The following is a 57,671-nucleotide window of genomic DNA, read 5'->3' as shown; positions in this document are numbered from 1 at the left end:
TCTGATGTACACCGCGAAGGTGTTTCCATGACGCTGAAAATGCAGCTCGACGTGCTTAACCGCTTTGGCGTTGAAAGCATTGAGCCTCAGGGCGAGCCCTTCGACCCCCAGGTGCACGAGGCTATGGCCATGGTACCCAATCCCGAGCTTGAGCCGAACACCGTAATGGATGTGATGCAGAAAGGTTATCTGCTCAACGGCCGTTTGGTTCGCCCGGCGATGGTGGTGGTCAGCCAGAAGGCAAATTAAGCCTTGAGTGGCTAAAAGCGCAAAAAAAGCCCTTGAAAAGTTACTGGCGGCCCCCAGATAAAGGCCAACCCTGCGGGAATTCCCGCAAACGTTTTAAGTATTGAGACAACTGAATTCGAGGTTTTTGCTATGGGACGCATTATTGGTATTGACCTAGGTACTACCAACTCTTGTGTGGCAGTACTTGATGGTGACAGTGCTAAAGTTATCGAAAATGCTGAAGGCGGCCGCACCACGCCTTCCATTATCGCTTACACCGATGATGGCGAAACCCTGGTAGGCCAGGCCGCTAAGCGTCAGGCGGTTACCAACCCAGAGAATACGCTTTACGCCATCAAACGTCTGATCGGCCGTCGCTTCAAAGACGACGTCGTTCAAAAAGATATCAAGATGGTGCCTTACAAGATCGCTGAAGCCGACAACGGTGATGCGTGGGTAGAAGTCAAAGGCAAAAAAATGGCACCGCCGCAGGTAAGCGCGGAAGTGCTGAAGAAAATGAAGAAAACCGCCGAAGACTATCTCGGTGAAGCGGTAACGGAAGCGGTTATCACCGTACCGGCTTACTTCAATGACAGCCAGCGCCAGGCGACCAAAGATGCTGGCCGCATTGCGGGTCTGGACGTCAAGCGTATTATCAACGAGCCGACCGCAGCAGCGCTTGCCTACGGTATGGACAAGTCACGCGGCGACAAAACCATCGCGGTTTATGACCTAGGCGGCGGTACGTTCGATATCTCCATCATCGAAATCGCCGACGTTGAAGGCGAAACTCAGTTTGAAGTACTCGCCACCAACGGCGACACCTTCCTGGGCGGTGAAGATTTCGACTTGGCGCTGATCAACTACCTGGTTGACCAGTTCAAGTCTGACAGCGGTATCGACCTGTCTGGCGACAATCTGGCCATGCAGCGTCTGAAAGAAGCGGCCGAGAAAGCCAAGATCGAGCTTTCCAGCGCCCAGCAGACCGACGTTAACCTGCCCTACATTACTGCCGACAACACTGGCCCGAAACACCTTAACGTCAAGGTGACCCGTGCCAAGCTTGAGTCGCTGGTAGAAGAGCTGGTTCAGCGCTCGCTCGAGCCTTGCAAAATGGCTCTGAAAGATGCTGGCTTATCTGCCTCTGAAATCGACGAAGTGATTCTGGTCGGTGGCCAGACACGTATGCCGATGGTGCAGAAGAAAGCGGCTGACTTCTTCGGTAAAGAAGCGCGTAAAGACGTTAACCCTGACGAAGCGGTTGCCGTAGGCGCAGCGATTCAAGGTGGCGTACTGGGCGGCGACGTAAAAGACGTACTGCTGCTTGACGTTACCCCGCTGACCCTGGGTATCGAAACCCTGGGTGGCGTGATGACGCCGCTGATCGAGAAGAACACCACCATCCCGACGAAGAAGACCCAAACCTTCTCTACCGCGGATGACAACCAGACGGCCGTGACCATTCACGTCGCCCAAGGTGAGCGTAAGCAAGTGGCGCAGAACAAATCGCTGGGTCGTTTTGACCTGAGCGATCTGCCCCCGGCACCGCGCGGTGTTCCGCAGATCGAAGTGGCGTTTGACCTGGATGCCAACGGTATTCTGAACGTTTCAGCTAAAGACAAGGCGACCGGTAAAGAGCAGTCGATTGTCATTAAAGCGTCCAGCGGTCTGTCTGATGAAGAGATCGATCAAATGGTACGCGACGCTGAAGCCCACGCTGACGAAGATAAAAAATTCGAAGCGCTGGTACAGTTGCGTAACCAGGCTGACGGCATGATCCACGCGACGCGCAAAACCGTGCAGGAAGCGGGCGACAAAGCGACGGATGATGAGAAACAGGCCATCGAGACTGCGATCAGCGAGCTGGAAGAAGCCGTCAAAACTGACGACACGGACAACATTCAGCAGAAACTGGATGCGCTGACCGAAGCGTCTGGTCAGCTGGCGCAGAAGATGTACGCAGAGCAGGCTGAAGCCGCTCAGCAGGAAGGCGGGGAAGGCGCTGATAACGCCAACGCCAAGCCGGAAGACGACGTGGTTGACGCCGAGTACGAAGAAGTCAACGACGACAAAAAACAGTAAGATTCTCTTTCTGCCAAGGAAGAAGATAACGCGGGGGGATACCTCCCGCGTTGCTGTTTCCGCGGCTAAGACGCACATAGTTAGACGCGCACGTAGTCAATGTAAATGTGCCGTTAAGTGCATAGCTAACCAGGAGGCGTAGGACCCATGTCCAAACGCGATTATTACGAAGTCCTGGGTGTCGATAAAGGGGCTGATCAGAAAGAGATCAAAAAGGCCTACCGCCGCCTGGCGCAGAAATTTCACCCTGATCGAAACCCAGACGATAACACTTCCGCGGAAAAATTCCGTGAAGTGTCGGAAGCTTACGAAGTCTTAAGCGACGGCGAGAAGCGCGCGGCCTATGATCAATTTGGTCATGCGGGTGTGGATGGCCAGGGCGGCGGCTTCGGCGGCGGTGGTTTTGGTGGGGGTGGCGCTGGCGACTTTAGCGACATCTTCGGCGATGTGTTTGGCGATATCTTCGGGGGTGGCGGCGGCCGTCGTCGTGGCCCTAATGCACCCGCCCGTGGCTCGGATCTGCGCTATAACCTGGAGCTTGATCTGGAAAGCGCGGTGGCCGGTACCACGGTCGATATCCGTGTGCCGCGCCATATTGAGTGCGACCGGTGTGATGGCGAAGGCGCCGAGCCTGGTTCAACCAAGGAAACCTGCCCCACGTGCCACGGCCACGGCCAGGTACGCATGCAGCAGGGCTTCTTCGCGGTACAGCAAACCTGCCCGACCTGTCACGGCAGCGGCCAGCACATCAAAGTGCCGTGCCACAAATGTAACGGCGAAGGTCGGGTGCGTGAAACGCGTACGCTATCCGTGAAGATTCCGCCGGGTGTCGATACCGGTGATCGTATTCGTCTGAACGGCGAAGGTGAAAGCGGCGTCAACGGTGGCCCAGCGGGCGATCTGTACGTTCAGGTCTCTATCAAAGCGCACCATATCTTCCAGCGCGATGGTAAGAATCTGCACTGCGACGTGCCGATCAACTTTGTGGATGCTGCCCTCGGTGGCGAGCTTGAAGTGCCTACGCTCGATGGCCGTGTGAAGCTCAAAATTCCGCCCGAAACCCAAACCGGCAAGCTCTTCCGCCTGCGCGGTAAAGGTGTGAAACCGGTTCGCGGCGGCGCCCCGGGTGACTTGCTCTGTAAAGTCGTCATCGAAACCCCGGTCAACCTCGGCGATGAGCAGCGCGACCTGCTGCGCAAATTCCAGGAAAGCCTGGAAGGCAGCAATAGCCACAGCCACTCACCCAAGAAAACCGGCTTCTTCGATAGCGTGAAGAAATTTTTTGAAGAGATGAAGCCTTGATCCTGACGTAGTGGTAAGCGTTAGGTTCCGTAGACCCTCGGCTCAGGCCGGGGGTTTTTGACGTTTAAGGAACATAAAGCGTAATGGATAGCTTGCAAGAAAGACCTGCCTTGGGTATCTGGCTCAGAATCCTTTCCGGGCTGCTGTTTACCGGCATGCTGGTGTGCATTAAAGCGGTGAGTGATGAAGTGCCGGTGGGGCAGTCGGTGTTCTTCCGCTCACTGTTTGCGTTGTTACCCATTGTGATTTTCCTGGTGATTCGTCGGGAGTTTCCAGGCGGGCTGGGCACACGGCGCCCGCTGGGCCATGCGCTGCGCTCGGGGCTGGGAGCGGCAGCGATGTTCGCTTCATTTGCAGCGGTAGCCCTGCTGCCCGTTGCAGAGGCAACGCTGCTGGCTCAGCTAACGCCGGTGTTTATGGCGGTAGGTGGAGTGCTGCTATTGGGCGAGAAGTTCTCGTTCTTCCGAGCAGGCGCCATTGTACTGGCGCTTGCCGGTATGGCGGTGCTGGTATTGCCTGGCCTTAATGCCAGCGCTGAAAGTGGCCAGATGACCGGCTATGCGTTGGGTGCGCTAAGTGCGCTGCTAACGGCGGGGGCGCTGCTCACCGTCAGGCGAATTTCGCGCACCGAGACCGCTGCGTCTATCGCCTTTTACTTTATTCTGGTGTCTGCACTTGCGGGGCTGGCCACGCTGCCCTTGGGGTGGGCGGCACTTGACCCGAAGGCGTTTGGGCTTTTGGTGCTCTCGGGGCTGTTTGGCGGGGCGGCGCATATTGCGATGACCCTGGCGTTACGCTACGCCGAAGCGTCGCGGCTCGCACCGTTTGAGTACGTCGCGCTAATTTGGCCGGTAGCGGCTGACTGGGTGCTGTTCGGTATTCCGGTATCGAGCAGTTTTCTGTTGGCGCTGCCGCTAATGTTGAGCGGGGTGGCGCTTGCTGCCCTGGAAGGCCGACGTTTTAAGCGGCTTTTTCGAAAATAAGCTAAAGCGGCGTTGTTTCCACGCCGCTTGAAGGTGTCTTGCGTATCTCTTTCTCCCGCCAAATGCCGCTTTAATGTTGCGATGAATTGTCACGTCTCCTATGTTTTAAATAATAGTTAGCACGTTATATGGTTTAGCGGAATGTGTACGCTGACTGGAATGGCCCGCGCTCATTCAACTGCTCCCGCAGGCGGGTCAAGACAATTCAAGGGAACCGTGATGAGCAATAAAAACGATACCGCTAAGCCTAGCGGTCTGACTCGAAGAGAACTCCTGGGATCTTCGGCAGCGCTTTTAATCGGCGCTTCCAGCCCGGTTCAGGCGCTGACTGTTAAAGGAACGCCCGAGTGGAAACCCCTGGCCAATAACGCCGTGCCGCCGGTCGATACTGACGCCGGTTGGCAATTTTTCACCGATGAGGAAGCCGTAACGGTCGAGGCCATCGTCGAGCGTTTGATTCCAGCCGATGATTTAAGCATGAGCGGTAAGGATGCCGGTTGTGCGGTGTTTATCGACCGCCAACTGGCCGGCGCCTACGGCGGCTATGAGCGGCTCTACATGCACGGCCCTTTTCAGGACGGCACGCCGGAACAGGGCGACCAGTCTGCCTTGACCCCCAAGCAGCGCTATCGCCTGGGGCTGGGTGCACTCAACGACCACTGCCGTAACGAACATGGCGCCACCTTCGCTGAGCTAAGCGGTGAGGCGCGCGATCAGATATTGGCTCAGCTGGAGGAAGAGGAAATTCAGCTCGACGATATCGACTCGCTGGTATTTTTCGAGATCGTGCTGCAGAACACCATGGAAGGATTCTTTGCCGACCCGCTTTACGGTGGTAATCGTGACATGGTGTCCTGGAAGATGTTGGGCTTTCCCGGTGCCCGCTACGACTACCGCGATTACGTTGAACGACACAATGAAGATCTGGGATTTGAGCCGGTAAGCATCGGCGGCCGTCCTGACTGGCAAGCGTAGGGATACATTGATATGGCAACCAAACTACCTCCCACTGATGCAGTGGTGGTCGGGCTCGGCTGGGCCGGCGCGATTATCGCCAACGAACTTGTCGATGCAGGGCTTAGCGTTGTGGGCGTCGAGCGCGGCCCGTGGCGTGATACGGCCAAGGATTTCAATATTGCCTCGGTCACCGATGAGCTACGTTACTCGCAGCGCCAGGAATTGATGCTGCGCACTGCACAGAACACTATCACCCTGCGTAACAACCCGACGCAGACGGCGCTGCCGATGCGCAAGTGGGGCTCGTTTCATCCCGGCAACGGCACTGGCGGCGCGGGCAATCACTGGGCGGGGATCACGTTTCGTTTTCAGCCCGAAGAGTTTCGACTACGCAGCCATCTGGAAGAGCGCTATGGGGCGAACTCCATTCCCGACGAACTTTCCCTGCAAGACTGGGGAACCGACTGGAGCGAGATGGAACCGTTTTACGATGCCTTCGAGAAGATAGCAGGTACGTCCGGACGAGCGGGTAATCTGGTCAGTGGCAAGCAGGCCGGCGGCAATCCGTTTGAAGGCGTGCGCTCAAGCGACTACCCAACCCCGCCGCTCAGGCAGCCCTACTCACCGACGCTATTCGCTGAAACGGCACGCGAAATGGGCTATCAGCCGTTTCCGGTGCCGTCGTCGCTGGTTTCGGAGACCTACACCAATCCGCTCGGCATCACCATGGGGCCGTGTACCTTCTGTGGCTTCTGTACCAACTATGGTTGTGCCAACTACTCCAAGGCCAGCGCCATCACCACGGTATTGCCGACGCTGATTCGCAAGAACAACTTCGAAGCGCGTACCCACTGCGAAGTGCTGCGGGTCACTACCGACTCCGACGGCCGCCGCGCCACGGGTATCGTCTATGTCGACTCCGCCGGTCGCCAGTGGGAGCAGCCTGCCGAAATCGTGGTCATCGCTGCGTTTACCTTCGAAAACGTGCGTCTGATGCTCACCTCCAACATTGGTGAAGCCTACGATCCGACAACCCGCCGAGGCACCACAGGGCGCAACTACGCCTACCAGACCGCCAACAGCGTGCAGCTCTTCTTCGATGACAAGAATTTCAACCCGTTTATAGGCGCTGGCGCTGTGGGCATGGGCATTGATGAGTTTAACAACGATAACTTCGACCATTCGGGCCTTGGCTTTTTCGGCGGCGGCAGCACCCGGGTAACACCGATCGGCGCGACACCGATCCAGGCACGCCCTACGCCGCCGGGCACGCCACGCTGGGGCTCCAACTGGAAGCGTGCCACGGTCGATAACTACGCCAGTACGATGTCGATCGGCTGCGAGGCGAGCAACTATTCGTCGCCTAACAACTACCTATCGCTGGACCCAACGTACCGGGATCGGCTGGGCAGGCCGCTTCTGCGAATCACCTTCGATTTCACCGACAACGATCTCAGAATGGCGCAGTACGTCACCGAGAAGACCGCCGAAATCGCCCGGCGCATGAATCCGCGTGAGATCGTAGCCAGCCCGCGTGTCGGACCCTGGGATGGCCGTCCCTATCAGTCCTCGCATGTGGTTGGCGGCTTCGTTATGGGCGCCGATCCGGGTACCAGTTCGGTCAACAAGTACCTGCAGGTGTGGGACGTGCCCAATCTGTTTGTGGTGGGCGCCTCCGCCTTTCCGCAGAACCCGGGCTACAACCCGACCGGCACGGTAGGCGCGCTGGCCTTTAAAGCTGCCGATGGCATCATCAACCACTACCTGCGTAATCCCGGGGAGATGATCAGCACATGAAAACGCTTATGGGATTATCGCTTGCAGGCGTGGCGCTTTTGCCACTTTCGGTATGGGCCGCCAGCACGGAGTATCAGGATATTGAGCGCGGGCGCTATATCAGCGTGCTAGGTGACTGTGCGGCCTGCCATACCGCCGATGACAGCCAGCCATTTTCCGGTGGCGTTGCGCTTGAAACCCCTTTCGGCACGCTTTTGGCGCCTAATATCACGCCCGACCCTGATACGGGGCTTGGTCACTGGCGCTATGAAGACTTCAAGGCGGCCATGACCGAGGGTATCGGCAAGGGCGGCTACCATCTTTACCCGGCCATGCCGTATCCGTCTTATACGCTAATGCCCGAGAAGGATATTCATGACTTATGGTCTTATCTGCAGACGGTCACGCCTGTCGAGAATGATGTGGAGGCCAACCAACTGCCTTTCCCGTTCAGTATTCGGCAGGTGATGATGGGCTGGAACTGGCTTAACTTCGATGAGAAGACCTTTGAGCCCGACCCTGAGCAGTCGGACGAGATCAATCGCGGCGCCTATCTAGTTGAGAGCCTGGGGCATTGCGGAACCTGCCACACTCCGCGTAATTTCATGGGCGGCGAAGGCGGTGACAAGTTTGCCGGCGCCACCATTGAAGGCTGGTACGCTCCCAACATCACCCCGAATGCGCATGTCGGGATTGGTGGTTGGAGCGAAGATGAGCTGGTTGAATATCTGCAAACCGGTGGTAATCGTTTTGACTTCGCCTCGGGGCCGATGGCCGACGAGGTGCACCATTCATCCCAACACTGGACCGACGACGACCTGTATGCAGTGGCGCGCTATCTGTTGAGTGGAGCAGGCCTTGAGTCAGACGACTGGGATCGCGAGCCACCCGAGCCGCTATCCGAAGATAACGCCCAGGTCCGGGCAGGTAGCCATATCTACTTTGATCGCTGCTCGGGCTGTCATACGTCTGATGGTGGCGGCGAGTACGGCATCTTCCCGCAGTTGGCGAGCAATCCGGTGGTCAATGGTGATAACACGAGTTCATTGATACGGGTTGTATTGGCCGGCAGCCGCCCGGTTGCTACCGATGCCAAGCCCACGGCGCCTGCCATGCCGTCGTTTGCCTGGAATCTGAATGATGAGGAAATCGCCAGCGTGCTGACGTTTGTGCGCAACAGCTGGGGAAACGCCGCGGCGGCCGTTTCCCCAGGAGATGTGGCGGATATGCGAGAAGCGCTGGCGGGCGAATGACGCTAGCCGCAAGCGCCTTGCAGGGATGAAGCGTTAAACCGCTTCTTCGACGATAAGCTGAGGGCGGCCCTTCGAGCATGGCTCGATGCGTGCCGCCACTTTATACACCTGGCGCAGAAGCTCAGGAGTAATCACTTCTGCGGTGGGGCCGCAGGCAATCAGGCGGCCGTTTTCCAGTACCATGGAAGCATCGGTAAAGCGTAGCGCATGGCCTAAGTCGTGCAGTGCTACCAGAATCAGCATCTGGCGTTCATCCGCCAGGCGGCGTAAAACCGTCAGCAGATTGATCTGGCGGTTCAAGTCGAGCGCGGACGTGGGTTCATCGAGCATCAGAATTTCGGGCTCTTGTACCAACGCCTGGGCGGCGCTCACCAGCTGGCGCTGCCCGCCGCTCAAGTCGCCAATGTCACGCTCACCAAGCGAGGTGATATTAAGCTCTTCAAGCGCACGGTCAACCTGTGCCAGATCCTCTGGCTGTACTTTCAGGCTGCGCCCCTGCATGCGCGCAAGCAGCACCGATTCATACACCGTGAGTACCGCTTTGGCGCCGGTGTCCTGAGGCATATAGGCCACCGGACGCTCGGCGCTGGTGCCGTTGATGGCCACATTACCGTCACCTTTGATCAGGCCCAGGATACGCCGGAAAAGCGTTGACTTGCCTGCCGCATTGGGGCCGAGAAGCGCTACCACCTGCCCGCCCTGAAAGCTGGGCGTGGTGATGTCTTCCAGAATAGCGCGGCGTCCGTAGCGGGCCGACACACGGGTTAACTGTAGGGTTACCATGAAGCCTTCTTGTGGTTGAGCACCAGAAACAGGAAGAAGGGAATGCCCACCAGCGAGGTAATGATGCCGATGGGAATAATTGTGCCCGGAATGATGATTTTGGAAATCACCGAGCCAACCGAGAGAATCAGCGCGCCGCAAAGCGCCGAGCCGGGTAGGAAGAAACGCTGATCTTCACCCAGCAAAATACGTGCAATATGCGGCCCCACCAGGCCGATAAAACCGATAGTGCCCACAAAGGCCACTGCAACCGCGGCAAGCAGTGATACAAGCACCAGTACTTCTAGGCGCAGCGCGCGTGGCTTAACGCCCATGCTTTCGGCTTTGGCATCGCCCAGGCGCATGGCGGTCAGTGCCCAGCCGTGGCGGGCAAGTAGCGGCATTACCGCAGCGAGAATGCCGAGTGCGATCCAGAACTTGGGCCAGGTGGCCTTGGTCAGACTGCCCATGGTCCAGAACACCACCGCCGAAACGGCCTCCTGGCTTGCGAAAAACTGAATCAGCGCCATCAGCGAGTTGAAGATAAACACCATAGCGATGCCGAGCAGTACGATGGTTTCTACCGTAACGCCGCGCTTTAGGCTCAGAGCGTGGATAAGAAACGCCGTGAACATGGCCATGATGAACGCGTTGAGGGGCACCACGAACTCGATGGCGGCGGGCACGATAGCCACGCCAAAGGCAAGCCCTAACGCCGCGCCGAAGCTTGCGCCAGCGGAAATACCCAGGGTAAACGGGCTCGCCAGTGGATTGCTTAGAATCGTCTGCATCTGTGCCCCAGCAACGGAAAGGCTCGCCCCGACCACCAATGCCATCAACGCCACCGGCATGCGGATTTCCCAGAGAATCACTCGCGCCTGTTGGCTGACGTTTTGAGGGGTGAGCAGGGCGGCGATGACTTCGCCTAAGCTGTAACGCGCAGGGCCCAGCGCCAGGTCGACGCATAGGCTGAAAAACAGCGCGACGACCAGGGCTGCCAAAATCATCTGGCGACGAAATACCTGGCTACGATAAAAGGCGCGCGCTTGAGAGACAGGCGCTGCCGTCGTTGTTTCAGTCATCATTGAGTGATACCCAGTAGCCAGGCTCGTAGTCGATAGGCAGGAAGCGCTCGTGGAGTTCTTCCATGGTGGCTTCGGGGTCCAGGTCCTCAAATAGCTCAGGGTGTAACCACTTGGCTAACTGCTGGATGGCCACAAAATAGTAGGGGCTGTTGTAGAACTGGTGCCAAATCGCATGGAAATTACCCGACTCTACCGCCTGAATGCCCGTCATCGCGGTGCGCCCGGTTAACGCTTCAAGCTTGTCATGGGCGGCCTGCATATCGGCGCCAGGCCCCATGCCCACCCAGTCACCGCCGGGTACGTAGGCGTCCCAGTTGCCGCCGGTTACCACCACGTGTTCAGGGTTGGCGGCAATAATCTGCTCGGGGTTTAGCGTGCCAAAGCTGCCGGGAATAATCCCATCGGCAATGTTGGTACCACCCGCCAGCGTTACATACTCGCCAAAGTTGCCGGGCCCAAAGCTCATACAGCACTCATCGGAATAGCCGCCGGCGCGGTCGATAAACACGCTGGGCCGCTCAGGGTTGGCCTCTTCAATCACATCGGTAACGCGGGCCAACTGAGCCTCGGCGAAGTCGATAAACTCTTCCGCCGCTGCTTCATCACCCATGATCTGGCCCATCAGGCGCATGGAAGGAATGGTGTGTTCGATCGGGTCTTCGCGAAAATCGACATACACAATCGGAATGCCCAATTGGCCAAGCTTGTCATCGTAAGCGGCATCTTCGGTGGCCACCTTGGCTTCAAGGTTCATAAAGACGATGTCAGGGGTAAGCGACGCGGCCTGTTCGACATCGAAGGTACCGTCTTTAAAGCCGCCAAACGTGGGCAGTTCTTCGATCTCGGGAAAACGTTCGGCATAGCGCGCGTAGTTATCGGGGTCTGCCTGGGAAAAATCTTCACGCCAACCGACGATGTGCGAAAAAGGCGCTTCCGGCTCCAGCAGGCCAAGCAAATAAATTTGCCGCCCTTCACCCAAAATAACCCGCTCGGCGGGGCCATCAAGCGTGACCTGGCGACCGGTAATGTCGGTCACTGTGATGCTGTCAGCCGCGGCATTCGTGCAGCTTATAACGGCTGCCGTGCCAATCAGCGTTTTTAAAAAAGGGAAGGTCATGGGCGTATTCATCACTTATGGATAGACGGGGCCGCTGGGGTATCTCACGCGCAAACTGATGGCAGCGCTAACCACATCGACGCGGTATAAAAATTTTTGAATATAATTCGCATTCGCATGTTTGGGCATTATCATGGAATCCAGTTTAACTGTCGAGATGCCGACTGCTTGATCATCGTGTTTGAAGGTGATGAACGCCTTGTTGCGCTATCGTTTCATTAAGTATTGGGCAGCTAATAACGTTCCTCCTATGCTAGCCCTGTTATTTCTTATCCAATGGAGAATTCGTTATGCCGTTATCGCGTGCTGAAATTGAGACTACGTCCGGTGAGCGTATTATCAACCGGCTGTGCAAGCACTGGGCACATAAGCTGGAGGTTGAACACAGCCAGCAGGATGGCAAGATTGTATTCCCTGACAAGGGCACCTGCCTGCTGCACGCCGAAGCTGACAAGCTGACGGTGTCGATCGAAACGCTGGAAGAAGAGCATCTCGATCAGTTAGAAGGCGTGGTGGAAAGCCATCTTGTACGGATGGCGAAGGATGAAGAGCTGGTTGTCGTGTGGCAAAACTAGCCTGCGGCTTGCGTTAGCGCGGATTCGCGCGAGGCGTCTGGTATAATCACCGCCCAGTTAATGCATGTTTGATAAGGCATTGCCCGATTCGACGTAACACATCGCAAAACGCAGGAGTTCGCATGACCCGAGTTGCCATTGTAGGCGTGGCTGGCCGTATGGGCCGTACGTTGGTAAACGCTGTAGAACAGGAGGCTGACGCCACTCTGGCAGGCGGTATTGTCGAACCAGGCAGCTCCCTGGCAGGGGCGGACATTGGCGAGCTGGCGGGCGTTGGCAAACGCGGCGTTAACGCCGTGGATTCGTTAAGCGCCATTGTCGATGACTTCGATGTGCTGATCGATTTCACTGCCCCGCAGGTCACGCTGGCGAATCTGGCATTTTGTGCCGAGCATGGAAAGCGCATGGTGATTGGTACCACGGGGATGAGTGATGACGAGCTCGCACAGCTGGATAGCTATCGTGACAAGGTAGCGGTGGTGTTTGCCCCCAACATGAGCGTGGGCGTCAACCTGACGCTGAAGCTTCTGGAAACCGCGGCGAAAGCGCTAGGCGATGAAGGCTACGATATCGAAATCATCGAGTCGCATCACCGCCACAAGGTCGATGCGCCCTCCGGTACGGCGATTAAGATGGGCGAAGTGGTAGCTGAAAGCATTGGCCGCACTTTGAAAGAGCACGGCGTGTTTGAACGGGTAGGTCAGTGCGGGCCACGTACCGACAAAGAGATCGGCTTTGCCACTGTTCGCGCGGGCGATATCGTCGGCGAGCATACGGTGATGTTTGCAACCGAAGGCGAGCGCATCGAAATTACCCACAAGGCCTCCAGCCGAATGACGTTTGCCAAAGGCGCCGTTCGTGCGGCGCGCTGGGTCGCAGGCCAGTCAGCCGGCCGCTACGATATGCAGGATGTATTAGGCCTGGAGTAAGGCGGAATGCCCGGGCTGCTCCAAGCATTTTTACGCTTTAATGGTGATTAATAGCTAATCCAGGGGTAGTCGGCGGGCCCCAAATCCTGTAACATTTCAAAAATTTTGGCCGGGTGGCTTAGAAAACTCAGACGGCGCGCTTGTTGCGTTGGCCAGCCCACAGCCTGCCCCGACCGCTCGGCTATTTGCGTTAAATGAGCGGCTCTGAAGGGTATAGAACAACAAGCGGGATGAAACCGATTTTTTTATCGGCTTCGTCCCGCTTTTTTACGACCCGAGTTTTAATCACGCTCAAGCGTACGGGTCGTGGATAACGAAGTAATTGCTGAGCCTGCGCCCACAGGCTCCCACCAGCATGGGAGGATCTTGACTTGAATAACCCCGCATTAAGCAAGCCCGCGATATTGGCCCTGGAAGACGGTAGCGTGTTTCATGGAATCGCCATCGGCGCGGATGGATTAACAAGCGGTGAGGTGGTGTTCAATACGGCCATGACCGGCTATCAAGAGATCCTCACTGATCTTTCTTATACCCGCCAGATCGTCACGCTAACGTACCCGCATATCGGCAATACCGGCGTTAATGCCGAAGATGTCGAATCGGCATCGATTGCGGCCGCTGGACTGATCATCCGTGATCTTCCTCTGATGGCTAGCAGTTTCCGCTCTGAACAAACCCTGTCGGATTACCTGGAAAGCCAGAACGTGCTTGGCATCGCGGATATCGATACCCGCCGCCTGACGCGTATTTTGCGCGATAAAGGCGCGCAGAATGGCGCGATCCTAGCCGGTGCCGATGCCGAAGGCGATGACGCCGTTGAGCGCGCGCTGGCGGCGGCCAAGGACTTCCCGGGCCTTAAGGGTATGGATTTGGCCAAAGAGGTTTCCTGTAAAGAAGCTTACGAGTGGACAGAAGGGGAGTGGACGCTGGGCGAAGGCTACGCTGACACCACGAAAGGCGAGCGCCCTTACCACGTGGTGGCTTACGACTACGGCGTTAAGTTTAATATTCTGCGCATGCTGGCCGCCCGCGGCTGCCGCCTGACGGTGGTGCCTGCACAAACGCCCGCGGCTGACGTGCTGGCAATGAACCCGGACGGCGTATTCCTGGCCAACGGCCCAGGCGACCCCGAGCCCTGCGACTACGCCATTAAGGCCATTCAGGACGTGCTTGAAACCGATACCCCGGTGTTTGGTATCTGCCTGGGTCACCAGCTGCTGGCGCTTGCCTCGGGCGCCAAAACCGTCAAGATGAGCCATGGCCACCACGGCGCCAACCACCCGGTGCAGGATCTGGATGCTGGCACGGTGATGATCACCAGCCAGAACCACGGCTTTGCCGCTGACGAAGCGAGTTTGCCCGCTAACCTGCGTGCTACGCATCGCTCGCTGTTTGACGGCACGCTGCAGGGCATTGAGCGGACCGACCGGCCTGCGTTCAGCTTCCAGGGCCACCCTGAGGCAAGCCCCGGCCCGCGCGATGTGGCACCGCTGTTTGATCGCTTCGTCGCGATGATGCAGGCGCGCCGCTAACCCGCGCTCCTGCATCATCACTGTATGCCGCTTTTGTCGCTCATCGTCACCATTTTTTGCGGGAACCGTTATGCCTAAGCGTACCGACTTAAACAGTATTTTGATTATTGGCGCTGGCCCGATCGTTATCGGCCAGGCCTGCGAATTCGACTACTCCGGCGCCCAGGCGTGTAAAGCGCTGCGCGAGGAGGGTTACCGGGTTATTTTGGTTAACTCCAACCCGGCCACCATCATGACCGACCCGGCTATGGCCGATGCTACCTACATCGAGCCGATTACCTGGCAGGCTGTCGAGAAAATCATCGAAGTCGAGCGCCCGGATGCCATCCTGCCGACGATGGGCGGCCAGACCGCGCTGAATTGTGCGCTGGATCTGGAAAAGCATGGCGTGCTGGAAAAGTACGGCGTTGAGATGATTGGCGCTAACGCCGACGCGATCAACATGGCGGAAGATCGCGATCTGTTCGACCAGGCCATGAAGCGTATTGGCCTGGAATGCCCCAAGGCAAAAGTCGCGCATACCATGGATGAAGCCTGGGAAATTCAGGCAGAGCTTGGCTTCCCGACCATCATCCGGCCTTCTTACACCATGGGCGGCTCCGGCGGCGGCGTGGCGTACAACAAGGAAGAGTTTGAAGAAATTTGTACGCGCGGTTTCGAGCTTTCCAACAACCACGAGCTCTTGATCGACGAGTCACTGCTGGGCTGGAAAGAGTACGAAATGGAGGTCGTGCGCGACAAGAACGATAACTGCATTATCGTCTGTGCGATCGAAAATTTTGACCCGATGGGCGTGCACACCGGTGACTCGATCACCGTCGCACCGGCACAAACGCTGACGGACAAAGAGTATCAGATCATGCGCGACGCGAGCCTCGCGGTACTGCGCGAGATTGGCGTGGAAACCGGTGGCTCCAACGTGCAGTTCGGTATGGACCCGAAAACCGGCCGCCTGGTCGTGATCGAGATGAACCCGCGGGTATCACGCTCATCCGCACTGGCCTCCAAGGCGACCGGCTTCCCGATTGCCAAAATCGCCGCCAAGCTGGCGATCGGCTACACGCTGGACGAGCTGCAAAACGATATTACCGGTGGACGCACGCCGGCCTCGTTCGAGCCATCCATCGACTACGTGGTTACCAAGATACCGCGCTTTACCTTTGAGAAATTCCCCCAGGCCAACGACCGCCTGACCACGCAGATGAAGTCTGTGGGTGAGGTGATGGCGATTGGCCGTACCTTCCAGGAATCGCTGCAGAAAGCCCTGCGCGGCCTGGAAACCGGTAATGACGGTCTCGACCCGATTATTACTGACTTTACCCCGGACAACATGGCGATCATCCAGGGCGAACTTCAGGCTGCCGGTGCCGAGCGTATTTTCTACGTGGCCGATGCCATGCGCTCAGGCATGAGCGTCGATGAGGTGTTTTCCCTCACCAATATCGACCCTTGGTTCCTGGTCCAGATGGAAGACCTGGTGCTGACGGAAACCGCCGTTGCCAAGCGTTCGCTTAGCGATTTTTCTGCCCGTGAGCTTTATCAGCTTAAGCGCAAAGGCTTTGGCGATGCGCGTCTGGCTAAGCTGCTGAACGTGAGCGAAAAAGAGTTCCGTCAAACGCGCCAGACGGCAGGCATTCGCCCGGTTTATAAGCGCGTGGATACCTGTGCCGCGGAATTTGCCTCGGATACGGCTTACATGTACTCCACGTATGAAGAGGAGTGCGAAGCGGACGTATCGGATCGTCAGAAGATCATGGTGCTCGGCGGCGGGCCGAACCGTATCGGCCAGGGCATCGAGTTTGACTACTGCTGTGTTCACGCCGCGTTCGCCATGCGCGATGACGGCTATGAAACCATTATGGTCAACTGCAACCCGGAAACCGTATCGACCGATTACGACACCTCTGATCGCCTCTACTTCGAGCCGGTGACCCTGGAAGACGTGCTTGAAATCGCTGATAAAGAGAAGCCGGTAGGCGTGATTGTTCAGTTTGGTGGCCAGACGCCGCTGAAGCTGGCGCGTGAGCTGGAAGCTGCTGGCGTGCCGATCATCGGTACCACGCCGGACGCCATCGACCGCGCCGAAGACCGCGAGCGCTTCCAGGTAATGATCGACAAGCTCGGCCTGAAGCAGCCGCCTAACGCCACTGCGCGCAGCTTTGAAGAAGCCTTTGCCAAGGCGGAGACCATCGGTTATCCGCTGGTGGTGCGCCCAAGCTACGTGCTGGGCGGTCGGGCCATGGAGATCGTCTATGACGCCTCCGAGCTTGAGAACTACATGACCAATGCGGTCAAGGTCTCCAACGACTCGCCGGTGCTGCTCGATCACTTCCTGAGTGCTGCCATCGAGATCGATATCGATGCGGTATCGGACGGCCAGCAGGTAGTGATTGGCGGCATCATGCAGCACGTCGAGCAAGCGGGGGTACACTCCGGTGACTCCGCCTGTGCGCTGCCGCCTTACTCGCTGCCTCTTGAGGTGCAGGACAAGATGCGCGAGCAGGTCAAACAGATGGCCGTTGAACTGGGTGTTAAAGGCCTGATGAACGTGCAGCTTGCCTGGCAGGATGGCGAGATCTATGTCATCGAAGTCAACCCGCGCGCCTCGCGTACCGTGCCGTTTGTGTCCAAGTGCATCGGCACCTCGCTTGCCCAGATTGCGGCACGCTGCATGGCGGGCACGACGCTTGCCGAGCAGGGCTTTGAGCGCGAAATCATTCCGCACTTCTATAGCGTGAAAGAAGCGGTCTTCCCTTTCAACAAGTTCCAGGGGGTCGACCCGATTCTCTCACCGGAAATGAAATCTACCGGTGAAGTAATGGGTTCAGGCGAAACCTTTGCCGAGGCCTTCTTCAAGGCGCAGCTGGGCGCGGGCGAAGCAATCCCGGCGCTTGAGGGCGCGCGTAAAGCCTTCCTGTCCGTGCGTGAGCCGGACAAAGAGGGGATTATCGAAGTAGGCCGTTCTCTGCTAACATTAGGCTTCACACTTTGTGCAACACGCGGTACAGCGGCAGCGTTAGAAGCGGCTGGACTGGAAGTGGAGCACGTCAATAAAGTCTACGAAGGTCGTCCCCATATTGTCGATCTGTTGAAGAACGACGATATCGCCTACATCGTGAACACTACCGAAGGTCGTCAGGCCATTAATGACTCTTCGGTCATTCGCCGTACTGCTCTCGCGCGCAAGGTGCCCTATGCAACCACCTTGGCGGGCGCTAATGCCGTTTGCATGGCGCTTGAGTACGGTAGGGAAATTACGGTGCGGCGCCTTCAGGATCTGCATGCAGGAGCAAGTCAATGAACAAGGTCCCGATGACGGTTGCGGGTGAAAAAAGTCTTCGCGAAGAGCTCAATCATCTGAAGGGCGAAGCGCGCCCTCGAGTGATTGCGGCGATCGCTGAAGCGCGTGAGCACGGCGACCTTAAGGAGAACGCCGAATACCACGCTGCCCGCGAACAGCAGGGGTTTATCGAAGGTCGTATTCAGGAAATCGAAAGCAAGCTTTCGGTGGCGCAGGTGATTGATATCACCAAGCTCCCTAATACCGGTAAAGTGATCTTTGGTGTCACGGTGTCGCTACTTAATCTGGATACCGATGCAAGCGTCACCTACCGCATTGTGGGCGAGGATGAGGCGGATATTAAATCTGGCCGCATTTCTGTTACGTCCCCTATTGCGCGCGCGCTGATCGGCAAGGAAGAAGGCGACGTTGCCGTGGTCAAGACACCGGGCGGCGACGTTGAGTATGAAATCGAAAGCGTCGAGTATGTGTAAGCGCTGGTATGTGTAAAAGCGCGTAAAACGAGCGGACGCCCGGTTCATCGGGCGTCCATTAAAAAAGCCCGCGCCTCAGGTTGATATCAACCGAATCGCGGGCTTTTTATCGCTTTTTTAACGATCAGTCAGCGGCGTTTTAGTGGCGGCCGTGGTGATCTTCGAAGCGTGTAACGTTAGAGAGCTTCGGATTCACTTTAGGGTTCTTGCGATAAAGCAGCGCCATTTTACCAATCGTTTGCACGACTTCGGCGCGGCTATCGGTAACCAGTTCGTTTAGCATGGCCGCACGGTCGTCACGCTCAGGCAAAGCAAGTTTCACCTTGATAAGCTCATGATCGTTGAGCGCGCGGTTGAGTTCTGCGAGCAGATTTTCGGAGACGCCGTTTTCAGAAACGGTGACCACCGGGTTAAGGTGGTGGCCAATGCTGCGAAATGCTTTCTTTTGTGCCTGTGACAAGCTCATGGTATCTTGCGGTATCCCGGTTAGCGCTTAACGCTCCATCTTACGGTGAAATGCCACCGAGTGAAAGCAATCGCGTGCAAGCACCCATCTCTTATTCCAGCGTTAGATTCCTACATGCAGCAAAAACCCCCAAGTCGTAAACATTCAGTGAGCAAGACCAGTAATAACTGGAAGAAAGAACATTTTGACGACCAGTATGTGAAACAGAGCTGGCAGGATGGCTATCGCTCGCGGGCAAGCTATAAACTGCTTGAACTCGATGAAAAGGATAAGCTGTTTCGTCCGGGCATGACGGTGATCGACCTGGGGGCGGCGCCTGGCGGATGGAGCCAAGTGGCGGCAGACAAGGTAGGTTCGGAAGGCGTGGTGATTGCTTCCGATATACTAGAAATGGATGCGCTGGCAGGGGTGAACTTTATCCAGGGCGATTTTACTGAGGAATCGGTGCTGAACGCGATTCTTGAGCGCCTGGGAAATCGCCCGGTGGACCTTGTGATGTCGGACATGGCCCCCAATATGAGTGGTATGGCGGCGATTGACCAGCCTCAGGCCATGTATTTGGTAGAGCTTGCCTTGGAACTTGCCCGTGAAACGCTATCTCCTGGCGGCCGGTTTCTCGCCAAAGTGTTTCAGGGGGAAGGATTTGATAGCTACCTGAAAGAGTTGCGCGGCAGTTTTGATCGTGTCGTGACCCGTAAGCCAGATGCTTCGCGGGCACGTTCCCGGGAAGTCTACTTTCTAGCGGAGGGGTTTCGCGGCTAAACTATACCCACAGGTATGGAGCGCGGGCATGAAAACGTGCATAGCAAAGATTTATCATCGCGATTGCCAGACAGGCAGGCGCAAGGTGTGTCACATTATAGGCATGAAATAAGCGTGATACAGATGGCCCAAAGACAATGGTGCTTTGGCAAGGGTTGAACGTCCGGTATGGCTTTATGGTCTTAATGTCGGCGGTTAACTGACGGATTCTTGTAATGAGGGTAGCCCCTTGAACGATATGGCGAAGAACCTGATTCTGTGGCTGGTCATTGCGGCTGTGCTACTGACAGTGTTCAACAATTTTAGTACGGAAAGCGCTCCGCAGAACACGAACTATTCCCAGTTTGTGCAGCAGGTGCAAAATCAGCAGGTCCGCAGCGTTACCATTGATGGCTATACCATTCAGGGTGAGCGTACGGATGGTTCGCAGTTCCAGACTATTCGTCCGGCAGCGGAAGATCCCAAGCTGATGGATGATCTGCTAAGCAATAACGTAAACGTGGTGGGTAAGGCGCCAGAGCAGCAAAGCATCTGGACGCGTCTGCTGATCGCAAGTTTCCCGATTCTGCTGATCCTGGCCATCTTCATGTTCTTTATGCGCCAGATGCAGGGCGGTGCGGGCGGCGGTAAAGGTGGCCCAATGAGCTTTGGTAAATCCAAGGCCAAACTGCTTTCCCAGGATCAGATTAAAACCACGTTTGCTGACGTGGCAGGCTGTGATGAAGCCAAGGAAGAAGTCGAAGAGCTGGTCGACTTCCTGCGCGATCCCACCAAATTCCAGCGCTTGGGCGGTACCATTCCGCGCGGCGTGTTGATGGTAGGCCCGCCGGGAACCGGTAAAACGCTGCTGGCAAAATCTATTGCCGGTGAAGCCAAAGTACCCTTCTTCTCGATTTCCGGTTCGGACTTTGTCGAAATGTTTGTGGGTGTCGGCGCGTCACGCGTCCGCGATATGTTTGAGCAGGCCAAAAAGCAGTCACCCTGCATTATCTTTATCGATGAGATTGACGCGGTAGGTCGTTCACGCGGTGCTGGTATGGGCGGCGGTAACGATGAGCGCGAGCAGACACTTAACCAGCTATTGGTTGAGATGGACGGCTTTGAAGCCAATGAAGGCGTGATCGTGATTGCCGCGACTAACCGTCCGGACGTACTCGACCCGGCACTGCTGCGTCCAGGCCGTTTTGACCGTCAGGTAACCGTTGGCTTGCCGGACATTCGTGGTCGTGAACATATTTTGGGTGTTCACCTGCGCAAGGTGCCGCTGGCAGAAGACGTCAAACCTTCGATCATTGCCCGCGGTACGCCAGGCTTCTCCGGTGCTGATCTGGCCAACCTGGTCAACGAGTCGGCCCTGTTTGCTGCGCGCCGCAACAAGCGCTTAGTGGGCATGGAAGAGCTTGAGCTCGCCAAGGACAAGATCATGATGGGCGCTGAGCGCAAATCCATGGTCATGTCCGACAAAGAGAAGCTTAATACGGCGTATCACGAGTCAGGCCATGCGGTTATCGGCTTGATAATGCCTGAGCACGACCCGGTCTATAAAGTGACGATTATTCCGCGCGGGCGGGCCTTGGGTGTGACCATGTTCCTGCCCGAAGAAGATCGTTACAGCCTGTCGCGTCAGCAGATCCTGAGCCAGATTTGTTCGCTGTTCGGTGGTCGTATCGCTGAAGAGATGACGCTGGGTGCCAACGGTGTCACCACTGGTGCCTCTAACGACATCAAGCGTGCGACTGAGCTTGCTCACAACATGGTAGCGAAGTGGGGCCTGTCGGATGAAATGGGCCCGATCATGTATGACGAGGACGAATCGCATCAGTTCCTGGGTGGCCCGGGCCAGGGCGGCAGCAAGCTCAAATCTGGCGACACGACCACGCGTCTTGATAAAGAAGTGCGCAAGATCATTGATGAGTGCTACGAGCAGGCACGCCAGATTCTGCACGATAATCGTGACAAGCTGGACGCCATGACCGAAGCATTGATGAAATACGAAACCATTGATGCCGCGCAGCTGAAAGACATCATGGAAGGCCGTGAGCCGCGTCCGCCGGAAGGTTGGAATGATGGTGACTCCTCTGGCGGCGGTACTCGCGTTAGCGATGACAAGCCCAAAGCACAAGGCGATTCATCCTCTAGCTCTTCAAGTGATAGCGCTTCAGGCGATGGCACTTCAGGTGACGATGGTGAAGAAGATGACGATCAGCCTCGACGCCGCCCCTCTGACCCGCTAGGTGGCCCTACCGGCCCCTGACCGGTCGCTGGCTACTGCCAAAGGCGCCCCACTTAGGGGCGCCTTTTTGTTATTCTGTAGGCAGGCAAGTAGCAATGCTTCTTTTTTATAGGTAGCAGCATGAAATCAATAATCTACCCTCCTAACTCTCCAGAAATGAATGATAATGTTCATATGCGCTGCGGGCGTCATTCACTGGATATGTCTTTTCCCCGGGTGATGGGGATCTTGAATGTCACGCCCGACTCTTTTTCTGATGGTGGCCGACACGTGGCGCTGGACGATGCACTGCGCCACGCCGAGCGGATGCTGGCCGAAGGCGCGGCGATTATTGACGTGGGCGGAGAGTCCACGCGCCCTGGAGCCAGCGCACTGGGGGCTCAGGAGGAGCTTGATCGTGTTGCCCCAGTGGTAGAGGCGCTAGTACGTGAGTTGGATGCGCTGATATCGGTGGATACCAGCTGCCCGCTGGTGATGCGCGAATCAAGCGCATTAGGTGCGGGGATGATTAATGATGTGCGTGCGCTTGAGCGTGAAGGCGCTTTGATGGCTGCGATTAGCAGCGGGCTCCCCGTGTGTTTAATGCACCGTCAGGGTGAGCCTCAGGATATGCAGCAGGCGCCTTCTTATGATCAGCCGGTAGAAGAGGCCGTTGCCAGCTATCTGGCCCAGCGAGTAGCTGAGTGTGAGGCTGCTGGCCTGCGGCGCAGCCGGTTACTGTTGGATCCAGGCTTTGGGTTTGGCAAGACGGTTGAGCATAATTTGCGCCTGTTAAAAAATATGGACGCGCTACAGTCTCTTAACCTGCCACTGCTGGTGGGAATGTCGCGCAAAAGCATGATTGGCAAAGTGCTGGGACGGCCCGTAGAGGAGCGTCTGGCCGGCGGCTTGGCGCTTTCTGCCATGGCCGTTGAACGTGGCGCCAAGATTTTACGCGTACACGATGTAGGCCCGACGGTAGATGCCGTTAATATGGCCTGGGCAGTACTCCAAGAGGGTTGCGAAATGCCGTTTAATGAGGAAAGACACCCATGACACGACGCTATTTTGGTACCGATGGAATTCGCGGTACGGTCGGGCAGTCACCCATCACCGCTGATTTTATGCTTAAGCTTGGCTGGGCAGCGGGCCAGGTGCTGCGTCGCGAAAAAGGTCGTACGCGCGTGCTAATTGGTAAAGATACGCGCATTTCTGGCTATATGTTTGAGTCAGCGCTTGAGGCTGGGCTTTCGGCGGCGGGGGTTGATGTCTCGCTTCTGGGGCCAATGCCGACACCGGGCATTGCCTACCTGACACGCACCTTCCGCGCTGATGCAGGTATCGTGATCTCAGCTTCCCATAACCCGTTTGACGATAACGGCATCAAGTTCTTCTCGGCAGAAGGCAAGAAATTGCCTGATGAGACGGAAGACCGCATTGAGGCGATGCTGGAGGCGCCGTTGACCACCGCTGAAGCAGCGCAGCTAGGGAAGGCAGCGCGCATTGATGATGCGGCCGGGCGCTACATTGAGTTTTGTAAATCGACGCTGCCGGACCGTTTGAGCCTGCATGGTTTAAAAGTGGTGCTGGACTGCGCTCATGGCGCGACTTACCACATTGCGCCCAGTGTTTTTCGCGAGCTGGGGGCCGAGGTCAGTGTGATTGGCGCCTCGCCTGACGGGGTGAATATCAACCACCAGGTGGGCTCGACGCATCCGTCGGCCCTACGTGCCTCGGTTATTCATCAGGGCGCTGACCTGGGGATTGCCTTTGATGGTGACGGCGATCGTGTGCTGCTGGTCGATGCTGACGGACGTGAAGTGGATGGCGATGACATCCTCTATCTCATCGCCTGCGACCGCCATGAGCGCGGCCTGCTTAATGGTGGCGTCGTCGGCACGTTGATGAGTAACTTCGGCCTTGCCGTGGCGCTTGAGAAGCTGGGTATTCCGTTTAAGCGCGCCAAGGTGGGTGACCGCTTTGTCATGGAGATGATGGCGGCTAATCATTGGGAGTTGGGTGGCGAGGCTTCTGGGCATATCGTGTGTAGCCATGTGCAAACCACCGGTGACGGGATTGTGGCCGCTCTGCAGGTGCTGGCGCTGATGATGCGTGAGCAGAAATCATTGCCAGTACTGCTTCAGGGCTTGGAAAAAACGCCGCAGGCGTTAGTTAATGTGCGCTTACCTGCCGGAACCCAGGCGCGCGACGTCATGGCCTCAAGCGCTTTGCAGGAGGCCGTCACTGCGCTGGAAAAAGAACTGGGTGATCAGGGGCGGGTGCTATTGCGTCCCTCGGGTACTGAGCCGCTGATTCGCGTGATGGTGGAAGGACGCGAGCACTTGAATGTGAATCAACTGGCTCAGGGGCTGGCTGATCAGGTTCAAGCCTTGCTCAATTAGTCCAGTTGTGTTTGCCAGCGGTTGTCTTGACAAGGCGGCTCCTATACCATTTCGCTCCACCTGGAGTGAGGAGAGTCGATGCGTACGCCATTAATTGCCGGTAACTGGAAAATGAACGGGTCCACGGCACTGATCAATGATTTCGGCAGCGCGTTTGCTGACGTGTCGTTGCCGGAGGCTCTGGAGATTGTGGTTATTCCGCCATTTCCCTATCTGGAGGCGGCGCGTCAGTCGTTTCGCAATACACCGCTTCAGCTTGGCGCACAAACGCTTAACCCTAATGGCTCGGGTGCGCATACGGGTGAAGTGAGCGGCCGGATGCTCCAGGAGTTTGACGTGACGTACGTACTGGTCGGCCATTCCGAGCGGCGCGAGCTTTACCGCGAAAGCGACGAACAGGTGTTTGATCGCTTGTTAGCCGCGCTTCATGTAGGGCTTAAGCCGATCCTGTGCGTAGGAGAGTCGCTTGCCGAGCGTGATGCAGGGCAGACTATGGACGTGGTATTGCGCCAGGTCGGTTACGCTATGGCACGCCTGGAGCCTGAGCAGCGCCAGCAGGTTGTGATTGCCTATGAGCCCGTATGGGCGATTGGTACTGGGCGCACAGCGACCCCGGAGCAGGCTCAGGAAGTGATGGCCGGTATTCGAGCCTACCAGGCAGGGTTTAGTACAACGCTCGCCGAGCAGTTACGCTTGCTCTACGGCGGCAGCATGAATGCAAAAAATGCGGCTGAGCTACTTGCCCAGCCGGATATCGACGGCGGTTTGGTGGGCGGTGCTTCGCTCAAAACCGACGATTTCTACGCCATTTGTCAGTCAGCAGGATAACGCCATGCAAGTTGCAATTCTTATGGTCCACGTGGTGATTGCGGTCGCCCTGGTTGTATTGATCCTGCTTCAGCAGGGTAAAGGTGCCGAAGCCGGCGCTGCGTTTGGGGGCGGTGCCTCACAAACGGTCTTTGGCTCTCGGGGTAGCGGCAGCTTCTTGTCGACTACTACGGGTATTCTGGCAGCAGGTTTTTTCGTGACCTCCATGGCGCTTGCCTACTTTGCAACGCAAGCAGGACAGGCGCCGGAAGCCGGTATTCCAGACTCGCGCTTGATCGAGCAACAGCGAAGCGTTCCAACGCTTGACGATAGCCCTGCAAGTGTGGATAATACCGCGCCAGTGCTAGAGGAAAGCAGCGAGTAATCGTGATGTCGCTTTCTATAGCCTCCCCTGATGCCGAAGTGGTGGAATTGGTAGACACGCTATCTTGAGGGGGTAGTGACCGTATGGTCGTGCGGGTTCAAGTCCCGCCTTCGGCACCATCTGATTCGCTGGCTCGCCAGCTTCCCAGATTCTTTTTCAAAGCTGTATTTTGTCAAAACGCATTGTTTCGTCAAAAAACATTTTGCTAAAGAGAGCAGGTTTGGCACCTGAGACGAAAAGATAGCTTGACGTAAGTGGTTCAAGTGTCTATTATCGTCGACCTAGATTGATGCGGGGTGGAGCAGTCTGGTAGCTCGTCGGGCTCATAACCCGAAGGTCATCGGTTCAAATCCGGTCCCCGCTACCATTATTCTAGTAGCATGTTAGCTAAACGGTTTGCCTGGCAGAATGTGTTTTAAATGATCTGCCAACAAGGTCACCCGTTACAGGCAATAAGTCTGTCACATGTTGCTAAAATGGTATTACAGGTTTCTTATGAAAAGCCCCTTCCTGTGAAGGGGCTTTTTGTTAGCAAGCTTTTTGTTAACAAGAGTGTCTCAAGAGCGGATATCGTCCGAGTTGCCGGAGACACATTCCGGGTAACGCCAATCAGCCACCTAGCTTTTCTTATAACTCCTGGCCAGGTGCCTGATGCAACGGCTATAGGAGCTTTGTCTGTGGCCACAAAACACGCTGCGCTACATGCACTAATAGAACCTGTCGTTTCCGCCATGGGCTTTGAACTGTGGGGTATCGACCATCTTTCCCAGGGCAAGCAATCGCGGCTGGTGATCTACATCGAACGCGAAAGTGGTGTCAATGTGGAAGACTGCGCCGATATTAGTCGCCAAGTCAGTGCTGTGATGGACGTGGAAGACCCCATCCCCGGTGAGTACCGGTTGGAAGTTTCTTCGCCCGGTATGGCACGCCCCTTATATACCCTGGATCAGTTTATTCGCTATCAAGGCCATCATGTCGCGCTTAAGCTGCGCATTCCATTTGATGGTCGGCGTAAATACCAGGGGCTCTTGGCGGGTGTCGAGGGTGATGAAGTACTGATACAGCTGGATGGCGAAGAATACTGCTTTCCCATCGAAAGTATCGATTCGGCGCACATCGTACCGCAGTTCGATTAACCGGGTGGCGGCGCTGCCGGCAGGCTGCCGGGGTGATGCACAAAAGGACAGGTTTTCTGGCGAGGCAAACGCATGAGTAAAGAAATTTTAATGGTCGTTGACGCGATCTCTAATGAAAAAGGCGTCCCCCGGGATGTCATCTTTGAGGCGGTAGAAGCCGCTCTTGCGAGCGCGTCACGCAAGCGTTTTGAGAATGAAGAAGCCAACGTGCGGGTTCATATTGACCGTCGCACGGGGGAATACGACACCTTCCGCTACTGGACTGTAGTAGAAGATGACGAATTCGAAACGCCAGATTACGAAATCAAAGAAACCATCGCCGAACAGCGCGATCCGCCGTTAAAACTGGCCGACGTTGTCGAGAAAAAGATTGAAAATGCGGTGTTTGGCCGTATTGCTGCCCAAACGGCGAAGCAGGTTATCGTACAAAAAGTACGTGAAGCCGAGCGCGCTGAAGTGGTGCGTCAATACGCTGACCGCGAAGGCGAACTGGTGGCCGGTATTGTTAAAAAGACCACCCGCGACGGCCTGATTATCGATTTGGGCGAGAATGCCGAGGCATTCCTGCCGCGTAATGAAATGATCCACGGTGAGCGTTACCGCATGAATGAGCGGGTTCGCGCACTGCTGGTCAAAGTTGATCCGGATGCACGGGGCGCTCAGCTTCAGCTGTCGCGTACCAATCCCGCGTTGATTATCGAGCTGTTCAAAATTGAAGTACCTGAAATTGCTGAACAGCTGATTGAAATTAAAGGGGCTGCCCGCGACCCCGGCTCACGTGCCAAAATTGCGGTTAAAACCAACGATCGACGCATCGACCCGGTGGGTGCATGTGTAGGTATGCGCGGTTCGCGCGTTCAGGCGGTCTCATCCGAGCTGCAAAATGAGCGTGTTGATATCGTGCTGTGGGACGACAATCCCGCCCAGTTGGTGATTAACGCCATGGCGCCTGCCGATGTTGGGTCTATCCTTGTCGACGAAGATGCCCACGCAATGGACGTTGCCGTTGCACAGGATAACCTGGCACAGGCAATTGGTCGTAGCGGTCAGAACGTACGCCTGGCATCCGAGCTTACCGGATGGCGTATCAATGTGATGACCGAGGAAGAGGCCGAATCCAAGCGTGAGCAGGAAATTGATAGTCTGGTGGATTCTTTCATTCAGCATCTGGGTATCGACGATGATGTCGCCCGCCTGCTGGTGGAAGAAGGCTTTACCACCTTGGAAGAAGTTGCCTACGTGCCGCTTGAAGAGATGCTTGAAATCGAAGAATTCGATGAAGATTTGGTTGAAGAGCTGCGTGCACGCGCTAAAGACGAGCTGCTGACGATGGCGATTGCCTCGGAAGAAGCGCTAGATGGTGCTCAGCCAGCAGCCGACTTGCTGGAAATGGACGGTATGGAGCGTCATCTGGCGTTCACGCTGGCTAGCCGCGGCATTATCACCATGGAAGATCTCGCCGAGCAGTCTGTCGACGATCTGGTCGATATCGAGGAGTTGGACGAAGCGCGCGCAGCGGCACTGATCATGACTGCCCGTGCGCCCTGGTTTGAAGACGATAACGCATCGGATTCAAACACACAGTAAACAGGTCACGGGCTGAGGAGGGTCACTATGTCAGATATGACAGTTAAAGATTTTGCAGTAAAGGTGGGCCGTGATGTGCCCCGCCTATTGGAACAAATGAAAGAAGCTGGCCTTAAGCACGCCTCTGAAGGCGATGCCGTGTCTGAAGAAGACAAGCAGAAACTGCTGAGCTTTCTGAAGAAAAGCCATGGCGGCGACGGCGAGACTGATACAAGTAAAAACCGTATCACGCTGACCCGTAAAACGCGCAGCCGTATTAAAACCGGCGAGCGTGGCAAAACGATCGAAGTGCAGGTACGTAAGAAGAAAACGTACGTTAAAAGCGCCGAAGAAGATAAACCGAAAGCCGCTGAGCCCAAGCATTCTGGCCCGCGCCAGCTGGTAGGCGATATGGCTGAAGCCGAAGCTGAACGTAAAGTTCGCGACGCGCGTGAAGCCGAAGAAAAAGCCGCCGCTGCCAAAGCCAAGGCCGCTGAAGACGCAGCGCGTAAAGCAGCCGAAGCGAAAGCCGCGGCTGAGCCGAAGCCTGCGCCCAAGGTGGAAGTGCCCGAGCTTCAGATCGACGACACGCCTCCGGCAGAAGATATGCCACCAGCACCGCCGAAAGAAGGTCGTACCGACCGTCGTACCGCGCCGCCCAAGAAGGCTGCTGCGAAGAAGAAAGGTCGTGACGACGACGATGACCGTGGCGATCGCGAAGAGCGTAAGCGTGGCGGTGGCGCGAAGAAAGTAAAACGCGCCGAACGTCGTGGCGGTCGTCGGGGTGGCGCAAGCCAGAGCGGCAACGGCAAGCATGGCTTCCAGAAACCGACCCAGCCGATCGTGCGTGAAGTATCGATCCCTGAGTCGATCAGCGTTGCTGATCTGGCCGACAAAATGTCGATCAAAGCCAACGAAGTGATCAAGGCCATGTTTAACATGGGCGCGGCCGTGACTATCAACCAGACCATCGATCAGGATACTGCAGCGATCGTGGCGGAAGAGATGGGTCACAAGGTCAAACTGGTGAAAGATGACGCGCTGGAAACGGAAATGCTCGAAGGCATCTCCTACGAAGGCGAAGAGATCACCCGTTCACCGGTGGTTACCGTCATGGGTCACGTTGACCATGGTAAGACCTCGCTGCTTGATTACATTCGTCGCGCCAAGGTAGCTACCGGCGAAGCGGGTGGTATTACCCAGCATATCGGTGCTTATCACGTTGAGGACGATCACGGTGGCGTGACCTTCCTGGATACCCCTGGTCACGCCGCGTTTACCGCCATGCGTGCCCGTGGTGCCAAGGCAACCGACGTGGTTATCCTGGTCGTGGCTGCCGATGATGGCGTAATGCCCCAGACTGTGGAAGCAATCGAGCACTCCAAAGCGGCCGAAGTACCCATGGTCGTGGCGGTGAACAAGATTGATAAGCAGGGCGCTGATTTTGACCGCATTCGTAACGAACTCTCGCAGCATGGCGTGATTTCCGAAGAGTGGGGCGGTGATGCCCAGTTTGTTCACGTTTCCGCCAAGACCGGTGAAGGCATCGAAGAGCTGCTGGAAGCAATCCAGCTGGTCTCTGAAGTGCTTGAGCTTAAAGCGGTACCGTCGGCACCTGGCAAAGGCGTTGTCGTTGAGTCGCGCCTTGATCGGGGCCGCGGCCCGGTCGCTACCGTACTGGTTCAAAACGGTACTCTGAAGAAAGGCGATATCGTTCTGGCTGGCCTGCATTATGGCCGCGTACGTGCGCTGACCAACGAGCTTGGCCAACAGGTTGAGAACGTCGGTCCCGCCATGCCCGTAGAGATTCAGGGCCTGGACGGCACGCCGGATGCCGGTGACGACTTCATGGTCGTGGCTGATGAGAAGAAAGCCCGTGAAGTGGCCAACTTCCGTCAAGGCAAGTACCGTGAAGTACGCCTGGCACGTCAGCAGAAAGCCAAGCTTGAGAACATGTTCAGCCAGATGGGCCAGGACGAAGTGGCCAAGGTCAACATCGTTCTGAAAGCCGACGTACAAGGTTCGCTCGAAGCGATCAAAGGCGCCCTGGAAGAACTCTCCACTGATGAAGTACAAGTGGCGGTGGTTTCTTCAGGTGTCGGCGGTATCACCGGTACTGACGCCAACCTGGCGCTTGCCTCTGAGGCTATCGTGGTCGGCTTCAACGTCCGTGCCGACGCCGCTGCCCGCGAGATCATTGAGCGCGAAGGCCTGGATCTGCGTTACTACAGCGTCATCTACCACTTGATCGATGAGGTCAAGCAGGCGATGAGCGGTATGCTCGCCCCCGAGTGGAAAGAAGAGATCGTGGGTGTTGCCGAAGTACGCGACGTGTTCCGTGCGCCGAAGATCGGTGCGGTGGCAGGCTGTATGGTCGTCGAAGGTTCAGTGTTCCGTAACAAGCGCATCCGTGTACTGCGTGACAACGTGGTCATCTACGAAGGTGAACTCGAGTCGCTGCGCCGCTATAAAGACGACGTCCAGGAAGTACGTAATGGCGTTGAGTGTGGCATCGGGGTGAAGAACTACAACGATGTCCAGGTCGGCGATAAGATCGAAGTCTTCGATCAAGTCAAAGTCGAGCGCAGCCTGTAAGGCCGCGAGGAGACAACCATGCGCGAATTTAAGCGTACCGACCGAGTAGCCGACCAGCTCCAAAAGGAGCTGGCGGTACTTATTCAGCGCGAAGTCAAAGACCCGCGTTTGGGCATGATCACAGTGAGCGGCGCGACCGTTAGCCGTGACCTGGGTTACGCCGATATCTATGTCACCCTGCTGGGTGAACAGGAGCCCGAGCGTATCAAGGAGAACCTTCAGGTGCTTAAGCGCGCCGCTGGTTTTCTGAGAAGCCAGATTGCCAAACGTATTCAGCTACGCCATGTCCCTGAACTACGCTTTCATTACGATGAGAGCGTGGTGCGTGGGCAGCACCTCTCTTCGCTGATTGAAGAGGCTGTGTCGACTGATCGGGCTCGTCAAGCAGATGAAGAGGGTGATTCTGATCAAGGTGAGGAGACGCGCTAATGGCCCGTCGCCGTCGCGGTTTACCGGTCAATGGTGTATTGCTTCTGGATAAGCCCAAGGGCATTTCCAGCAACCATGCCCTGCAGCGTGTGCGTCGTTTGTTCGAGGCCCAAAAAGCTGGACATACCGGCACGCTGGACCCCATGGCAACCGGCTTACTGCCGATTTGCCTGGGCGAGGCCACCAAGTTCTCCGCGCACCTGCTGGAAGCCGACAAGATGTATCGCACCCGCGTTGAACTGGGTGTGATCACCGACACCGGCGATGCAGAAGGCACAGTGATTGAGCGCCGCGATGTGCCGACGTTAACAGCGGATGATATTGAAGCTGCTATTGCTTGCTTTCGCGGTGAGATCGATCAGGTGCCGCCGATGTATTCGGCGCTCAAGCATCAGGGCAAAAAGCTCTATGAGCTGGCCCGCGAGGGTAAGCAGGTAGAGCGTGCAGCGCGGCGGGTAAGCGTGTATGATGCGCGCCTGCTTGCGTTTGACGGCGAAGCCTTCGAGCTTGAAGTCACCTGCAGTAAGGGGACTTACATCCGCACGCTGGCCGAAGATATCGGTTTGGCGCTTGGGTGTGGTGCTCACATCAGCCAGCTCCGCAGGCTCAAGACAGGGCCTTTTACGGGCGATGCAATGTGGACGCTGGAAGCGCTTGAAGCATTGGCTGATCAGGCCTCGCGTGAGGCTGAATTAATGCCCGCTGATGTGCTGGTAGATCATCTGCCGACGCTTGAGGTGGACGAAACGGCTTACGGGCGCCTAGCCCACGGTCAATCGGCCAACTTGAGTATTGGTACGCTGGCCCCCGATGCATTGGCAAGACTTTATTATGCCGAGACGTTTATCGGCCTCGGTGTTGTAAAAGGTGCTCAGGAAGTAGCGCCCAAGCGGCTGTTAAGTACCGTCGCTATCTCGTAAGAGCTTGGGTAAAACGTTGCAAGGATGTAGCGATTTACGCAAAATTAGTGTTGTAAACGGTACTGGGAATAGTGCTGGAAACGGTACTTGAAGCAGTACTTGAAACAGCACGTTGTAAAGAGTCGCCTGAGACTGCAAATATGCGTGGTCTCACCCATTAAATTTTAGGCATATTGCTTACTGGAGAGACAGATGGCATTAACCGCTGAAACTAAAGCCGAAATCGTCAACGAATACGGCCGCGGCGATAACGATACCGGTTCCCCTGAAGTACAGGTTGCACTGCTGAGCGCCAACATCAATGGCCTGCAGGACCACTTCAAAACCAACAAGCAGGATCACCACTCGCGTCGTGGCCTGATCCGTATGGTAAACCAGCGTCGTAAACTGCTGGACTACCTGAAGCGTAAAGACTTCGAACGCTATCAGTCTCTGATCCAGCGTTTAGGTCTGCGCCGCTAAGTTATTGTTGGCGAAGATTGAGAAACGGGCAGCTCCTTGTGAGCTGCCCGTTTTTTTATGCCTGTCAGTCACTGAGCAAGGTCTTTGCGCCCGGTGATTTTGGGTTTCTGGTAGCCCTAAGGCGCTACAGCGCCTAGAATGGTGACGAGTCAAAACGACCCAAACGAATAGACAAGTAGATATTAATGTTAAAGGAAGTCGCCGTGAATCCGGTAAAAAAAACGTTTCAGTACGGTCGTAGCACCGTCACGCTAGAAACCGGGCGTATCGCTCGCCAAGCCACTGGTGCCGTTATGGTCACCATGGAAGATACTGTTGTGCTGTGTACCGTGGTGGCGCGCAAAGAAGCCAACCCCAGCCAGCCCTTTTTCCCGCTCTCGGTTCATTACCAGGAAAAAACCTACGCAGTAGGTAAAATTCCCGGCGGCTTCTTTAAGCGCGAAGGACGCCCGACCGAGAAAGAAACCCTGACCTCGCGTCTGATCGATCGTCCGATCCGCCCGCTTTTCCCTAAAGGCTTTATGAACGAAGTGCAGGTTATCTGTACCGTTCTGTCCACTGATCGTAACCACGATCCGGATATTGCCGCGATGCTGGGCACCTCCGCTGCACTGAGCATTTCCGGCGTGCCGTTCAACGGCCCGATTGGTGCTGCGCGCGTTGGCTTCAACGAAGAGCAGGGTTATTTCCTTAACCCGACCGTTGAAGAACTGGCGACTTCTGAGCTCGACATGGTGGTTGCCGGTACTGAAAACGCCGTGCTGATGGTCGAGTCCGAAGCCAAAGAGCTTCTGGAAGACGAAATGCTGGGTGCCGTACTGTTTGGCCACCAGGAAATGCAGGTCGCGGTCAGCGCGATTAAAGAACTGGTTCAAGAGGCTGGCAAGCCTCGTTGGGACTGGCAGCCAGCCCCTGAGAACGTGGCGCTGAAAACCGCCATCGCGGACGCGTTTGAAGCTCAGGTGGGCGACGCTTACCGCATCACCGACAAGATGCAGCGCCAGGACGCTCTTGCAGCTCTGAAAGAGCAGGCGATCGAGCAGCTTGCAGCCATTGAAGGCGAGCCGGTTAACGACAAGTTCAGCAAAGACGAAGTAAAAGGTGCCTTTGCCGGTCTTGAAAAGCGCGTTGTACGTTCACGCGTTGTAAGAGGTGAGCCGCGCATCGACGGCCGCGACAACTTCACCGTGCGCCCGCTGGCTATCGAAGTGGGCGTGCTGCCCAAGACTCACGGTTCGGCGGTGTTCACCCGTGGTGAGACCCAGGCGATTGCAGTGGCAACACTGGGTACCCTGCGTGACTCTCAGCTGATCGAGTCGCTGGAAGGCGAGCGTAAAGACCGCTTTATGCTGCACTACAACTTCCCTCCCTACTCGGTAGGTGAAGCGGGCTTCATGGGCGGCCCGAAACGTCGTGAAATCGGCCACGGCCGCCTGGCGCGTCGTGGTGTTCAAGCCATGCTGCCGTCTGAAGAAGCCTTCCCCTACACCATTCGTGTGGTATCGGAAATCACTGAGTCCAACGGCTCAAGCTCCATGGCGTCGGTATGTGGCTCCTCGCTTGCGCTGATGGATGCGGGTGTACCGCTGAAAGCACCGGTGGCGGGTATCGCCATGGGGCTGGTGAAAGACGAAGACGGCTACGCAGTATTGACCGATATCCTGGGTGATGAAGATCACCTTGGCGATATGGACTTTAAAGTGGCCGGTTCAGAAGAGGGTGTTACTGCCCTGCAGATGGACATCAAGATCGAAGGCATCAACGAAGAGATCATGGAGACCGCGCTTCAGCAAGCCCACAAAGCGCGTCTGGGTATTCTTGAGCAGATGAACATCGTCATCAGCCAGAGCCGTACCGACGTCTCCGAGAATGCACCTTCCATGGCCACTATCAAGATCGACCCGGACAAGATCCGTGACGTTATTGGTAAAGGCGGCGCCACCATTCGTAAGATCTGCGAAGACACCGGCGCGTCTATCGACCTTGATGACGACGGCACCGTGCGCATCTACGCCGAAGACAAAGCGGCGGCGAAAAAAGCCATCGATACCGTATTGGCGATTACTGCGGAAGCGGAAATTGGCAAGCTGTATAACGGTAAAGTCGTGCGTATTGCTGACTTCGGCGCCTTTGTGAACATCATGCCGGGTACCGATGGTCTTGTGCATATTTCACAGATCGTTACCGAGCGCGTTAACAACGTACGCGATTTCCTCAACGAAGGCGACGACGTGATTGTGAAGGTGCTCGACATCGATAACCGCAACCGCGTGAAGCTCTCGATCAAAGAGATCACCGAAGAAGAGAAAGCAGCGTTTGCCGCTGAAGGTGAGAACGCCGCGGAATAAACCACCGCGAGGTTGCCCATGCCGCCCCCGTAGCCCCTGGCTGCGGGGGCGGCGTTGTTTGATTAAATGAAAGCTGATTAAAAGAACGTTGGTTGAAACAACGTTTGGTGGATAGGCAGTTTTTGTCAGAAGGAAGTAAGCATGGAAAAGGAACAGGCACCGCGCTGGTGGGCAGTGGTCGCCGTGATGATTGGCATTTTTTTATTGGTAACCGCTGAGCAACTGCCTATTGGATTGCTATCTCAGGTGGCCTCATCCATGGACGTGACGCCGGGTGTTGCTGGTTTGATGGTTACCGTACCGGGCGTGGTCGCTGCTTTTTCAGCACCGCTACTGCCCGTGGCGGTCGGCCGGTTGGACAGGCGCATTATGCTGACGCTGCTTATGGGCGTGATGGTGATCGGTAGCGTGCTTTCGGCGATGGCCAGTAGCTTTATGCTGCTGTTGGCCGCCCGAGTGCTAGTGGGCATCAGCATCGGCGGTTACTGGGCCGTGGCCGGTAGTATCGCTCCGCGCTTGGTGCCCAGCGACAAAGTGCCCAAGGCCATGACCATTATTTTTGGCGGTGTGGCAGCCGCATCGGTACTTGGCGTGCCCTTGGGTACCTTGTTGGGCGATCTAAGCAACTGGCGGGTCGCGTTTGCAGCCCTGGGTGGTTTCAGCCTGTTAACCGCGCTAGCGCTGTGGTACTGGCTGCCGCCCCTGCCGCCCCGAGAGCCTGTCCGCCTGAAGGTGCTGGCTCAGCAGTTTAGTAATCGTGGCGTCAGGGTAGCCGTATTAACCACGGGCTTTGTGGTCGTAGGCCACTTTGCAGCGTACACCTTTATCAGCCCTATCCTTCAGGAAATAAGCGGTGTTGCCCAGCGCCATGTGGGTAGTCTGCTTTTACTGTATGGGGCGGCGGGTATCCTGGGGAATATTGCAGCGGGGATGTTTGCCGGGCGGCACCCGTATCGCGCCGTACTAGCGATCCCGAGCCTATTGCTGCTGGTCGTGGCGGTCTTCCCGCTCCTCGGCGTGCAGCCCACTAGTGGCGTTTTACTGTTAATGGCCTGGGGGGCGGTATTCGGTAGCGTATCAGTGAGTATTCAGACCTGGATTTTACGTACGGCGCCTAATACCGAAGCGGCGACTGCCTTGATGGCTTTTGTGTTCAATCTCTCCATTGGGTTGGGCGCGATGGTTGGTGGCCGCGTTGTCGATGCCACCAGTCTGCCCATTACCATGTGGGCCGCATCGGGCCTGTTCTTGCTAGGCGCGCTGCTGGTCTGGCGAACGCCTTCGCGGATTGTGGGTGAAAAGCATCGCTAAGTATTAAATGTTCAGCATTCGCCAAATAAAAATGCCCCTGTCAGTGACAGGGGCATTGGCGTTTTATCGCCTGCGACTTCCGGGGTTTAGGGGCGCTCAATCGCCAGCGCTACCCCCTGACCGCCGCCGATACACAGCGTTGCCAAGCCTTTCTTGGCATCACGGGCAATCATTTCATGAAGTAGCGATACCAGCACGCGGCAACCGGAAGCCCCAATTGGGTGGCCTAAGGCAATCGCACCGCCGTTGACGTTGACTTTGGACATGTCCCAGCCCAGCTCTTTCTGCACCGCCAGTGCTTGGGCTGCAAATGCCTCGTTAGCTTCTGCCAGGTCCAGGTCATCAAGGCTCCAGCCAGCTTTTTCCAGGCAGCGGCGGGTAGCCGGTACGGGGCCGATACCCATAATGGCCGGATCTACGCCTGCATTAGCGTAAGCCGCAATGCGTGCTAGCGGCTCAAGGCCCAATTCTTTGGCTTTTTCTGCCGAACAAATCATCACGACAGCCGCACCATCGTTCAATGAGGAGGCGTTACCCGCGGTAACGGTGCCGTCTTTTTTGAACGCCGGACGCATACCGGCAAGTTTTTCAGCGGTAATTTCGCGCGGGTTCTCGTCAGTGTCAAACACAACGGGATCGCCTTTGCGCTGAGGGATTTCAACCGGCACGATCTGGCTTTTAAATTTGCCTTCTTTAATAGCGTTAGCGGCATTTTGTTGCGACTGGGCGGCAAACTCGTCCATTTGCTCGCGGGTAATGCCATATTTTTCAGCCAGGTTCTCGGCGGTAATGCCCATATGATAATCGTTGAAGGCATCCCAAAGGCCGTCATGCACCATGCTATCAATAGCTTTCCAATCGCCCATACGCTGGCCATTACGCGAATTGGGGAGTATATGGGGAGACGCCGACATGTTTTCCTGGCCACCGGCCAGAATCAGCTCCGCATCACCGCAGCGAATCGCTTGTGTGGCAAGGTGTAAAGCCTTTAGGCCTGAGCCGCATACTTTGTTAATGGTCATAGCAGGAACAGAAGCCGGCAGGCCTGCCTTAATAGCCGCCTGGCGGGCTGGGTTTTGGCCCACGCCTGCAGTCAGTACCTGACCTAATAGCACTTCATCAACTTGGTCGGGAGAAACGCCGGTTGATTCAAGGATATCCTTAATTACTAACGCGCCAAGATCACTTGCAGGGATACCCGCAAGTGATCCTCCAAAGGAACCGACCGCGGTGCGGCGAGCCGCAACAATGACTACTTCTTGCATGATATGACTCCTAACGTGAGTAAGGCAGACCGCCTGTGATGGCTATTTTGTTTTTAGCGTGTAGCAACGTACGCTACCTACCTTTTGTGTCAGCTGTACTACTCAGCATAGGGGATGGTTGTGCATTGCGGCAATACGCTTTTGGACACAAATAAAAAACGGGCCGTGATGGCCCGTTTAAATGCCTATGGTTTAAGGCAGCTGCACTGGCATCGGTTTAAACCAACTGCCCTTGAATCGATTTAAGCCAACTGCACTGGAATCGCGTGGCTGGTATGGCTTACGTGATTGCCTTCCTGCAAATACACCAGTGCCGGACGGTGCTGTTCAAGCTCGGCCTCTGAATAGTGGGCGTAGCTGCAGATAATGACCCGATGGCCGGGAGCCGCTAAATGTGCCGCCGCGCCATTAATCGAGATTAATCGTGAGCCTTCTTCACCACGAATGGCGTAGGTGGTAAAGCGCTCACCGTTTTCCACGTTGTAGATCTGGATTTGTTCGTTTTCACGAATACCCGCCATATCCAGCAGGTCGCCATCAATCGCGCAGGACCCTTCGTAATTCAGCACGGCATGGGTAACACGCGCCATATGTAGCTTGGCTTTAAGCATAATGGTTTGCATAACAACTCCTGGGCGGCGAAGGCTGCCTAGTGGTGAGACGTGGTTGATTGAGAAGGTAGCTGCACGCTGAGATTATCGAGCAAGCGGGCGGGGCCCAGTTTGGCGGCGGCTAGCAGCACCGCCTCGCGCGTTGTGGCGCTGACAGGCTTTAACTGTGTATCGCGAAGCTCCAGATAGTCGGGGGTAAAGCCCGCATCCACAAGCCGCGCAAGCCCTCGGCCAAGAGCGGTTTCGGCCGGTTCGCCTTGTTCCAGCGCGTCACGCAGTTCGCACAAGATGCGGTAAAGCGTAGGTGCCATCGCACGCTCATTGGCGCTTAAATAGCCGTTACGCGATGAAAGCGCAAGCCCATCCTCAGCCCGTACGATCGGCACGCCGATAATTTCGATGGGCATGTGTAGGTCGCGAACAAACTTACGAATAACGGCTAGCTGCTGATAGTCCTTTTCACCAAAGCAGGCAATATCTGGCTGAACCAGATTAAACAGCATGGTGACCACGGTAGACACACCGTCAAAATGCCCGGGGCGTGAACCACCGCACAGTCCTTCACCCACGTCAGGTACGTGAACGCGGGTTTGCGAAGCCAGCCCATGGGGGTAAAGAGCGCTTACCGTGGGTGAAAAGAGCACGTCGCACCCGGCATCGGTAAGCTTTGCCTGGTCGTCGGCAAACGTGCGCGGGTAGCCATCCAGGTCTTCGTTAGGCCCGAACTGCATGGGGTTCACAAACAGGCTGGCGACCACGATATCCGCATGCTGGCGTGCGGCCGCCACCAGCGCTAAATGCCCGGCGTGAAGATTGCCCATGGTAGGTACCAGCGCGATCCGCTGACCGCGCTTTCGGTAGTCACGCAGCGTGCTGCGTAGGTCGTTAATCTCTCGCAAAGTGTGCATAGTCGTGTCGTATGCTCTGGCGTCGTGAGGGAATCGGTCGATTAAAAGCAGTGCTCGGGAGCAGGGAAGGTGCGGGTTTTGACCGCTTCATGATAATCCTGAAACGCGCCCTGAATGCTGTCCGCGTCAGCCATGAAGTTTTTCACAAACCGCGGAGTGCGGCCGTGGGTCACGCCGAGCACATCGTGCATGACCAGTATCTGTCCATCGGTCTCGGAGCCTGCTCCAATGCCGATAACCGGTACTTCCAGCGCTTCGGTTATTGCCTTGCCTAAGCTTGCCGGTACGCACTCGAGTAATATAACCGAGGCGCCCGCTTCAACCAGCACTTTGGCATCGTTTAAAATCTGCTCTGCCTGGGCTGTTTCGCGGCCCTGTACCTTATAGCCACCCAACTGGTAGACAGCTTGTGGCGTTAAGCCCAGATGAGCGCAAACGGGCACGCCGCGCCGCGTCAGCTCATGGATGCCGTCGGCCATCCAGGCTTCGCCTTCTACCTTTACAAGTTCGGCGCCGGCACGCATCAGCGCGGCGGCATCGTCGAGCATGCGCTGCGTAGACGCATTGCTCATGAAGGGCAGATCGACCATCAACAGGCTATGCCCCTTGCCGCGCGCTGCACAGCGAGTGTGGTAGCAAATGTCGTCGACCGTCACGGGGAGAGTGCTGGTATGACCCTGGAGTACCATGCCCAGTGAATCGCCCACCAAGAGCACGTCAATACCAGCAAGGCTTGCCGCCTGGGCGAAGGAGGCATCGTAAGCGGTTAAGCAACTAAACGTTTCACCAGCGCGCTTATAGGCCTGTAGCGTGCTCAGGGTAACGGGTTTCATGGCATGCTCTCTATCGTCGTGGGCCGGTGCGACATGGGCACCCAGCCATTGTTAATATCACGAATTCGGTATGCTGCGGGCTCAGCATTTTACTAAATAGGCGATTGTTACCCGGTCGAGTACTGGGTGTCGAGTGCCGTGTGCCGAGGCCTGGATAACAAGATGGTCGCTTAACCTGGGCCATCTTCGACTAAACGCTGAATGCCAGGATTGGCAATGTTATCCAGCCAGTGGCTTAGTGGTTGTTGATGAAGGATTAGCGTTGCATCAAGTTCGGCTAGAGGCGCCAGAACAAAGGCGCGCTCATGCATGTGCGGGTGAGGAACGCTTAAGCGCGGATAAGCAATTGTCTGCTGATTATAAAGCAGTAAATCCAGATCCAGCGTGCGCGGTCCCCAGTGACGCTCGCGCTTGCGCCGGTGGCGCTGCTCCAACGACTGCAGTTGATCAAGCAGAGCGAGCGGCGAAAGCGAGGTTTGCAGGGCGACGACCGCGTTCACAAAATCAGGCTGGTCCTGAGGGCCAACCGGGCGGCTTGCGTACAGCGAGGAGGTACCGTGAAGCTTGCTAAGCGGCAGGGTGGCAAGCGCCGAAATAGCCTGGCGTACTTGTGTAATAGGGTCGTCAAGATTGCTACCCAGACCAATATACGCCAGTGCTAACGTTGTCATGCTTTACTCACTGTTCGGGGTTACGCGTGGGTTTACGGCGCCGTTTGCGGCGGCGGTCGCCCTGGCTTGCCGGGTCGCCGCCCACTTTCTGAAGCAGGCGGCGCTGTTCATGCTCATCGCCCTGCTGGAAAGCCGTCCACCAGTCGCCCAGGCCGCGCGGAATCTCACCGGCTTGCTCGCGCAGCAGGAGTAAATCGTAAGCTGCGCGGAAACGCGGGTGCTCGCGGGTCTGGAAAGCGCGCTTGCCGCGCCGTAACGGCAGGCGTGCCTGCAGCTCCCAAATATCGCGCATGGGCATACCAAAGCGTTTAGGGATAGAGGTATGTTCCAACTGACGCGAAACAACCTCTTGAGCCGCCGTTTGCAGCGCCGGTATCGCGGGCATGCCTTCAGCTTCAAGCTCGGCCTGGCGGTTGGCGACCGGCGCCCACAAGAAAGCGGCGAGCAGGAACGCAGGTGTCACCGGACGATCTTCGGCAATCCGCTTGTCGGTATTGGCCAGGGCGTATTCGATTAATTTTTCCGCCCACGCCGCATCGGCCATGGCCTCTTCCGATTCGGGGAAGAGCATGCCAAACAGGCCGTAATGGCTGAGCAGGCGGAAGGTCGCCAGTCCATGACCGGACATAAACATCTTGAGCACTTCATCAAACAGCCGCGCAGGCGGAATTTGCAGCAGCAGCGGCGCAAGATCGTACATCGGTGCTTCGGTGGCAGGCTCAATGGTGAAATCGAGCTTGGCCGCAAAGCGCACGGCGCGCAGCATACGTACCGGATCTTCCCGGTAGCGCGTGGCCGGGTCGCCGATCAGGCGCAGCGTGCGCGATTCAATATCGCGCGCACCGTTGGCAAAATCGTGAAGGCTGAAGTCGGCAATGTTGTAGTACAGGGCATTGACGGTGAAGTCGCGCCGTAAGGCGTCTTCCTCGATATTGCCCCATACGTTGTCACGCAGCAGCAGGCCGGCGTCAGACTGTTGGGCAATGTGATCGCCATGTTCGTCTTGTGGCTTGCCACGGAACGTAGTGACTTCGATGACCTCACGCCCAAAGCGGACGTGAACAATACGAAAGCGTCGGCCGATCAAGCGCGAGTTGCGAAACAGATCGCGCACCTGTTCAGGCGTCGCGTTGGTGGCAACGTCAAAATCCTTGGGCATCTTGCCAAGCAAAGCATCGCGAATACATCCGCCTACCAGATAGGCCTCAAAGCCTGCACCGCTAAGGCGATAGAGCACTTTTAACGCGGCGTCGCTGATATGTTGGCGAGAAACAGGATGCTCGGACCGAGGAATAATGCGTGGGCTGAGAGTGGTTTCACTCTCTTGGGGATCGAGCAGGGTTTTCAATTGCTCTCCCGGGCTATGTAAGAAACGGGTAAATCCTTTGAACATGCGGCGATATCGACTCGCAGGGTATCGAAAAAGTGACCGTGAAGTAATCGGTAAGCCGATGAGTGTAGCCGACCCCTTTACGCTTGCAAAGCACCTCTGGCAGGTTTGCAATCGCCTTACCCTATAAACGCGGAAAGGGGAGGCTAAAAGAGCCTCCCCTATAAAGTGTTCAATCAGCGTCCATGCTGCTGTTTTTCTTCATGATGGCACATCGCCCTGAATACGCACCGCAGTCGATAGGCAGTATCCGACCGCCTCGTATTCAAAACAATAATCCAACCGCGAACTTTTCTTCCCCGACGTATTATTATTGGTTCCGGGGGTGTACACACTCACTGCTATTATTATTGTTCGTGCGCAGATCATTCGGTGTACGTCGCGTCCTTTCTGGGCACTTGCTACCTTTTGTTTTTATTAGCTGCGCTTATTCTTCTTAGCGCCAGCAAGTCAGAGATGTAAGCCTGTTATTGTTATTAGTGCTGTTATCTCACCTGGCCCTGTTGTTTTTGTTATGGCTCAGGTTGGGGTGGTGTCATTTTGTTTTTGTTAGCGACCCACCGCGCGGCCCAATTTGTTTTTCTTACCCAGTAATATTGCACTCGTCGTGCCACTTGTTTTAATTTTTTTAAATTTCAACGTCTTGAGGGTTTAATGGCGTGCCAGAGCGGCAGGGTAACAAACAAGTGTTACCGGATCCGTGTCGGTTTTTGGAGTCGTTTGTGTGGGTAGGTAACAGTGTCTGGAACGCGATTTTCAGATATTTTTTATTTAAATCAGTATATTAGACGTTGGTCGTAAGCCGTAAGTGTTAGGTTTGTCTCGCGGCGCCTGCCACGGCGTCAAGAAGGACGCCGTGCGGTCTTCTTGCGTGGGATGCCCAGCCGCTGGCGCCGCTCCCATAAGTTCTTGCGGCTGATGCCGAGTTTTTGAGCCAGCTCGGTTTCACTCATCTGGTCCTGGTGTTCAAGCACAAAGTGCTGAAAGTAGTCTTCCAAGGATAGATCATCCTCATCTTCTCCTTGGGCAGTCTCGTCAGCGGAAGGCGTTGCCGCGGGGTTGGCCTGCGGATGGTTACGCGACGGCGTGGGCGCAAGTCCCAGGTCATCAGGATGAATCAAATGGCCCTCCGCCAGAATCACCCCCCGCTCCAAGGCATTTTCCAACTCGCGGACATTGCCTGGCCATGGGTAGTCGCGCAGATCCTGGCGGGCCGCTCTGGAAAGCCGTAGGCCGGGGCGTTCGTGCCGAGCGCACGCTTTATCCAGCAGAATATCGGCAATTTCCAGTACATCGTCTTCGCGTTCGCGAAGCGGGGGCAGCTCGATCTGCATGACGTTCAGGCGGTAATAAAGATCCAGACGGAATTCGCCGCTTTTGGACAGGGCGCGCAGGTCCCGGTGAGTGGCGGCAATCAGGCGTACATTCACATGGCGGGTTTCGACCGAGCCGATCTTACGAATTTCGCCCTCCTGCAGTACGCGCAGCAGACGCGCCTGGGCATCCAGGGGTAGCTCGCCGATTTCATCCAAAAACAGCGTGCCTTGGTCGGCGGCTTCTACTAAGCCGGTGCGCGATGCACTGGCGCCGGTAAATGCCCCTTTTTCATGCCCAAACAGCTCTGATTCGATCAGCGTTTCGGGAATAGCCGCGCAGTTAACGCTGATCAGCGGCGCTTTGGCGCGCTTGCTCTGCTGATGAATCGCTCGGGCGACAAGCTCTTTACCGGTACCCGATTCACCCAGAATCAGTACGGTAACGTCGGCCGGGGCGGTTTTGCGAATACGCGTATAGACCTGCTGCATGGCCGTGCAATTACCGATCATCATCTGCTGGCTGCCGCCATCATCGGTAATCGCGGGTGGCTCGCCGTGCTGCATCGACTGCTGATGCAAAATGCGCTCAATGGTTTCAAGCAGCTCAGTATGGTCAAACGGTTTGGCGATATAGTCGACCGCCCCCTGCTTTAAGGCGTCCACCGCCGAGCGCATGCTGGCATAGCTGGTCATGATCAGCACCGGCGCAGGGGCGGCGGCACTGATCAGCGTGGTGCCCGGTTCGCCCGGCAGGCGCAGGTCGCTGATGATGAGATCGAACTCGTTAAGCGCCAGCTGGCTGGCGTCTTCGACGCTGCCCGCTTCGCTGACGGTATAGTCATGGCGTTCGAGTAAGCGCTTTAAGGCGCTGCGAATAATCGCTTCATCTTCAACAATCAGAATCCTGGGCATGGGATTGCGGGTCATCCTGTTGGTAAAGCGGCAGCCAAAGCGTAATGGCCGTGCCGCGAGGCTCATCGGGAGGTGGCGAGGCCACGTCTATTTTGCCTTGATGCTCGTTGATAATCTGATACGCAAGCGATAGCCCAAGGCCTGTGCCTTCGCCTGCCGGTTTGGTCGTGGTGAAAGGCTCAAACAGGTGATCGCGCACGCGCGGATCGATCCCTTGGCCATCATCGGTTACTCGCCACCAGGCGCTGCCACTTTGCTGGCCGGCAGTAATCGTTACATGACCGCCGGGCATACAGGCATCCCGTGCATTGCTGAGCAGGTTAACCATGACCTGGGTCAACCGCTGCGCGTCACCGCGTACCACAAGATCCTCAGGGCAGGCGTTGGTCAGCGTTACATCCTCGCCCGAGCGCGCCAGGTGGATCAAGTGTAATGCGTCTTCGCTAATCGCCGTAAGTGCTACGGGCGATGCCGGTGGTGGGCCCGAAAGGCGACCGCCGTGAGCAAAGCCCACCAGTGAGTTAACTATTTTAGTCACTCGCTGGGTCAATTGCTGAATCTGGTCGGCGGTTTCCAGTAGGGCAGGGTCGTTGGTATCGTAGCGTAAATTTTGCGCCAGTGACGAGATCCCGGTAATCGGATTGCCGATTTCATGGGCCACGCCCGCTGCCAGCTGACCGATAGACGCCAGGCGGGCGGCATGCACCAGCTCATCCTCAAGCCACTTCATCTCGGTATGGTCTTCAACTAGAACGACGCTGCCGCCCCGGCTGTCATGGCCGCTTAGCTCCGCTTTATGCAGGGTCAGAAAGTAGTCCTTGCCGTGCAGCGACACCGCCTGTTTATAGCGCGGGGTTTGCGAGGAGGAAAGCACATTGCCCAGCAGCTCAGACCACGGGGCGGGCAGGCTGTCGCAGCGCGAGCCAATAACGCTCTCTCCGCTAATGCCTGAAAGCCGCGTCAGCGCCTGATTCCACATAATAAGCTCTTTATCATCGCCAAATACGCACAGCCCCACCGGCAGGTAAGCCAGCGTTTGTCGGTGGTGACGGCGTAGCCCGTCAAGCTCACGGGCAAGCCCGGTCAGGCGCGAGCGGTAGGCTTCCAAACGACTCTCCACAAAATGGATATCGTCGGTTACCGGTGCATCATCATGGCGGTAGGGCAGGTAGCGGTCGACGATATCGCGGGCGACCGAAGGCCCCATCAGGCCTGAAAGGTTGGCCTGAATGCGATCGCGCAGCCTGCGTAACGCGTAAGGACGCCGTTCTTGAGGCGTCAGCTTGAGGGCTTTTAGCGCTCGGGAAACCTCGCGCTGGGCCGCCTCATCGCCGATGGCCTGGGCCAGATGGGGAGAAAAATCAGCGGCGGTGGCGGCTTCCAGCGGTAAGCGCTTCGAGCGGATGACCGCATCGACAGAACACGCTTCTGCCGCCGACCTTTCTCCTTCTGATATGCGCGTAAACAGCGAGATGACAATCAGCAGCACAATGTTCGTGGCAAGCGACAGCAGAGTGACCGTGTACCAGGGCGGCGCATTGGCAGGGATAAGGTGGGCAAAGGGCAGCGGTGGTGTGGGAAGCGAGAAAACCAGCGGCAGCCAGAGCCCCCAGAGCCATAGCGCAACGCCTGCGATCAGCCCGACCACCATGCCCATGCGGTTGGCGCCCGGCCAATAGAGCAGCGCCAGCATACCGGGTAAGCATTGCGCCATACCGACAAACGATGCCAGGCCAAGGCTGGCAAGGTCGTGATTACGCCCCACCCATTCATAAAACAGCCAGCCGCTAATAATAACGCCGACTACCAAGCCACGGCGTAGCCAGAGCAGCCAGCCATATAGGTCACTCCGGGCTTCTGGAGGCCTGGCCACCAGCACGATATGGTTGAGCACCATGCCGGAAAGGGCCAGCGCGATCATGATCATGGTGCCACTGGCGGCGGCAAGTCCGGCCAGAAACGCCAGCGCCTTGATCCACCAGTGTTCGCTCATCACATAAACGGCGTAGGCCGCGACCGGAATATCGTCGGTGACGGATTGAGCAGCCCACCAAATCAGGGGTATCGGTATGGCCATTAATAGCAAGTAGAGCGGCAGAGTCCAGCTGGCTTGAAGCAGCGTATGGCGCGACAGGTTTTCGGCAAACGTGATATGAAACAGGTGGGGCATCATGAAGGCGGCTGCAAAAAACAGTAGCAGCAGCGTGCGCCACTGGGCCTCCTCTAGCTGAGGAGTTGCCAGCTGGGCTTGAAAGCCCGGCCCTTCCAGCCAGTGTTGCAGGTCCTGCGGCCCGTCAAACACAAGCCATAGCGCTGCCGCGCCCAGGCCGAGCATCGCGAACAGTTTGATCAACGATTCAAATGCCAGAATGCTGATCAAAGGGTCCTGGCGGGCATGGCTATGCCGTGCGCCGAAGACCACGGCAAACACCGCAATCAATCCGCAAAACAGCAGCGCCGCGCCAGAGCTGTAGGGGCTGCCGGTAAGCCAGTGAATGGCATCGCTTAAGGTTTGAACCTGAATACCCAGCAGTGGCAACACCGCCAGCAGGCTGATCAACGTGACCAGCGTGCCTGCCCATCGTGAGCGAAAGCGAAATGCAAACAGATCCGCCAGCGAGGCGAGCTGGTAGGTGCGGGTAATACGCTGAATGGGTACCAGCAGCACCGGCGCGAGCAGAAACGTACCCGCCGCGCCCAGGTAATAGGCCAGATAACCAAATCCTGCATTGGCGGCAAACTCGACGCTGCCATAGATGGCCCAGGCGCTGGCATAAACCCCTAGCGCGAGGGTGTAGACCAGCGGGTGGCGAGCAATCCGTGTGGGTATCCAACCGCGCTCTACGGCAACGCCACAGCTAAACAGCAGGCCCAGGTAGCCTAATCCGAGCAGTAAAACGCCGGTTAACTCAACGCTCATCTAACTTCCTTTTTTGCTCAAGCCATAGCGTGAGCGCAATCAATACGCCCCAGATCGCAAACGGTCGGTACCAGACCGCGTCGGGATCGCTCCAGCCGTCCATCAATAACGGAGAGAGTAAGTAACCGCCAAACACCAAAAACAGCATGATGCGGTAGACATACATAGTTAATTCCTTACGGCGAGAGGCGGTGTTCGGCTGGCGAAAGGCGCTCAACCGACCAGTTGACCACGGCCCAGTGTAATTGGCTTTCCGGAAGTTCTGTGGCTAATTCAGGCGGCGGCGATTGGTCGAGCGCTTGAAGCGCCTGAAAAAGTTGGCGGCGAATACCCCGGTCATCACCGGCAAGCGATGGCGCAAGGTTCTGTTTCGAGAGCTTCTGGCCTTGTGATGTTACCACTAGCGGTAAATGCAGGTAGCGTGGCTCGGGAAGTTTCAGGGCAATTTGCAGCTGGCGCTGCCAGGGCGTGTTGTCGAGCAGATCCAAGCCTCTTACCACATCGGTAATGCCCTGTTCGGCATCGTCGACGACAACCGCCAACTGGTAAGCCCAAAGGTTATCCTTGCGCTTGAGCACCACGTCGCCCATCTCGGCAGGATCAAACTGTTGATGGCCGAACAGACGATCCTGCCAGGTGATGGGGCGCTTGGCCAAATCGCTGCGTAGCCGCCAGGCGACCGGCTTGCCCGAGGCGTTTAGCCCATCACGACACCAGCCTGGGTAAATAGCATAATCCTGCCACTGCTTGCGTGAGCAGCTGCACGGATAGGCTAATCCCTGGGCCGCTAGCTGCTCAAGTGCCTGTTGATAAGCCGCGTGGCGGCCATGCTGCCAGACAATCTCTTTATCCCAATGCAGACCAAAGGCCTCCAGCTGGCGCAGGATGGTAGTGTCGGCCCCTTGAGGGCAACGCGGCGGATCAATATCTTCAATCCGTACCAGCCATTCACCGCCTACGGCGCGGGCGTCCAGATAGCTGCCCAGTGCCGCCACCAGGGAGCCAAAATGTAGGGGTCCTGACGGGGTGGGAGCAAAGCGTCCACGGTAGCAAGAAGAAGCAGTCATAAGCCTTTACCCAAAACAAAAACGGGCACCCCAAGGTGCCCGCCTACAACGTTAGCGTACAGGTGGTTTAACCCACCTGCTTAGCCGCCCAGCTGTTTTTCTTTAAGCTCCGCCAGCGTTTTGCAATCCACGCATAGGGTAGCGGTTGGACGGGCTTCTAAGCGACGAATGCCAATTTCAACGCCACAGGCTTCGCAGAAACCATAATCGTCGTCATCGATGTTCTCGATAGTTTCGTTGATCTTTTTAAGCAGTTTGCGCTCACGGTCGCGCGTGCGCAGCTCAAGGCTAAAGCCTTCTTCCTGCGTTGCACGGTCAGCGGGATCAGCATAGTTATTAGCGTCTTCCTGAAGGTGGCGCACGGTACGATCCACCTCTTCCATGAGGTCTTGCTTCCAGTCCAACAGCAGTTGGCGAAAATGCGCTAACTGCTTATCGTTCATGTACTCTTCACCCGGTGCCGGTTCATACGGGGTGAAAGTCTTGGTCGCTTCCGGTTTTTTTTCCGCTACTGGCATGGGATTGCCCCTTACGTATGTGACTGCTGATCGACCATGAGCGTGTGCCACGATCTCACGCCAAAGGGATGCTTGTTTATCTTAAAAATGGCTGCGTTGCAAGCATAATAGTGTGCTTTCTACTATGGTCTTGCCGTTTATACGACCTGTGTCATGGTTTATGTCTTGTTTTAATTCTGTTCGGTTAAGGAGCTGTTATGGCCTGGAATTCGCGTGTCAATCACGTTGCCCCCTTTCGGGTGATGCACTTACTTGAAATGGCTCAGGCGCGTGAGGCGGCAGGTCACGATGTGATCCACCTGGAAGTGGGGGAGCCTGATTTCGCCACGCCCGAGCCGATTATGGCCGCAGGCCAAAAGGCGCTGGCCAGCGGCCAGACGCGCTACACCCCTGCGGCAGGACTACCCGCGCTACGTGAGGCAATTGCCGGCCACTATGCCGAGCACTTTAATGCCCAGGTGGACCCTGCGCGGATTCTGGTAACGCCCGGCGCGTCAGGGGCGCTATTGCTCGCAAGCCAACTGCTGGTCGAAAGTGGCGACCGGGTGCTGATGGCTGACCCCAACTATCCGTGTAACCGCCATTTTATGGCCCTGGCGGGGGCCGAGGTTGATGCGGTGTCGGTGGGGCGTGAAAGCGGCTGGCAGCTGGACGCCGGATTGATCGGCCGCCACTGGCGCGGCGATACCCGTCTGGCCATGCTGGCTTCGCCTTCCAACCCTACCGGGCACACGTTGAGCGCCGAACAGCTTAGCCAAGTGCTGGATGCTGTGGCCAAGCGCTCGGGCGAAGTGATCGTCGATGAGATTTATCAAGGGCTCAATTACGACGACGCGCCGCTGTCGGCCACATCGCTTTCCTGCGATGCGTTTGTGGTTAACAGCTTCTCGAAGTATTTCGGTATGACCGGCTGGCGCCTGGGGTGGCTGGTCGCGCCGGAGCGGGCGGTCGAGCCGTTAACCCGGCTTGCCCAGAATGTCTTTCTGGCGGCTTCAACCCCTTCACAGCATGCAGCGCTTGCCGCTTTCACTCCCGAGTGCCGGGCTCTTCTGGAGCAGCGCCGCGAAATACTCGCCGAGCGTCGTCAGGTACTGCTGGATGGGCTGGCGCAGTTAGGCTTGGCGCCTGATTTACCGCCTCAGGGTGCGTTTTATGTATGGCTGGATATCTCACGCTATAGCCAGGACAGCCAAGCGTTCTGCGAGCGGCTTTTGGAAGAGGAAAACGTGGCGATTACCCCCGGCATCGATTTTGCGGTACGCGGCGGTGAGCACCATGTGCGGATTGCGTTTACCAACGATGTTGCTCGACTTGAAGAAGCCGTGGCGCGGATTGCCCGCTTTGTGGAGCGGCTATGACGGTTCGCTATCCGGCATTGGTGCCTGGCACGCTGCTACGCCGTTACAAACGCTTTTTTGCCGATGTACGCCTCGACGATGGCCGGGAAGTGGTGGCGCATTGCCCCAATACCGGGTCGATGAAAGCCGTGAATCTTCCTGGCTGCCGCGTCTGGCTGTCGCCCAGCGATAATCCCAAGCGCAAGCTTTTGTGGACATGGGAGCTGATTGAGCTGCCCCAGCCTGACGGCAGTGCGTCGTTAGCCTCAGTGCATACCGGGCGGACGAATCGGATTGTTGAGGCGGCACTCAGTAATAACCGATTGGACGCTTTATCCGGCTATGCCCAGCATCACCGTGAGGTAAAAGTCGGTGAGTCGCGGCTTGATTTTCTTCTGGAGGACCCGCTTAAAGGGCGCGCTTACGTTGAGGTCAAGCAGGTGACCCTTAAGGAACTGGACGGCTACGGGTATTTCCCTGACTCGGTGAGTGCGCGTGGGCTCAAACACCTACAGGCGCTCAGTGCGCTGGCCCGACAAGGCGAGCGGGCGGTGCTGCTTTTCTGCATTGCCCACGAGGGAATCGATGATGTCGCACCCGCCGCCCATATCGATGCTGCTTATGCGGCGGGTCTTGAGGCGGCGATTGCCGATGGGGTAGAGGTGCTTGCTTACGGAACGCAAGTCACCTGGGAGGCGGGCATTCCGGTCAGCGTAGCGCTTGAGCGTACGCTGCCGGTGCGACTAGCGTCGACGTACGCGGAAAATCGCTATCTCGCCGAACAGGTTGGGCCACCACTTTGAAGTCCAGTGCCCGCGACGCTCGCCGACGCCCACGGCACGATCGACAATTACCAGGCCTTTCTCGCGGCACAGGTGCTCGAAATCGTTAAAGGTCGACAGGTGGATGTTGGGCGTGTCGTACCACGCATGGGGCAGCGATTTGGATACCGGCATATAGCCGCGCAGCCCCAGATAAACCCGATGACGCCAATAGGCGAAGTTGGGGAACGTGATAATGCCTTCTTCAGCGACGCGTAACATCTCGTCGAGCATTTTATCGGGGCGGCGGAGTGCCTGTAGGGCCTGAGTCATGATCACTTGGTCATAGCTGTGATCGCAAAAACTGGCCAGGCCGTCATCCAGGTTGTGCTCAATAACGCTGACGCCCCGTGCGACACAGCTGGTGATGCCCTCAGGATCAATTTCCAGCCCATAGCCGGTCACGCCTTTGTCGCGTGCCAGGCTTTCCAGAAGCGCCCCGTCGCCACAGGCAAGATCCAGCACGTGGGCGCCTTGGGGTACCCAGTCGTAAATCAGTTCAAGGTCGGCGCGCATCAACGGATCTCCTCCAGGCCTAGCTCACGGGCGGTACGGTTCATAAAGGCGCTGAACAACGCCTGATAGCGTGGCTCCGGCAGCAAGAACGCGTCGTGTCCGTGAGGCGATTCAATATTGGCGTAGCTAACCGACTTGCCTGCACGGATCAGTGCATCTACCAGCTCGCGTGAGCGTGCCGGCGGGAACCGCCAGTCGGTCGTAAAGCTGACAATCAGAAACGGGCACTGCGCGGGCGCTAGCGCCTTGGCGAGATCGCCGTCAGCCAGGGCGGCCGGGTCGAAATAGTCCAGCGCCTTGGTCATCAGCAGGTAAGTGTTGGCATCAAACGCGGTGGAGAACGTATCACCCTGATAGCGCAGGTAGGACTCGACCTGAAACTCAACGTCGAAACCAAAATTAAGATCATCGCTACGCAGGTCTCGACCGAACTTGCTGCCCATGGCATCTTCTGACAAATAGGTGATATGGCCCACCATGCGTGCCAGTTTCAGCCCGCGTTTGGGCACGGTGTCATGGTCGGCGTACCAGCCGCCGAAGAACTCTGGGTCCGAGCGAATAGCCTGGCGCGCGACTTCATTAAACGCGATATTTTGCGCTGAAAGACGCGGCGTTGCCGCAATCACCACTGCGTTGGCCACGCGCTCCGGGTAGGTGATTGTCCACTGCAACACCTGCATGCCGCCGAGGCTTCCGCCTATGGCGGCGGCCCAGCGTTCAATCCCTAGGTGATCCGCCAAGCGCGCCTGGCTTGCGACCCAGTCGCTGACCGTGACCATGGGGAAATCCGGGCCCCACTGACGCCCGCTTTCCGGGTTATGGCTAACCGGCCCGGTGCTGCCGTGGCAGCCACCCAGATTATTTAAGGACACGACAAAAAAGCGGTTGGTGTCGATGGATTTACCGGGGCCGATATGAGAGTCCCACCAGCCGGGCTTGCGGTCATCCCGGCTGTGATAACCCGCTGCGTGATGATGCCCAGAAAGTGCATGGCAAATCAGCACGGCGTTGCTGCGTTCGGCGTTTAGCGTGCCATAGGTCTCATAAATCAGCTCATATTCGGGCAATACTTTGCCGCAGGCGAGCGCAAGCGGTGTATCGAACTGGGCAATATGCGGCGTGACAAGACCAACGGAGCCCGTTGGCTGGTCAGCAAAAGCAAGCGTGTCTGAATCGGGCATCGAGAGCATTAGTCCTGCTAGATTAGTCCTGCTGGAAAAATCCTGATGTATGGGGTGATTGAGGTAGGCCTTTAAAGACCTACCAACGCACCGGAAATGCCAGCCGCACGGATCAGTGAGCCAACGACCAGTCCATCGATAAGATTAATCGCGATAAATACTACAATCGGCGATAGATCAATCATGCCCAATGGCGGAATCACCCGACGCACTGGCGCCATGATAGGTTCTACCAGTTGCATGACCAGCAGCGCTGCCGGATGGCTGGCGTTCGGCGCAACCCAGCTCAGAATGATCATCACGATCATGGCAAAGAAATAGATCTTTAAGATAGCATTGGCAAGCGCCGCAATGCCGGCAATCAGCAGCCCGGCAATAGGCGGCATGCCGATGCCAATGACCATAAAAATAGCGATGATGCTGACTACCTTTAGTACAAAGCCAGCGGCCAGGGTCGCGAGGTCGAAGCGCCCAGCGACGGGCCCTAGGAAGCTTTGAAACGGCCCGACGACAGGCTGAGTGATTTTAACCACCGTTTGGCTTAGCGGGTTGTAATAATCCGCACGCGAAGCCTGCAATAAAAAGCGCAGCATCAGTAAGAATAAATAGATGTTGATCAGTGAGTTAACCAGCGTTAACCCGGCACTACCCAATTGGCTGCCCATTGATGATGTCTCCGTTACGTTAGGTGATGTTTAGCTGTTGCTTAATTCATGGGCCATTTCTTGGGCACGCTTGGCGCAGGCTTTCATGGCATCGTCAATAATAGTGCGCAGTTGCGCTTCTTCCATATGCTGAATAGCACGCTCGGTAGTGCCGCCTGGAGACATAACGTTCTGCTTGAGCGTAGCGGGATCTTTATCACTTCGCAGCGCCATGGTGGCGGCACCCAGTGCGGTCTGAATCGCTAGACGACGCGCGGTGTCAGCCGGCAGGCCAAGTTTTACGGCGGCTTCTTCCATCGCTTCAAACATCAAAAAGAAGTAGGCCGGTGCGCTACCCGAAACGGCGGTAACCGCATCTAAAAGAGACTCTTCTTCCACCCATTCTACAATGCCGGCGGCTTCCATTAGCTGGGTGGCGATATCGCGCTGGGCATCGCTGACGGCGGCATTGGCATACAAGCCGCTGGCGCCATAACCCACCAAAGAGGGTGTGTTGGGCATGCAGCGTACCAGGGCATTATTGCCCCCTAGCCACTGGTCGATGGTCGCGGCGTCTAGGCCTGCGGCGATCGAAATTACCAGCGGGCGCTGTTGCTGAACAGTGTCTCGCAGGTCTTCACAGACCGCGCGCATGATCTGTGGTTTTACAGCCAGAACCACTACGTCAGCGCTACTGATGGCAGCGTTGTTGTCGGTATGGGTGTTAATGCCCAGGCGCTCTTTAACCGGCGCAAGCTCGCTGTTTTTGGGAGCCGTGGCGGTAAGGTCAGTGGGCGCAACGCCGCTATCGATAAGGCCGCCGATAATCGCGCTTGCCATATTGCCTGCGCCGATAAAAGTGATCTTGCTCGCCATGTGCTTATCCTATTGAAGGGTGAGTTTGCTGTGTCCGCAACCTTAACGTGTTGTGTTAGGCCGCCCCGCGCGCACCGAAGATGGCTGTGCCTAGGCGTACCAGTGTGGCGCCTTCAAGCACGGCGGCCTCCAGGTCATCGCTCATGCCCATTGAGAGTGTATCTAATGGGGCCTGAGGTAGCGCGGCCTGCAGCGATGTAAGTAATTGCTTGAGTGCCGCTAGCGGTTCGCGTTGCGCTTCTAGTGTTTTGGCTGGCGCGGGAATGGCCATTAACCCGCGTAAGCATAAATGGGGTAGCTGGGCAATTTCGCGGGCCAGGCCCATGACGTCTTCAGGCATAACGCCGGACTTGGACGCCTCACGGCTGATATTAACCTGTAGGCAAATATTTAACGGTGCCAAACGCGGCGGACGCTGTTCGCTTAGCCGTTTAGCAATTTTCAAGCGATCCACGCTGTGCATCCAGTCAAAGTGCTCTGCTACCGAGCGGGTTTTATTCGACTGCAGCGGGCCAATGAAATGCCACACGATATCATCGAGATCAGCCAGGACTACCTGCTTTTCCAGGGCTTCCTGCAGGTAGTTTTCGCCAAATTCGCGTTGGCCGAGTTCCCAAGCCTGACGAATCAGGGCCGCCGGTTTGGTTTTGCTCACCGCCAGCAGTGTCGCATCATTTAACGGGCGCCCTGCCTTTTGAAGCGCCTGGTGCAGGCGTTCGCGCGCTTGGGCAAGCGACTCGGTTAGCGCGATGTCTGTCATACTCAAGCACCTTAGCAGCTGAGGGAGAGAGGGATATTACCGAACTGCTGGCAGTCTCGGCAAAGCAGAATGCGTCCGGATGCCCCGTTTATGCTGAATTACCTTCCCGCATACGGCTGGCAGAGGGGAGCGGCGTTACGCTAAACACCCTCAGGGCGCATAAATGCCGCCCAGCACACGAGGCCCCTGGGCGCCCGTCACGGAAGGTAAGTTGCCGGGCAGATGGTGCAAACGCTGATGGGCGAGCCAGGCAAACGCACCTGCTTCAATCCAGTCTTCCGGCCAGCCGTAAGCGGTGGGCGAGGTAAACGTGGCGTTGGGCAGATGATGGGCCAGGCGTGCCATTAAGTAGGCGTTATGCGCACCGCCACCGCCGGTAATCAATGTGGTGGGTTGGCCGTTAGGCAGCAGTTGGCCGATACCTTCCGCCACGCTGATGGCGGTTAGCTCCGCCAGGGTGGCCTGTACATCTGCCGGCAATTCCCTGCCGGTAAGCCGCTGCTTGAGCCACGCCACGTGAAAGTATTCCCGCCCTGTGCTGCGCGGCGGCGGCTGGCGGAAGAAAGGGTCGGCTAAAAAGTCTGCTAACAGCTTCTCATCCACTTGGCCGCTCTTGGCCCAGGCGCCGTCCTGATCAAAGCGGCCGCCTTGATGTTCAGCAAACCACGCATCCAGCAATACGTTGGCCGGGCCGGTATCAAAGCCCAGCACGGGGTGGTCTTCATCACGGGGCAGCCAGGTGATATTGGCAATACCGCCCAGGTTGAGAATCAACTGATCGGCACTTTTTCTGCCAAACAGTGCCTGATGAAACGCCGGAGCGAGCGGTGCCGCCTGGCCGCCCGCGGCTAAATCTCGACGGCGGAAATCCGCCGCAACCGTGCAGCCGGTGAGTTCCGCCAAGAGGCTGGGGTTGTCTAACTGCAGCGTATAGGCGGGGCCGCCGTGATGGCCACTCGGGGCATGCTCAATAGTCTGGCCATGGCTGCCGATCGCGGTAATCTGATGGGGCGATAGCGGCTGCTTGGCGAGTAGTGCCTTAACGGCCTGTGCCTGCAGTGCGCAAAACGTGTTTTCTGCAAAGGCCAGCTGCGCAAAGCTTGCCTGCTCGGCATGGCATAGCGCTAATAGTGCGCTGTGCAGCGTATCCGGCATCGGTTCAGCGTGTGTGGCTACCAGCCTTGGGGGAGTGCCTGGCTCGATAGCAATCAGGGCGGCATCAACGCCATCCAGGCTGGTGCCTGACATCAAGCCAATATAGTAAAGCGTGGGAGCCGCGGGGGGCGTTTTCATAAAGCATCATCCAAAGCGGTGCGAAGGCTCAACCAAGAACTGCAGGCATGGTAACATCGTCGGCTATTTATCATCTGTGTGCCCATTTGGGCAAAGTTTATATGGAGAGAGGCAATGAGTGAGGTGGATCAGGCTTTAGCGCTGCTGGCGCGGGGTACGCATGAAATCCTGGTAGAGGACGAGCTTAAGAAAAAGCTGGCCTCTGGGCGTAAGCTGCGTATCAAAGCTGGTTTTGACCCCACAGCCCCTGACCTGCATCTGGGCCACAGCGTACTGCTGACCAAAATGCGCCAGTTCCAGGACCTGGGTCACGCCGTTATCTTTTTGATTGGTGACTTCACTGGCCGTATTGGTGACCCAACCGGCAAAAATGTGACCCGCAAGCCGCTAACCGAAGCGGATGTAAAAGCCAACGCGGAAACCTATAAAGAGCAGGTGTTCAAGATCCTCGATCCTGAAAAGACCGAGGTGCGCTTTAATGCCGAGTGGTTTGGCGAACTGACCGCCGCCAAGATGATTGAGCTGGCCGCTCAAAGTACCGTTGCCCGCATGCTTGAACGTGACGACTTTGAAAAGCGCTACAAATCCAACCAGCCGATCGCGATCCACGAGTTTCTGTATCCGCTGGTTCAGGGCTACGACTCGGTGGCGCTTGAGGCTGATATCGAATTGGGCGGCACCGATCAGAAGTTCAACCTGCTGATGGGCCGTGAAATTCAAAAGCACTTCGGTCAGGAGCCGCAGGTCGTTATTACCATGCCGTTGTTGGAAGGCCTGGACGGCGTGCAGAAGATGTCGAAGTCGCTGGGCAACTACGTTGGGGTCGATGAAGCGCCGGGTTCCATGTTCAACAAGTTGGTTTCAATGCCCGATAGCTTGATGTGGCGTTACTTTGAGCTACTGTCGCTAAAATCCAACGAAGAGATTGAGGCGCTTAAGCAAAGCGTTGAACAGGGTGCGAACCCGCGTGACGTGAAAATGGAGCTGGCGCGTGAGCTGATTGCTCGCTACCACGGTGACGAAGCGGCCGCCAACGCCCATAAGTCAGCGGGTAATCAACTAGCCGATGGCGAACTGCCGGAAGACCTGCCGGAAGTGGAAGTGGACTTTGAAGGGGCCGAGCAGGCACCTATTGCGGCCGTACTTAATCGCTCTGGCCTGACCAAGAACAGTGCCCAGGCAAAGGATATGCTCAAAAACGGCAGTGTTAAGGTTGATGGAGAAGCCGTTGCTCAGGACACTATGCTGGCGACGGGTAAGGCCTACGTAATACAGGCAGGTAAGAAACGTTACGCCCGTGTGACGCTTATTTGAAGTTTTTGAAACTATCTTTAAAAAAGCCCTTGCCAATCCGGCGGCGAATCCGTAAAGTACGCATCCGCTGCCGGGGACGCCAAGCGTTACCAGCGGTGAATGAAGGTGAAAACCTTCGGTTTGTCAGGAGGTTAGCGAGATTTACGTCGCTCACTTCACCCGCTGAAAACAGCGGTTGACAAACACCAGGAAATGCGTAGAATACGCCTTCCTCGCTGAGGCAAGCGGCTCCGGTCATCGAGTCAATTGTTGGTAACATTAACCTCAAGCGAAACAGCTCTTTAACAATTTGATCAGGTAATTCATGTGGGCGTTTGCCGATGAGGGTGACAAGTCACCAAATATCAAGGCAGGCGAACACA

The 57,671-nt window shown here is 56.7% G+C and carries 50 protein-coding genes and 2 tRNA genes (1 of these 52 running past the window's edge); 31 read left to right on the top strand and 21 right to left on the bottom strand.

All coding sequences use genetic code 11. The annotated features are described in order from the left end of the window. The 7 genes from grpE to ACT3XD_RS10670 form a co-directional block, all read left to right on the top strand. Positions 1–249, top strand: partial view of a nucleotide exchange factor GrpE gene (gene grpE, locus ACT3XD_RS10700; RefSeq protein ID WP_192537979.1) — the final stretch only. Its footprint begins 381 nt before the window's first position; 249 of the gene's 630 nt are visible here — the last part of the coding sequence; its start codon lies beyond the left edge, outside the window; the stop codon is at positions 247–249. Positions 250–378: 129 nt separating this feature from the next. Next, positions 379–2,310, top strand: coding sequence for a molecular chaperone DnaK (gene dnaK, locus ACT3XD_RS10695; RefSeq protein WP_192537978.1), 1,932 nt, complete (start codon positions 379–381; stop codon positions 2,308–2,310). Positions 2,311–2,457: 147 nt separating this feature from the next. Then, complete coding sequence (gene dnaJ / locus ACT3XD_RS10690) at positions 2,458–3,612, top strand: molecular chaperone DnaJ (protein ID WP_018917578.1); 1,155 nt, start codon at positions 2,458–2,460, stop codon at positions 3,610–3,612. 83 nt (positions 3,613–3,695) lie between these two features. Beyond that, a complete protein-coding gene (locus tag ACT3XD_RS10685) occupies positions 3,696–4,595 on the top strand; it encodes a DMT family transporter (RefSeq protein WP_192537977.1) in 900 nt (299 codons plus the stop codon). Between the two features lie 219 nt (positions 4,596–4,814). After that, complete coding sequence (locus tag ACT3XD_RS10680) at positions 4,815–5,570, top strand: gluconate 2-dehydrogenase subunit 3 family protein (RefSeq protein WP_192537976.1); 756 nt, start codon at positions 4,815–4,817, stop codon at positions 5,568–5,570. A 12-nt stretch (positions 5,571–5,582) separates the two neighbouring features. Next, positions 5,583–7,349 carry a GMC family oxidoreductase gene (locus ACT3XD_RS10675; protein WP_192537975.1) on the top strand — a complete coding sequence of 589 codons (1,767 nt, stop codon included), beginning with the start codon at positions 5,583–5,585 and terminating at the stop codon, positions 7,347–7,349. Beyond that, complete coding sequence (locus ACT3XD_RS10670; RefSeq protein ID WP_192537974.1) at positions 7,346–8,581, top strand: c-type cytochrome; 1,236 nt, start codon at positions 7,346–7,348, stop codon at positions 8,579–8,581. Before ACT3XD_RS10675 ends, ACT3XD_RS10670 begins: the two co-directional genes overlap by 4 nt. 33 nt (positions 8,582–8,614) lie before the next feature. Here the strand turns inward: ACT3XD_RS10670 and ACT3XD_RS10665 are convergent, their stop codons facing one another. The 3 genes from ACT3XD_RS10665 to ACT3XD_RS10655 are packed head-to-tail and all read right to left on the bottom strand — an operon-like array spanning position 8,615 to position 11,545. Beyond that, positions 8,615–9,364, bottom strand: a complete 750-nt coding sequence (locus tag ACT3XD_RS10665) for an ABC transporter ATP-binding protein (protein ID WP_192537973.1) — start codon at positions 9,362–9,364, stop codon at positions 8,615–8,617. Further along, positions 9,358–10,425: a FecCD family ABC transporter permease gene (locus ACT3XD_RS10660; protein ID WP_018917572.1), complete on the bottom strand. Its 1,068-nt coding sequence runs from the start codon at positions 10,423–10,425 to the stop codon at positions 9,358–9,360. Before ACT3XD_RS10660 ends, ACT3XD_RS10665 begins: the two co-directional genes overlap by 7 nt. Continuing rightward, positions 10,418–11,545 (bottom strand): ABC transporter substrate-binding protein, encoded by a 1,128-nt coding sequence (locus ACT3XD_RS10655; RefSeq protein WP_192537972.1) that lies wholly within the window; start codon positions 11,543–11,545, stop codon positions 10,418–10,420. Before ACT3XD_RS10655 ends, ACT3XD_RS10660 begins: the two co-directional genes overlap by 8 nt. 290 nt (positions 11,546–11,835) lie before the next feature. Here ACT3XD_RS10655 and ACT3XD_RS10650 point away from each other — a divergent pair, with 290 nt between their 5' ends. The 5 genes from ACT3XD_RS10650 (at position 11,836) to greA (ending at position 18,355) form a co-directional block, all read left to right on the top strand. Continuing rightward, a complete protein-coding gene (locus ACT3XD_RS10650) occupies positions 11,836–12,120 on the top strand; it encodes a DUF2218 domain-containing protein (RefSeq protein WP_192537971.1) in 285 nt (94 codons plus the stop codon). A 122-nt stretch (positions 12,121–12,242) separates the two neighbouring features. Beyond that, a complete protein-coding gene (dapB, locus tag ACT3XD_RS10645) occupies positions 12,243–13,049 on the top strand; it encodes a 4-hydroxy-tetrahydrodipicolinate reductase (RefSeq protein WP_192537970.1) in 807 nt (268 codons plus the stop codon). 371 nt (positions 13,050–13,420) lie between these two features. Continuing rightward, the gene (gene carA / locus ACT3XD_RS10640; protein WP_192537969.1) at positions 13,421–14,581 is read left to right on the top strand and encodes a glutamine-hydrolyzing carbamoyl-phosphate synthase small subunit; all 1,161 of its coding nucleotides are present in this window, start codon (positions 13,421–13,423) and stop codon (positions 14,579–14,581) included. Between the two features lie 70 nt (positions 14,582–14,651). Beyond that, positions 14,652–17,882, top strand: a complete 3,231-nt coding sequence (carB, locus tag ACT3XD_RS10635; RefSeq protein WP_192537968.1) for a carbamoyl-phosphate synthase large subunit — start codon at positions 14,652–14,654, stop codon at positions 17,880–17,882. Beyond that, positions 17,879–18,355: a transcription elongation factor GreA gene (gene greA / locus ACT3XD_RS10630; protein WP_192537967.1), complete on the top strand. Its 477-nt coding sequence runs from the start codon at positions 17,879–17,881 to the stop codon at positions 18,353–18,355. The genes carB and greA overlap by 4 nt, the downstream gene beginning before the upstream one ends. Before the next feature lie 139 nt (positions 18,356–18,494). Here greA and yhbY read toward each other — a convergent pair whose 3' ends face one another. Then, positions 18,495–18,821 (bottom strand): ribosome assembly RNA-binding protein YhbY, encoded by a 327-nt coding sequence (gene yhbY, locus ACT3XD_RS10625; RefSeq protein WP_192537966.1) that lies wholly within the window; start codon positions 18,819–18,821, stop codon positions 18,495–18,497. Between the two features lie 114 nt (positions 18,822–18,935). Here yhbY and rlmE point away from each other — a divergent pair, with 114 nt between their 5' ends. The 16 genes from rlmE (at position 18,936) to ACT3XD_RS10545 (ending at position 36,156) form a co-directional block, all read left to right on the top strand. Then, positions 18,936–19,583: a 23S rRNA (uridine(2552)-2'-O)-methyltransferase RlmE gene (gene rlmE, locus ACT3XD_RS10620; RefSeq protein WP_192537965.1), complete on the top strand. Its 648-nt coding sequence runs from the start codon at positions 18,936–18,938 to the stop codon at positions 19,581–19,583. 229 nt (positions 19,584–19,812) lie between these two features. Continuing rightward, the gene (gene ftsH, locus ACT3XD_RS10615) at positions 19,813–21,837 is read left to right on the top strand and encodes an ATP-dependent zinc metalloprotease FtsH (protein ID WP_192537964.1); all 2,025 of its coding nucleotides are present in this window, start codon (positions 19,813–19,815) and stop codon (positions 21,835–21,837) included. 99 nt (positions 21,838–21,936) lie between these two features. Beyond that, positions 21,937–22,851, top strand: a complete 915-nt coding sequence (gene folP, locus ACT3XD_RS10610; protein ID WP_441676344.1) for a dihydropteroate synthase — start codon at positions 21,937–21,939, stop codon at positions 22,849–22,851. Continuing rightward, positions 22,848–24,197 (top strand): phosphoglucosamine mutase, encoded by a 1,350-nt coding sequence (gene glmM / locus ACT3XD_RS10605; RefSeq protein WP_192537963.1) that lies wholly within the window; start codon positions 22,848–22,850, stop codon positions 24,195–24,197. The genes folP and glmM overlap by 4 nt, the downstream gene beginning before the upstream one ends. Before the next feature lie 78 nt (positions 24,198–24,275). Continuing rightward, positions 24,276–25,025, top strand: a complete 750-nt coding sequence (gene tpiA / locus ACT3XD_RS10600) for a triose-phosphate isomerase (RefSeq protein WP_192537962.1) — start codon at positions 24,276–24,278, stop codon at positions 25,023–25,025. 4 nt (positions 25,026–25,029) lie between these two features. Next, on the top strand, positions 25,030–25,389 hold the full coding sequence (secG, locus tag ACT3XD_RS10595) for a preprotein translocase subunit SecG (RefSeq protein WP_192537961.1): 360 nt from the start codon (positions 25,030–25,032) through the stop codon (positions 25,387–25,389). A gap of 32 nt (positions 25,390–25,421) precedes the next feature. Next, positions 25,422–25,508, top strand: a tRNA-Leu gene (locus ACT3XD_RS10590). 171 nt (positions 25,509–25,679) lie between these two features. Next, positions 25,680–25,756: transfer RNA gene (locus tag ACT3XD_RS10585), tRNA-Met, on the top strand. A gap of 310 nt (positions 25,757–26,066) precedes the next feature. After that, positions 26,067–26,525: a ribosome maturation factor RimP gene (rimP, locus tag ACT3XD_RS10580; RefSeq protein ID WP_018917558.1), complete on the top strand. Its 459-nt coding sequence runs from the start codon at positions 26,067–26,069 to the stop codon at positions 26,523–26,525. 72 nt (positions 26,526–26,597) lie between these two features. Then, the gene (gene nusA, locus ACT3XD_RS10575; RefSeq protein ID WP_192537960.1) at positions 26,598–28,112 is read left to right on the top strand and encodes a transcription termination factor NusA; all 1,515 of its coding nucleotides are present in this window, start codon (positions 26,598–26,600) and stop codon (positions 28,110–28,112) included. A gap of 27 nt (positions 28,113–28,139) precedes the next feature. Then, positions 28,140–30,686, top strand: coding sequence for a translation initiation factor IF-2 (gene infB, locus ACT3XD_RS10570; RefSeq protein ID WP_192537959.1), 2,547 nt, complete (start codon positions 28,140–28,142; stop codon positions 30,684–30,686). Positions 30,687–30,704: 18 nt separating this feature from the next. Next, positions 30,705–31,115: a 30S ribosome-binding factor RbfA gene (rbfA, locus tag ACT3XD_RS10565; protein ID WP_018917555.1), complete on the top strand. Its 411-nt coding sequence runs from the start codon at positions 30,705–30,707 to the stop codon at positions 31,113–31,115. After that, positions 31,115–32,035, top strand: coding sequence for a tRNA pseudouridine(55) synthase TruB (gene truB, locus ACT3XD_RS10560; RefSeq protein ID WP_192537958.1), 921 nt, complete (start codon positions 31,115–31,117; stop codon positions 32,033–32,035). The genes rbfA and truB overlap by 1 nt, the downstream gene beginning before the upstream one ends. Positions 32,036–32,227: 192 nt before the next feature. After that, positions 32,228–32,497 (top strand): 30S ribosomal protein S15, encoded by a 270-nt coding sequence (rpsO, locus tag ACT3XD_RS10555; protein WP_018917553.1) that lies wholly within the window; start codon positions 32,228–32,230, stop codon positions 32,495–32,497. 185 nt (positions 32,498–32,682) lie between these two features. Beyond that, on the top strand, positions 32,683–34,845 hold the full coding sequence (gene pnp / locus ACT3XD_RS10550) for a polyribonucleotide nucleotidyltransferase (protein WP_192537957.1): 2,163 nt from the start codon (positions 32,683–32,685) through the stop codon (positions 34,843–34,845). A gap of 141 nt (positions 34,846–34,986) precedes the next feature. Beyond that, positions 34,987–36,156: an MFS transporter gene (locus tag ACT3XD_RS10545; RefSeq protein WP_192537956.1), complete on the top strand. Its 1,170-nt coding sequence runs from the start codon at positions 34,987–34,989 to the stop codon at positions 36,154–36,156. An 86-nt stretch (positions 36,157–36,242) separates the two neighbouring features. Here ACT3XD_RS10545 and ACT3XD_RS10540 read toward each other — a convergent pair whose 3' ends face one another. The 11 genes from ACT3XD_RS10540 to dksA form a co-directional block, all read right to left on the bottom strand. Continuing rightward, on the bottom strand, positions 36,243–37,421 hold the full coding sequence (locus ACT3XD_RS10540; protein ID WP_192537955.1) for an acetyl-CoA C-acetyltransferase: 1,179 nt from the start codon (positions 37,419–37,421) through the stop codon (positions 36,243–36,245). Positions 37,422–37,663: 242 nt separating this feature from the next. Further along, positions 37,664–38,044, bottom strand: a complete 381-nt coding sequence (gene panD, locus ACT3XD_RS10535; protein WP_018917549.1) for an aspartate 1-decarboxylase — start codon at positions 38,042–38,044, stop codon at positions 37,664–37,666. A gap of 26 nt (positions 38,045–38,070) precedes the next feature. Continuing rightward, complete coding sequence (gene panC, locus ACT3XD_RS10530) at positions 38,071–38,940, bottom strand: pantoate--beta-alanine ligase (RefSeq protein WP_192537954.1); 870 nt, start codon at positions 38,938–38,940, stop codon at positions 38,071–38,073. A gap of 41 nt (positions 38,941–38,981) precedes the next feature. Next, positions 38,982–39,773, bottom strand: a complete 792-nt coding sequence (gene panB, locus ACT3XD_RS10525) for a 3-methyl-2-oxobutanoate hydroxymethyltransferase (protein ID WP_192537953.1) — start codon at positions 39,771–39,773, stop codon at positions 38,982–38,984. A gap of 170 nt (positions 39,774–39,943) precedes the next feature. Next, on the bottom strand, positions 39,944–40,444 hold the full coding sequence (folK, locus tag ACT3XD_RS10520) for a 2-amino-4-hydroxy-6-hydroxymethyldihydropteridine diphosphokinase (RefSeq protein WP_192537952.1): 501 nt from the start codon (positions 40,442–40,444) through the stop codon (positions 39,944–39,946). Positions 40,445–40,451: 7 nt separating this feature from the next. Next, positions 40,452–41,837: a polynucleotide adenylyltransferase PcnB gene (gene pcnB / locus ACT3XD_RS10515; RefSeq protein ID WP_192537951.1), complete on the bottom strand. Its 1,386-nt coding sequence runs from the start codon at positions 41,835–41,837 to the stop codon at positions 40,452–40,454. 839 nt (positions 41,838–42,676) lie between these two features. Further along, positions 42,677–44,062, bottom strand: a complete 1,386-nt coding sequence (locus tag ACT3XD_RS10510) for a sigma-54-dependent transcriptional regulator (RefSeq protein ID WP_192537950.1) — start codon at positions 44,060–44,062, stop codon at positions 42,677–42,679. After that, positions 44,040–46,982, bottom strand: coding sequence for an ATP-binding protein (locus ACT3XD_RS10505; RefSeq protein WP_192537949.1), 2,943 nt, complete (start codon positions 46,980–46,982; stop codon positions 44,040–44,042). Before ACT3XD_RS10505 ends, ACT3XD_RS10510 begins: the two co-directional genes overlap by 23 nt. After that, positions 46,972–47,148: a hypothetical protein gene (locus ACT3XD_RS10500; RefSeq protein WP_018917542.1), complete on the bottom strand. Its 177-nt coding sequence runs from the start codon at positions 47,146–47,148 to the stop codon at positions 46,972–46,974. The genes ACT3XD_RS10505 and ACT3XD_RS10500 overlap by 11 nt, the downstream gene beginning before the upstream one ends. A 10-nt stretch (positions 47,149–47,158) precedes the next feature. Beyond that, positions 47,159–48,049, bottom strand: coding sequence for a tRNA glutamyl-Q(34) synthetase GluQRS (gene gluQRS, locus ACT3XD_RS10495; protein WP_192537948.1), 891 nt, complete (start codon positions 48,047–48,049; stop codon positions 47,159–47,161). An 80-nt stretch (positions 48,050–48,129) separates the two neighbouring features. Continuing rightward, positions 48,130–48,567 (bottom strand): RNA polymerase-binding protein DksA, encoded by a 438-nt coding sequence (gene dksA, locus ACT3XD_RS10490; RefSeq protein WP_018917540.1) that lies wholly within the window; start codon positions 48,565–48,567, stop codon positions 48,130–48,132. 197 nt (positions 48,568–48,764) lie between these two features. Between dksA and ACT3XD_RS10485 the strand changes: the two genes are divergently transcribed. Next, positions 48,765–49,925 (top strand): aminotransferase class I/II-fold pyridoxal phosphate-dependent enzyme, encoded by a 1,161-nt coding sequence (locus ACT3XD_RS10485; RefSeq protein WP_192537947.1) that lies wholly within the window; start codon positions 48,765–48,767, stop codon positions 49,923–49,925. Continuing rightward, the gene (sfsA, locus tag ACT3XD_RS10480; RefSeq protein ID WP_192537946.1) at positions 49,922–50,707 is read left to right on the top strand and encodes a DNA/RNA nuclease SfsA; all 786 of its coding nucleotides are present in this window, start codon (positions 49,922–49,924) and stop codon (positions 50,705–50,707) included. Before ACT3XD_RS10485 ends, sfsA begins: the two co-directional genes overlap by 4 nt. Here the strand turns inward: sfsA and metW are convergent. The 6 genes from metW to ACT3XD_RS10450 form a co-directional block, all read right to left on the bottom strand. Beyond that, positions 50,648–51,241 (bottom strand): methionine biosynthesis protein MetW, encoded by a 594-nt coding sequence (gene metW, locus ACT3XD_RS10475; protein WP_018917537.1) that lies wholly within the window; start codon positions 51,239–51,241, stop codon positions 50,648–50,650. The genes sfsA and metW overlap by 60 nt on opposite strands. Next, a complete protein-coding gene (gene metX, locus ACT3XD_RS10470) occupies positions 51,241–52,422 on the bottom strand; it encodes a homoserine O-succinyltransferase MetX (RefSeq protein ID WP_192537945.1) in 1,182 nt (393 codons plus the stop codon). The genes metW and metX overlap by 1 nt, the downstream gene beginning before the upstream one ends. A 71-nt stretch (positions 52,423–52,493) precedes the next feature. Continuing rightward, positions 52,494–53,087, bottom strand: coding sequence for a YggT family protein (locus ACT3XD_RS10465; RefSeq protein WP_018917535.1), 594 nt, complete (start codon positions 53,085–53,087; stop codon positions 52,494–52,496). Positions 53,088–53,117: 30 nt separating this feature from the next. Further along, positions 53,118–53,942 carry a pyrroline-5-carboxylate reductase gene (proC, locus tag ACT3XD_RS10460; protein ID WP_192537944.1) on the bottom strand — a complete coding sequence of 275 codons (825 nt, stop codon included), beginning with the start codon at positions 53,940–53,942 and terminating at the stop codon, positions 53,118–53,120. 55 nt (positions 53,943–53,997) lie between these two features. Then, complete coding sequence (locus ACT3XD_RS10455; RefSeq protein WP_192537943.1) at positions 53,998–54,702, bottom strand: YggS family pyridoxal phosphate-dependent enzyme; 705 nt, start codon at positions 54,700–54,702, stop codon at positions 53,998–54,000. A 150-nt stretch (positions 54,703–54,852) separates the two neighbouring features. After that, complete coding sequence (locus ACT3XD_RS10450; RefSeq protein WP_192537942.1) at positions 54,853–55,995, bottom strand: anhydro-N-acetylmuramic acid kinase; 1,143 nt, start codon at positions 55,993–55,995, stop codon at positions 54,853–54,855. 114 nt (positions 55,996–56,109) lie between these two features. Between ACT3XD_RS10450 and tyrS the strand changes: the two genes are divergently transcribed. Next, positions 56,110–57,309: a tyrosine--tRNA ligase gene (gene tyrS / locus ACT3XD_RS10445; RefSeq protein ID WP_192537941.1), complete on the top strand. Its 1,200-nt coding sequence runs from the start codon at positions 56,110–56,112 to the stop codon at positions 57,307–57,309. Positions 57,310–57,671 lie beyond the last annotated feature (362 nt).

The sequence above is a fragment of the Halomonas sp. AOP7-B1-5 genome (assembly GCF_052353045.1).
GTDB lineage: Bacteria > Pseudomonadota > Gammaproteobacteria > Pseudomonadales > Halomonadaceae > Vreelandella > Vreelandella colorata.
Note: the sequence above shows the minus strand (reverse complement) of the source record. Positions and strands in the feature narration are given on the sequence as shown.

What these genes read in the sequence shown, in the direction of transcription:
- dnaK (WP_192537978.1), top strand. Translation starts at nt 379, where the DNA reads ATGGGACGCATTATTGGTATTGACCTAGGTACTACCAACTCTTGTGTG.
- dnaJ (WP_018917578.1), top strand. Translation starts at nt 2,458, where the DNA reads ATGTCCAAACGCGATTATTACGAAGTCCTGGGTGTCGATAAAGGGGCT.
- ACT3XD_RS10685 (WP_192537977.1), top strand. Translation starts at nt 3,696, where the DNA reads ATGGATAGCTTGCAAGAAAGACCTGCCTTGGGTATCTGGCTCAGAATC.
- ACT3XD_RS10680 (WP_192537976.1), top strand. Translation starts at nt 4,815, where the DNA reads ATGAGCAATAAAAACGATACCGCTAAGCCTAGCGGTCTGACTCGAAGA.
- ACT3XD_RS10675 (WP_192537975.1), top strand. Translation starts at nt 5,583, where the DNA reads ATGGCAACCAAACTACCTCCCACTGATGCAGTGGTGGTCGGGCTCGGC.
- ACT3XD_RS10670 (WP_192537974.1), top strand. Translation starts at nt 7,346, where the DNA reads ATGAAAACGCTTATGGGATTATCGCTTGCAGGCGTGGCGCTTTTGCCA.
- ACT3XD_RS10665 (WP_192537973.1), bottom strand. Translation starts at nt 9,364, where the DNA reads ATGGTAACCCTACAGTTAACCCGTGTGTCGGCCCGCTACGGACGCCGC.
- ACT3XD_RS10660 (WP_018917572.1), bottom strand. Translation starts at nt 10,425, where the DNA reads ATGACTGAAACAACGACGGCAGCGCCTGTCTCTCAAGCGCGCGCCTTT.
- ACT3XD_RS10655 (WP_192537972.1), bottom strand. Translation starts at nt 11,545, where the DNA reads ATGACCTTCCCTTTTTTAAAAACGCTGATTGGCACGGCAGCCGTTATA.
- ACT3XD_RS10650 (WP_192537971.1), top strand. Translation starts at nt 11,836, where the DNA reads ATGCCGTTATCGCGTGCTGAAATTGAGACTACGTCCGGTGAGCGTATT.
- dapB (WP_192537970.1), top strand. Translation starts at nt 12,243, where the DNA reads ATGACCCGAGTTGCCATTGTAGGCGTGGCTGGCCGTATGGGCCGTACG.
- carB (WP_192537968.1), top strand. Translation starts at nt 14,652, where the DNA reads ATGCCTAAGCGTACCGACTTAAACAGTATTTTGATTATTGGCGCTGGC.
- greA (WP_192537967.1), top strand. Translation starts at nt 17,879, where the DNA reads ATGAACAAGGTCCCGATGACGGTTGCGGGTGAAAAAAGTCTTCGCGAA.
- yhbY (WP_192537966.1), bottom strand. Translation starts at nt 18,821, where the DNA reads ATGAGCTTGTCACAGGCACAAAAGAAAGCATTTCGCAGCATTGGCCAC.
- rlmE (WP_192537965.1), top strand. Translation starts at nt 18,936, where the DNA reads ATGCAGCAAAAACCCCCAAGTCGTAAACATTCAGTGAGCAAGACCAGT.
- folP (WP_441676344.1), top strand. Translation starts at nt 21,937, where the DNA reads ATGAAATCAATAATCTACCCTCCTAACTCTCCAGAAATGAATGATAAT.
- glmM (WP_192537963.1), top strand. Translation starts at nt 22,848, where the DNA reads ATGACACGACGCTATTTTGGTACCGATGGAATTCGCGGTACGGTCGGG.
- tpiA (WP_192537962.1), top strand. Translation starts at nt 24,276, where the DNA reads ATGCGTACGCCATTAATTGCCGGTAACTGGAAAATGAACGGGTCCACG.
- secG (WP_192537961.1), top strand. Translation starts at nt 25,030, where the DNA reads ATGCAAGTTGCAATTCTTATGGTCCACGTGGTGATTGCGGTCGCCCTG.
- nusA (WP_192537960.1), top strand. Translation starts at nt 26,598, where the DNA reads ATGAGTAAAGAAATTTTAATGGTCGTTGACGCGATCTCTAATGAAAAA.
- infB (WP_192537959.1), top strand. Translation starts at nt 28,140, where the DNA reads ATGTCAGATATGACAGTTAAAGATTTTGCAGTAAAGGTGGGCCGTGAT.
- rbfA (WP_018917555.1), top strand. Translation starts at nt 30,705, where the DNA reads ATGCGCGAATTTAAGCGTACCGACCGAGTAGCCGACCAGCTCCAAAAG.
- truB (WP_192537958.1), top strand. Translation starts at nt 31,115, where the DNA reads ATGGCCCGTCGCCGTCGCGGTTTACCGGTCAATGGTGTATTGCTTCTG.
- rpsO (WP_018917553.1), top strand. Translation starts at nt 32,228, where the DNA reads ATGGCATTAACCGCTGAAACTAAAGCCGAAATCGTCAACGAATACGGC.
- pnp (WP_192537957.1), top strand. Translation starts at nt 32,683, where the DNA reads ATGTTAAAGGAAGTCGCCGTGAATCCGGTAAAAAAAACGTTTCAGTAC.
- ACT3XD_RS10545 (WP_192537956.1), top strand. Translation starts at nt 34,987, where the DNA reads ATGGAAAAGGAACAGGCACCGCGCTGGTGGGCAGTGGTCGCCGTGATG.
- ACT3XD_RS10540 (WP_192537955.1), bottom strand. Translation starts at nt 37,421, where the DNA reads ATGCAAGAAGTAGTCATTGTTGCGGCTCGCCGCACCGCGGTCGGTTCC.
- panD (WP_018917549.1), bottom strand. Translation starts at nt 38,044, where the DNA reads ATGCAAACCATTATGCTTAAAGCCAAGCTACATATGGCGCGTGTTACC.
- panC (WP_192537954.1), bottom strand. Translation starts at nt 38,940, where the DNA reads ATGCACACTTTGCGAGAGATTAACGACCTACGCAGCACGCTGCGTGAC.
- panB (WP_192537953.1), bottom strand. Translation starts at nt 39,773, where the DNA reads ATGAAACCCGTTACCCTGAGCACGCTACAGGCCTATAAGCGCGCTGGT.
- folK (WP_192537952.1), bottom strand. Translation starts at nt 40,444, where the DNA reads ATGACAACGTTAGCACTGGCGTATATTGGTCTGGGTAGCAATCTTGAC.
- pcnB (WP_192537951.1), bottom strand. Translation starts at nt 41,837, where the DNA reads ATGTTCAAAGGATTTACCCGTTTCTTACATAGCCCGGGAGAGCAATTG.
- ACT3XD_RS10510 (WP_192537950.1), bottom strand. Translation starts at nt 44,062, where the DNA reads ATGCCCAGGATTCTGATTGTTGAAGATGAAGCGATTATTCGCAGCGCC.
- ACT3XD_RS10505 (WP_192537949.1), bottom strand. Translation starts at nt 46,982, where the DNA reads ATGAGCGTTGAGTTAACCGGCGTTTTACTGCTCGGATTAGGCTACCTG.
- ACT3XD_RS10500 (WP_018917542.1), bottom strand. Translation starts at nt 47,148, where the DNA reads ATGTATGTCTACCGCATCATGCTGTTTTTGGTGTTTGGCGGTTACTTA.
- gluQRS (WP_192537948.1), bottom strand. Translation starts at nt 48,049, where the DNA reads ATGACTGCTTCTTCTTGCTACCGTGGACGCTTTGCTCCCACCCCGTCA.
- dksA (WP_018917540.1), bottom strand. Translation starts at nt 48,567, where the DNA reads ATGCCAGTAGCGGAAAAAAAACCGGAAGCGACCAAGACTTTCACCCCG.
- ACT3XD_RS10485 (WP_192537947.1), top strand. Translation starts at nt 48,765, where the DNA reads ATGGCCTGGAATTCGCGTGTCAATCACGTTGCCCCCTTTCGGGTGATG.
- sfsA (WP_192537946.1), top strand. Translation starts at nt 49,922, where the DNA reads ATGACGGTTCGCTATCCGGCATTGGTGCCTGGCACGCTGCTACGCCGT.
- metW (WP_018917537.1), bottom strand. Translation starts at nt 51,241, where the DNA reads ATGCGCGCCGACCTTGAACTGATTTACGACTGGGTACCCCAAGGCGCC.
- metX (WP_192537945.1), bottom strand. Translation starts at nt 52,422, where the DNA reads ATGCCCGATTCAGACACGCTTGCTTTTGCTGACCAGCCAACGGGCTCC.
- ACT3XD_RS10465 (WP_018917535.1), bottom strand. Translation starts at nt 53,087, where the DNA reads ATGGGCAGCCAATTGGGTAGTGCCGGGTTAACGCTGGTTAACTCACTG.
- proC (WP_192537944.1), bottom strand. Translation starts at nt 53,942, where the DNA reads ATGGCGAGCAAGATCACTTTTATCGGCGCAGGCAATATGGCAAGCGCG.
- ACT3XD_RS10455 (WP_192537943.1), bottom strand. Translation starts at nt 54,702, where the DNA reads ATGACAGACATCGCGCTAACCGAGTCGCTTGCCCAAGCGCGCGAACGC.
- ACT3XD_RS10450 (WP_192537942.1), bottom strand. Translation starts at nt 55,995, where the DNA reads ATGAAAACGCCCCCCGCGGCTCCCACGCTTTACTATATTGGCTTGATG.
- tyrS (WP_192537941.1), top strand. Translation starts at nt 56,110, where the DNA reads ATGAGTGAGGTGGATCAGGCTTTAGCGCTGCTGGCGCGGGGTACGCAT.